This window comes from Mesorhizobium sp. B2-5-7 (assembly GCF_006440875.1).
Lineage (GTDB): Bacteria > Pseudomonadota > Alphaproteobacteria > Rhizobiales > Rhizobiaceae > Mesorhizobium > Mesorhizobium australicum.
This window is the reverse complement of the sequence record NZ_VFUO01000003.1, coordinates 511,878-569,548: the sequence shown is the minus strand read 5'-3', so window position 1 is coordinate 569,548 and position 57,671 is coordinate 511,878. Positions and strand designations below refer to the sequence as shown.

The 57,671-nt window shown below is 64.3% G+C and carries 51 protein-coding genes (1 of these 51 only partly in view); 24 read left to right on the top strand and 27 right to left on the bottom strand.

Annotated features, from left to right (window positions below; all coding sequences use genetic code 11):
* The first annotated feature begins 68 nt into the window (after positions 1-68).
* The 5 genes from FJ543_RS16670 to FJ543_RS16645 all read left to right on the top strand — a co-directional run bounded on the left by FJ543_RS16670 (position 69) and on the right by FJ543_RS16645 (position 5,673).
* Positions 69-1,328: an ABC transporter substrate-binding protein gene (locus FJ543_RS16670; RefSeq protein ID WP_015314652.1), complete on the top strand. Its 1,260-nt coding sequence runs from the start codon at positions 69-71 to the stop codon at positions 1,326-1,328.
* A gap of 232 nt (positions 1,329-1,560) precedes the next feature.
* Positions 1,561-2,490, top strand: a complete 930-nt coding sequence (locus FJ543_RS16665) for a sugar ABC transporter permease (RefSeq protein ID WP_015314651.1) — start codon at positions 1,561-1,563, stop codon at positions 2,488-2,490.
* A 219-nt stretch (positions 2,491-2,709) separates the two neighbouring features.
* Complete coding sequence (locus FJ543_RS16655; RefSeq protein ID WP_140875988.1) at positions 2,710-3,549, top strand: carbohydrate ABC transporter permease; 840 nt, start codon at positions 2,710-2,712, stop codon at positions 3,547-3,549.
* Positions 3,546-4,607: a Gfo/Idh/MocA family oxidoreductase gene (locus FJ543_RS16650; protein WP_140875986.1), complete on the top strand. Its 1,062-nt coding sequence runs from the start codon at positions 3,546-3,548 to the stop codon at positions 4,605-4,607. The genes FJ543_RS16655 and FJ543_RS16650 overlap by 4 nt, the downstream gene beginning before the upstream one ends.
* Before the next feature lie 67 nt (positions 4,608-4,674).
* Complete coding sequence (locus FJ543_RS16645) at positions 4,675-5,673, top strand: ABC transporter ATP-binding protein (protein ID WP_015314648.1); 999 nt, start codon at positions 4,675-4,677, stop codon at positions 5,671-5,673.
* A gap of 158 nt (positions 5,674-5,831) precedes the next feature.
* Here FJ543_RS16645 and FJ543_RS16640 read toward each other — a convergent pair whose 3' ends face one another.
* From FJ543_RS16640 to FJ543_RS16620, 5 genes are all read right to left on the bottom strand, one after another.
* Positions 5,832-6,677: a fumarylacetoacetate hydrolase family protein gene (locus FJ543_RS16640; protein WP_023772088.1), complete on the bottom strand. Its 846-nt coding sequence runs from the start codon at positions 6,675-6,677 to the stop codon at positions 5,832-5,834.
* A gap of 164 nt (positions 6,678-6,841) precedes the next feature.
* Positions 6,842-7,573, bottom strand: a complete 732-nt coding sequence (locus FJ543_RS16635; protein ID WP_140875984.1) for an SDR family oxidoreductase — start codon at positions 7,571-7,573, stop codon at positions 6,842-6,844.
* A gap of 288 nt (positions 7,574-7,861) precedes the next feature.
* The gene (locus FJ543_RS16630) at positions 7,862-10,234 is read right to left on the bottom strand and encodes an aldehyde dehydrogenase family protein (RefSeq protein WP_140875982.1); all 2,373 of its coding nucleotides are present in this window, start codon (positions 10,232-10,234) and stop codon (positions 7,862-7,864) included.
* 68 nt (positions 10,235-10,302) lie between these two features.
* Positions 10,303-11,349 carry a deoxyribose-phosphate aldolase gene (deoC, locus tag FJ543_RS16625; RefSeq protein ID WP_140875980.1) on the bottom strand — a complete coding sequence of 349 codons (1,047 nt, stop codon included), beginning with the start codon at positions 11,347-11,349 and terminating at the stop codon, positions 10,303-10,305.
* A gap of 196 nt (positions 11,350-11,545) precedes the next feature.
* A complete protein-coding gene (locus FJ543_RS16620) occupies positions 11,546-12,373 on the bottom strand; it encodes a ferredoxin--NADP reductase (protein ID WP_140875978.1) in 828 nt (275 codons plus the stop codon).
* Between the two features lie 219 nt (positions 12,374-12,592).
* On the opposite strand from FJ543_RS16620, the gene FJ543_RS16615 reads away from it, so the two are divergent.
* The 4 genes from FJ543_RS16615 to FJ543_RS16600 all read left to right on the top strand — a co-directional run bounded on the left by FJ543_RS16615 (position 12,593) and on the right by FJ543_RS16600 (position 18,461).
* Positions 12,593-14,677 carry a hydantoinase/oxoprolinase family protein gene (locus FJ543_RS16615; RefSeq protein WP_140875976.1) on the top strand — a complete coding sequence of 695 codons (2,085 nt, stop codon included), beginning with the start codon at positions 12,593-12,595 and terminating at the stop codon, positions 14,675-14,677.
* 1 nt (position 14,678) lies between these two features.
* A complete protein-coding gene (locus FJ543_RS16610) occupies positions 14,679-16,388 on the top strand; it encodes a hydantoinase B/oxoprolinase family protein (protein ID WP_140875974.1) in 1,710 nt (569 codons plus the stop codon).
* Between the two features lie 111 nt (positions 16,389-16,499).
* The gene (locus FJ543_RS16605) at positions 16,500-17,276 is read left to right on the top strand and encodes an ABC transporter substrate-binding protein (protein ID WP_140875972.1); all 777 of its coding nucleotides are present in this window, start codon (positions 16,500-16,502) and stop codon (positions 17,274-17,276) included.
* 54 nt (positions 17,277-17,330) lie between these two features.
* On the top strand, positions 17,331-18,461 hold the full coding sequence (locus FJ543_RS16600) for an aminomethyltransferase family protein (RefSeq protein WP_140875970.1): 1,131 nt from the start codon (positions 17,331-17,333) through the stop codon (positions 18,459-18,461).
* A 103-nt stretch (positions 18,462-18,564) separates the two neighbouring features.
* Here the strand turns inward: FJ543_RS16600 and FJ543_RS16595 are convergent, their stop codons facing one another.
* From FJ543_RS16595 to FJ543_RS16585, 3 genes are all read right to left on the bottom strand, one after another.
* Positions 18,565-19,221, bottom strand: coding sequence for a methionine ABC transporter permease (locus tag FJ543_RS16595; protein ID WP_140875968.1), 657 nt, complete (start codon positions 19,219-19,221; stop codon positions 18,565-18,567).
* Positions 19,202-20,284, bottom strand: coding sequence for a methionine ABC transporter ATP-binding protein (locus tag FJ543_RS16590; protein WP_140875966.1), 1,083 nt, complete (start codon positions 20,282-20,284; stop codon positions 19,202-19,204). The genes FJ543_RS16595 and FJ543_RS16590 overlap by 20 nt, the downstream gene beginning before the upstream one ends.
* A gap of 82 nt (positions 20,285-20,366) precedes the next feature.
* Positions 20,367-21,221: a MetQ/NlpA family lipoprotein gene (locus FJ543_RS16585; protein WP_140875964.1), complete on the bottom strand. Its 855-nt coding sequence runs from the start codon at positions 21,219-21,221 to the stop codon at positions 20,367-20,369.
* A 625-nt stretch (positions 21,222-21,846) separates the two neighbouring features.
* Between FJ543_RS16585 and FJ543_RS16580 the strand changes: the two genes are divergently transcribed.
* The 13 genes from FJ543_RS16580 to FJ543_RS16515 all read left to right on the top strand — a co-directional run bounded on the left by FJ543_RS16580 (position 21,847) and on the right by FJ543_RS16515 (position 35,278).
* On the top strand, positions 21,847-22,167 hold the full coding sequence (locus FJ543_RS16580) for a hypothetical protein (RefSeq protein WP_246678830.1): 321 nt from the start codon (positions 21,847-21,849) through the stop codon (positions 22,165-22,167).
* 196 nt (positions 22,168-22,363) lie between these two features.
* A complete protein-coding gene (locus FJ543_RS16575) occupies positions 22,364-23,458 on the top strand; it encodes a transporter substrate-binding protein (RefSeq protein ID WP_140660260.1) in 1,095 nt (364 codons plus the stop codon).
* Entirely contained in the window at positions 23,455-24,102 is a 648-nt protein-coding gene (locus FJ543_RS16570; protein WP_140875962.1) for an ANTAR domain-containing protein, read from the top strand. Before FJ543_RS16575 ends, FJ543_RS16570 begins: the two co-directional genes overlap by 4 nt.
* Complete coding sequence (locus FJ543_RS16565; protein WP_140875961.1) at positions 24,080-24,985, top strand: ABC transporter permease; 906 nt, start codon at positions 24,080-24,082, stop codon at positions 24,983-24,985. The genes FJ543_RS16570 and FJ543_RS16565 overlap by 23 nt, the downstream gene beginning before the upstream one ends.
* Positions 24,982-25,902 carry an ABC transporter permease gene (locus tag FJ543_RS16560; RefSeq protein WP_015314628.1) on the top strand — a complete coding sequence of 307 codons (921 nt, stop codon included), beginning with the start codon at positions 24,982-24,984 and terminating at the stop codon, positions 25,900-25,902. The genes FJ543_RS16565 and FJ543_RS16560 overlap by 4 nt, the downstream gene beginning before the upstream one ends.
* Before the next feature lie 33 nt (positions 25,903-25,935).
* Positions 25,936-27,579, top strand: a complete 1,644-nt coding sequence (locus FJ543_RS16555; RefSeq protein ID WP_015314627.1) for an ABC transporter substrate-binding protein — start codon at positions 25,936-25,938, stop codon at positions 27,577-27,579.
* The gene (locus FJ543_RS16550) at positions 27,569-28,513 is read left to right on the top strand and encodes an acetamidase/formamidase family protein (RefSeq protein ID WP_015314626.1); all 945 of its coding nucleotides are present in this window, start codon (positions 27,569-27,571) and stop codon (positions 28,511-28,513) included. The genes FJ543_RS16555 and FJ543_RS16550 overlap by 11 nt, the downstream gene beginning before the upstream one ends.
* A gap of 208 nt (positions 28,514-28,721) precedes the next feature.
* Positions 28,722-30,485, top strand: a complete 1,764-nt coding sequence (locus FJ543_RS16540; protein ID WP_140875959.1) for an ABC transporter ATP-binding protein — start codon at positions 28,722-28,724, stop codon at positions 30,483-30,485.
* A gap of 201 nt (positions 30,486-30,686) precedes the next feature.
* Positions 30,687-31,895, top strand: coding sequence for an ABC transporter substrate-binding protein (locus tag FJ543_RS16535; RefSeq protein ID WP_140824648.1), 1,209 nt, complete (start codon positions 30,687-30,689; stop codon positions 31,893-31,895).
* Positions 31,896-31,909: 14 nt separating this feature from the next.
* Entirely contained in the window at positions 31,910-32,686 is a 777-nt protein-coding gene (locus FJ543_RS16530) for an ABC transporter ATP-binding protein (RefSeq protein WP_140875957.1), read from the top strand.
* Positions 32,679-33,389 (top strand): ABC transporter ATP-binding protein, encoded by a 711-nt coding sequence (locus FJ543_RS16525; RefSeq protein WP_140660251.1) that lies wholly within the window; start codon positions 32,679-32,681, stop codon positions 33,387-33,389. The genes FJ543_RS16530 and FJ543_RS16525 overlap by 8 nt, the downstream gene beginning before the upstream one ends.
* A gap of 7 nt (positions 33,390-33,396) precedes the next feature.
* Complete coding sequence (locus FJ543_RS16520) at positions 33,397-34,284, top strand: branched-chain amino acid ABC transporter permease (protein ID WP_140719386.1); 888 nt, start codon at positions 33,397-33,399, stop codon at positions 34,282-34,284.
* Position 34,285: 1 nt separating this feature from the next.
* Positions 34,286-35,278, top strand: a complete 993-nt coding sequence (locus FJ543_RS16515) for a branched-chain amino acid ABC transporter permease (protein ID WP_181173987.1) — start codon at positions 34,286-34,288, stop codon at positions 35,276-35,278.
* Between the two features lie 130 nt (positions 35,279-35,408).
* Here the strand turns inward: FJ543_RS16515 and FJ543_RS16510 are convergent, their stop codons facing one another.
* The 10 genes from FJ543_RS16510 to FJ543_RS16460 form a co-directional block, all read right to left on the bottom strand.
* Positions 35,409-36,542, bottom strand: a complete 1,134-nt coding sequence (locus FJ543_RS16510; RefSeq protein WP_224622817.1) for a glycosyltransferase family 9 protein — start codon at positions 36,540-36,542, stop codon at positions 35,409-35,411.
* 139 nt (positions 36,543-36,681) lie between these two features.
* Complete coding sequence (locus FJ543_RS16505) at positions 36,682-37,380, bottom strand: hypothetical protein (RefSeq protein WP_140875955.1); 699 nt, start codon at positions 37,378-37,380, stop codon at positions 36,682-36,684.
* The gene (locus FJ543_RS16500; protein ID WP_224525446.1) at positions 37,377-38,015 is read right to left on the bottom strand and encodes a hypothetical protein; all 639 of its coding nucleotides are present in this window, start codon (positions 38,013-38,015) and stop codon (positions 37,377-37,379) included. The genes FJ543_RS16505 and FJ543_RS16500 overlap by 4 nt, the downstream gene beginning before the upstream one ends.
* 763 nt (positions 38,016-38,778) lie before the next feature.
* Positions 38,779-39,759 (bottom strand): 2-dehydropantoate 2-reductase, encoded by a 981-nt coding sequence (locus FJ543_RS16495; RefSeq protein ID WP_140875953.1) that lies wholly within the window; start codon positions 39,757-39,759, stop codon positions 38,779-38,781.
* A 2-nt stretch (positions 39,760-39,761) separates the two neighbouring features.
* Positions 39,762-41,282 carry an acyl--CoA ligase gene (locus tag FJ543_RS16490; protein ID WP_181173998.1) on the bottom strand — a complete coding sequence of 507 codons (1,521 nt, stop codon included), beginning with the start codon at positions 41,280-41,282 and terminating at the stop codon, positions 39,762-39,764.
* Between the two features lie 247 nt (positions 41,283-41,529).
* A complete protein-coding gene (gene ggt / locus FJ543_RS16480; RefSeq protein ID WP_140875947.1) occupies positions 41,530-43,116 on the bottom strand; it encodes a gamma-glutamyltransferase in 1,587 nt (528 codons plus the stop codon).
* 65 nt (positions 43,117-43,181) lie between these two features.
* Positions 43,182-43,982 (bottom strand): ABC transporter permease, encoded by an 801-nt coding sequence (locus FJ543_RS16475; protein WP_140875945.1) that lies wholly within the window; start codon positions 43,980-43,982, stop codon positions 43,182-43,184.
* Positions 43,979-44,905: an ABC transporter permease gene (locus FJ543_RS16470; RefSeq protein WP_140875943.1), complete on the bottom strand. Its 927-nt coding sequence runs from the start codon at positions 44,903-44,905 to the stop codon at positions 43,979-43,981. The genes FJ543_RS16475 and FJ543_RS16470 overlap by 4 nt, the downstream gene beginning before the upstream one ends.
* Positions 44,902-45,987, bottom strand: a complete 1,086-nt coding sequence (locus tag FJ543_RS16465) for an ABC transporter ATP-binding protein (RefSeq protein WP_140875941.1) — start codon at positions 45,985-45,987, stop codon at positions 44,902-44,904. The genes FJ543_RS16470 and FJ543_RS16465 overlap by 4 nt, the downstream gene beginning before the upstream one ends.
* Positions 45,988-46,060: 73 nt before the next feature.
* Positions 46,061-47,101, bottom strand: a complete 1,041-nt coding sequence (locus tag FJ543_RS16460) for an ABC transporter substrate-binding protein (RefSeq protein ID WP_023772116.1) — start codon at positions 47,099-47,101, stop codon at positions 46,061-46,063.
* A 216-nt stretch (positions 47,102-47,317) separates the two neighbouring features.
* Between FJ543_RS16460 and FJ543_RS16455 the strand changes: the two genes are divergently transcribed.
* Complete coding sequence (locus FJ543_RS16455) at positions 47,318-48,019, top strand: GntR family transcriptional regulator (RefSeq protein WP_181173986.1); 702 nt, start codon at positions 47,318-47,320, stop codon at positions 48,017-48,019.
* 17 nt (positions 48,020-48,036) lie between these two features.
* On the opposite strand, the gene FJ543_RS16450 is transcribed toward FJ543_RS16455, so the two are convergent.
* The 7 genes from FJ543_RS16450 to FJ543_RS16415 all read right to left on the bottom strand — a co-directional run bounded on the left by FJ543_RS16450 (position 48,037) and on the right by FJ543_RS16415 (position 55,880).
* Complete coding sequence (locus FJ543_RS16450; protein ID WP_140875937.1) at positions 48,037-48,978, bottom strand: alpha/beta hydrolase; 942 nt, start codon at positions 48,976-48,978, stop codon at positions 48,037-48,039.
* 216 nt (positions 48,979-49,194) lie between these two features.
* The gene (locus FJ543_RS16440) at positions 49,195-49,977 is read right to left on the bottom strand and encodes a carnitinyl-CoA dehydratase (protein WP_140620564.1); all 783 of its coding nucleotides are present in this window, start codon (positions 49,975-49,977) and stop codon (positions 49,195-49,197) included.
* Positions 49,970-52,048, bottom strand: a complete 2,079-nt coding sequence (locus FJ543_RS16435; protein WP_140875935.1) for an acetate--CoA ligase family protein — start codon at positions 52,046-52,048, stop codon at positions 49,970-49,972. The genes FJ543_RS16440 and FJ543_RS16435 overlap by 8 nt, the downstream gene beginning before the upstream one ends.
* Before the next feature lie 3 nt (positions 52,049-52,051).
* Entirely contained in the window at positions 52,052-53,215 is a 1,164-nt protein-coding gene (locus FJ543_RS16430; RefSeq protein WP_023772121.1) for an acyl-CoA dehydrogenase, read from the bottom strand.
* 4 nt (positions 53,216-53,219) lie between these two features.
* Positions 53,220-54,314, bottom strand: a complete 1,095-nt coding sequence (locus FJ543_RS16425) for a 3-hydroxyacyl-CoA dehydrogenase NAD-binding domain-containing protein (protein ID WP_140875933.1) — start codon at positions 54,312-54,314, stop codon at positions 53,220-53,222.
* Positions 54,311-54,940: an HD domain-containing protein gene (locus FJ543_RS16420; RefSeq protein WP_140875931.1), complete on the bottom strand. Its 630-nt coding sequence runs from the start codon at positions 54,938-54,940 to the stop codon at positions 54,311-54,313. Before FJ543_RS16420 ends, FJ543_RS16425 begins: the two co-directional genes overlap by 4 nt.
* Before the next feature lie 22 nt (positions 54,941-54,962).
* Complete coding sequence (locus FJ543_RS16415) at positions 54,963-55,880, bottom strand: 3-keto-5-aminohexanoate cleavage protein (RefSeq protein WP_140875929.1); 918 nt, start codon at positions 55,878-55,880, stop codon at positions 54,963-54,965.
* Between the two features lie 79 nt (positions 55,881-55,959).
* Between FJ543_RS16415 and FJ543_RS16410 the strand changes: the two genes are divergently transcribed.
* Positions 55,960-56,937, top strand: a complete 978-nt coding sequence (locus FJ543_RS16410; protein WP_140875927.1) for a GlxA family transcriptional regulator — start codon at positions 55,960-55,962, stop codon at positions 56,935-56,937.
* Positions 56,938-56,948: 11 nt separating this feature from the next.
* Here FJ543_RS16410 and FJ543_RS16405 read toward each other — a convergent pair whose 3' ends face one another.
* On the bottom strand, positions 56,949-57,158 hold the full coding sequence (locus FJ543_RS16405; RefSeq protein WP_015314600.1) for a hypothetical protein: 210 nt from the start codon (positions 57,156-57,158) through the stop codon (positions 56,949-56,951).
* Positions 57,159-57,365: 207 nt separating this feature from the next.
* A protein-coding gene (gene xylA, locus FJ543_RS16400) for a xylose isomerase (protein ID WP_015314599.1) crosses the window boundary here: on the bottom strand, positions 57,366-57,671 show its end. Its footprint extends 1,020 nt past the window's final position; only the last 306 of its 1,326 coding nucleotides appear in the window; its start codon lies beyond the right edge, outside the window; the stop codon is at positions 57,366-57,368.

Genomic DNA, 57,671 nt, shown 5'->3' with positions numbered 1-57,671 from the left:
AACAAGGGCACCAAAGCCTAGGTTCTCATCAAAACCGAACCTGAAAAAGGTCAACAGGGAGACTGAGCATGACAACGAAACTACTGACGGCACTGCTTCTGGGCACCAGCATTCTCGGCTCGGCCGGATTGGCTCACGCCGAGGACGTAACGCTCAACATCGAAAGCTGGCGCGGCGACGACCTTGCCATCTGGAAGGACAAGCTGATCCCAGCGTTCGAAGCCAAGAACCCCGGCATCAAGGTGGTGTTCGCCCCATCGGCCCCGACCGAATATGACGCCGCCCTCGGCGCCAAGCTCGCCGCCGGTTCGGCGGGCGACCTGATCACCTGCCGCCCGTTCGACAAGTCGCTCGAACTGTTCAAGAAGGGCAACCTTGCCGACCTGTCGGCGCTGCCCGGCATGGAAAACTTCTCGCCGGTCGCAAAGTCCGCCTGGCAGACCGATGACGGCAAGGCGAGCTTCTGCGTGCCGATGGCATCCGTCATCCATGGCTTCATCTACAACAAGGACGCCTTCGACAAGCTTGGCATCAAGGTGCCTCAGACCCGAGACGAATTCTTCGCCGCGCTCGACAAGATCAAGGCCGACGGCACCTATATCCCGATGGCGATGGGCACCAAGGACCTCTGGGAAGCCGCGACCATGGGCTACCAGAACATCGGCCCCAACTACTGGAAGGGCGAGGACGGCCGCAAGGCGCTGATCAAGGGCGATCAGAAGCTGACCGACAAGGACTGGGTCGCGCCGTATGAGGAACTGGCCAAGTGGAAGCCTTACCTGGGCGACGGCTTCGAGGCCCAGACCTATCCGGACAGCCAGAACCTGTTCACGCTCGGCCGCGCCGCCATCTACCCGGCCGGCTCGTGGGAAATCGGCCTGTTCAACACCCAGGCCCAGTTCAAGATGGGCGCCTTCCCACCGCCGGTCGAGAAGGCCGGCGACACCTGCTACATCTCCGACCATACCGATATCGGCATGGGCCTGAACGCAGCCTCCAAGCACGCGGACGCGGCCAAGACCTTCCTGTCCTGGGTGGCCTCGCCTGACTTCGCCACCATCTACGCCAACGCGCTGCCGGGCTTCTTCAGCCTGAACTCCTCGCCGGTGAAGATGGAAGACCCGCTGGCGCAGGAATTCGTCTCCTGGCGCGGCAAGTGCAAGTCGACGATCCGCTCGACCTACCAGATCCTGTCGCGCGGTACGCCGAACCTCGAAAACGAGACCTGGGTTGAATCGGCCAACGTCATCAACGGCACCGATACGCCCGAAGCCGCGGCCAAGAAGCTGCAGACCGGTCTCGACAGCTGGTATAAGCCGGCCAAGTAAGAGCTCAGGCAGCGGAGCCGGCTGGGCGCATGCCCGGCCGGTTCCGGATTACTCTGTCTTCATATTGCGATTGTCGGCTCTGCCTCACGGCCTTACCCTTGCTGTTGTTGGGGAAGGCTGGCTGATCAGTCGCAGGCCTTTGTCTTGCCGCACCGGGCAAGGTTGGGCCATGCATCGAGGCATCATCTAGCATCACATCGTCTGGAACCGAGAGACGGCGGGGACCGAACTCATGGCCGCACAAACACGACCCAAAAGACCATTCCGCTGGCATATCGCCGTCTTCCTGGCGCCGGCGGTGCTCGTCTATACGGCGATCATGATCCTGCCGCTCGCCGGCACGCTGCAGCTCTCGCTGTTCCGCAATGTCGACCAGTCCCAGATCTTCGTCGGCCTGGACAATTTCCGCACCCTGTTCGGCGATCCCAACTGGTCGGTCAATTTCTGGAATGCGTTGCGCAACAATGTCTGGTTCTTCATCATCCACATGCTGGTGCAGAACCCGGTCGGCGTGCTGTTGGCGGCAATTCTCTCCAGCCCCAGGCTGCGGTTCGCCGCCTTCTACCGCACCGCGATCTTCGTGCCGACCATCCTGTCCTTCGTCATCGTCGGCTTTGCCTGGAAGCTGATCCTGTCGCCGCTATGGGGCGTGGCGCCGCATCTGCTCGACTTCGTCGGCCTGAAAAGCCTGTTCACGCCCTGGCTCGGCAAGGAGCAGTACGCGCTGACCGCGCTCAGCCTGATCTCGGTGTGGCAGTTCATCGGCATTCCGATGATGCTGATCTATGCCGCGCTGCTGTCGATCCCCGAAGAGGTGATCGAGGCGGCCGAATGCGATGGCATCACCGGCCTGTCGCAGTTCTGGAAGATCAAGCTGCCGCTGATCCTGCCGTCGATCGGCATCATCTCGATCCTCACCTTCGTCGGCAATTTCAACGCCTTCGACCTGATCTACACCGCGCAAGGCGCGCTCGCCGGGCCGAACTATTCGACCGATATTCTCGGCACCTTCCTCTACCGCGCCTTCTTCGGCTTCCAGCTGCAGGTCGGCGATCCCAACATGGGCGCGACCATCGCCACGATCATGTTCCTGATCATCCTGGGCGGTGTCTGCGTATACCTCTTCCTTATCCAGACGCGCCTGCGTCGCTACCAGTTCTGAGAGGCGAGAGATGTCGAGCTTGAGCACCCCCCTCTGGCCTGCCGGCCATCTCCCCCGCAAGGGGGGAGATCAGATGTCGCTACTGCTTTCGCCAGTCGCCATCGTTGCAAGGTGGACGGCAAGGCCGACGCTGCCAATCTCCCCCCTTGCGGGGGAGATGTCCGGTAGGACAGAGGGGGGTGTCTTGGCGCCAACCTCTCTGCGCAGGAAGGGTTTCCAATGAGCATCGCCACCCGTTCAATGCCCCGCACCATCGGCGCCCACGCGATCCTGTTGACCTACACGGCGATCGCACTGTTTCCGGTGATCCTGGTCATCATGAATTCGTTCAAGTCCCGTGCCGGCATCTTCGGCGCGCCGCTGACGCCGCCGACGCCAAAGACTTTCGATCTGATCGGCTACACCACGGTGATCGGCCAGGGCGACTTCATCCACTATTTCCAGAACAGTCTCGTCGTCACCGTCGGCTCGCTGTTCTTCGTGCTTCTGTTCGGCGCCATGGCTGCGTTCGCGCTGTCGGAATATCGCTTTCGCGGCAACACGATGATGGGGCTGTATTTGGCGCTCGGCATTATGATCCCGATCCGGCTCGCCACCGTCGCCATTCTGCAGTTGATGGTGGCGAGCGGGCTGGTCAACACGCTGACGGCGCTGATCCTGGTCTACACCGCGCAAGGCCTGCCGCTCGCCGTCTTCATCCTGTCCGAATTCATGAAGCAGGTGTCCGACGATCTGAAGAACGCCGGCCGCATCGACGGCCTGTCGGAATACACCATCTTCTTCCGCCTGGTCGTGCCGCTGGTGCGGCCGTCGATGGCAACCGTCGCCGTCTTCACCATGATCCCGATCTGGAACGATCTGTGGTTCCCGCTGATCCTGGCGCCGTCGGAAGAGACCAAGACGGTGACGCTCGGCGCCCAGCTTTTCCTCGGCCAGTTCGTCACCAACTGGAACGCCATTCTGGCAGCACTGTCGCTGGCGATCCTGCCGGTGCTGATCCTCTACGTCATCTTCTCGCGGCAACTGATCCGCGGCATTACTTCCGGAGCCGTCAAGTGAGTTCAGAAAGACCCCTTCGCGTTGTCGTCGCCGGCCTAGGCAATATGGGCCGCAGCCATGCGCTGGCCTATCACACCAACCCAGGTTTTCAGGTCGCCGCGCTGGTCAACCGCTCCGACGTGCCTTTGCCTGGGGGGCTGTCCGGCTATGGCATCAGGCGTTCGTTCGATGACGCCCTGCGCGACGAAAAGCCCGACGTCGCCTGCGTCGCCACCTATTCCGACAGCCATGCCGATTATGCGGTGAAAGCGTTCGAGGCCGGCTGCCATGTCTTCGTCGAAAAGCCGCTGGCAACGACGGTGGCCGACGCCAGGCGTGTCGTCGCGGCAGCCAAGGCCAACGGCCGAAAGCTGGTGATCGGCTATATCCTGCGCCACCACCCGTCCTGGATCCGGTTGATCGCCGAAGCGCGCAAGCTCGGCGGTCCCTACGTGTTCCGCATGAACCTCAACCAGCAATCCTCGGGCCATACCTGGGAGACGCACAAGCAGCTGATGCAGACGACATCGCCGATCGTCGATTGCGGCGTGCATTATCTCGACGTCATGCTGCAGATCACCGATGCCAAGCCGGTCGAGGTGCGCGGGATGGGCGTGCGGCTGACCGAGGAAGTCGCGCCCTCCATGTACAATTATGGCCATCTGCAGGTGCTGTTCGATGACGGTTCGGTCGGCTGGTACGAGGCCGGCTGGGGCCCGATGATTTCGGAAACCGCCTTCTTCGTGAAGGACGTGATTTCGCCCAAGGGCTGCGTGTCGATCGTCATGAAGGAGGGCGTGAAGTCCGACGACATCGACACCCACACCAGGACCTCGACCATCCGCCTGCACAGCGCCGCGACCGGCACGGACGGCAAGTTCCTAAAGACGGACGAGATGTTGTCGATGGAAGGCGAACCCGGCCATCAGGATCTCTGCGATCTCGAACAGGCATTTGTCCTCAAGGCGATCCGCGAGGATATTGATCTCACCAGACATATGGACGACGCGGTGCGGTCGCTCGCCGTCTGCCTTGCCGCCGACGAGAGCGTGCGCGGCGGAAAGGCGGTGCGACTGTGATCAGGCTGCCGTCGTCCGCGCCGTACAGGGGCCGCTTGGCGCCCACCCATCAATTTGGAGGACTGCCGTGGGCTCGCTGAAAATCGAGAACGTGAAAAAGGCCTTTGGGCCGGTCGAGGTGCTGAAGGGCATCGACCTCGAAGTGACGGATGGCGAGTTCGTCGTCTTTGTCGGCCCTTCGGGCTGCGGCAAGTCGACATTGCTCCGGGTCATCGCCGGTCTGGAGGATTCGACCTCGGGCCGGGTGCTGATCGATGGCGAGGATGTCTCGGTCACCCCGCCGGCGAAACGCGGCATTGCCATGGTGTTCCAGACCTATGCGCTCTATCCGCATCTGACGGTGAAGAACAATATGGGCCTCGGGCTGAAGCAGGCGAACACGCCGGCGGCGGAAATCGACCGCCGCATCGGCATCGCCTCGTCCATGCTGTCGCTCGAGCCCTATCTCGAAAGACGACCTGCGGAACTTTCCGGCGGCCAGCGCCAGCGCGTCGCCATCGGCCGCGCCGTGGTGCGCGAGCCGAAACTGTTCCTGTTCGACGAGCCGCTGTCGAACCTCGACGCGGCGCTGCGCGTCAACACGCGGCTGGAGATCGCGCAGCTGCATCGCCGGCTGAAGGCGACGATGATCTACGTCACCCACGACCAGGTCGAGGCGATGACGCTGGCCGACAAGATCGTGGTGCTCAATGCCGGAAAAATCGAGCAGATCGGCGGCCCGATGGAGCTCTACAATTCGCCGGCAAACGAGTTCGTCGCCGGCTTCATCGGCTCGCCGAAGATGAATTTCGTCGACGGCGCCCGGCTCGGCGAGACAGCCAGGACCATCGGCGTGCGGCCGGAGCACCTGACCGTCGATCCGAAATCCGGCGCCTGGAAGGGCACGGTCGTCCACGCCGAACATCTCGGTGCCGACACCAATCTCTATCTGGATTGCGAGAAGGCCGGCCTGATCACCGTGCGGATTTTCGGCGTGTACGACGCGGAGCCCGGCGCCACGCTTTACGCGACGCCCGATGCGGCCAAGACCTATAGGTTTGGCGCTGATGGGAAGACGATAAAGTAATAGCTGGAGAGGGGCCGGCGCTGCCCCTCATCCGCCTGCCGGCACCTTCTCCCCGTATAGTGACGGGGAGAAGGAATGGCCGCAACGCTGGCGCTCTCTCTCTCCCCGTTCGTCACGGGGAGAGGGTTAGGGTGAGGGGCGGCGCTAACCTATCAGGCTTACACGTCAGCCTTGAACGTCTGCTTCTGCTGCCCCAATCCCTCGATCCCCAGCTCCACGACATCGCCGGCCTTCAAGAACACCGGCGGCTTCATGCCGAGGCCGACGCCGGGCGGGGTGCCGGTCGAAATAATGTCGCCGGGGTGCAGCGACATGAACTGGCTGAGGTAGGAAACGAGATAGGCAACGCCATAGACCATGGTCTTGGTCGAGCCGTTCTGCATCGTCTTGCCGTTGACCGTCAGCCACATCTTCAGGTTCTGCGGGTCTGAAACTTCGTCCTTGGTCACCAGCCACGGTCCGGTTGGGCCGAACGTGTCGCAGCTCTTGCCCTTGGTCCACTGGCCCTGGCGCTCGGCCTGGAAGGCGCGTTCGGACACGTCATGGGAGACGCAATAGCCGGCGACATGGTCGAGCGCGTCGGCTTCGCTGACATATTTGGCGGTTTTGCCGATAACCACGCCGAGCTCGACTTCCCAGTCGGTCTTCTCGGAGCCGCGCGGGATCAGCACGTCGTCGTCCGGGCCGACGATGGCCGAGCTTGCCTTCATGAAGATGATCGGTTCCGGCGGCACGGTGGCCCCGGTCTCGGCGGCATGGTCGGAATAGTTGAGGCCGATGCAAATGAACTTGCCGGTGCCGGCGACGCAGGCGCCGAGGCGCGGCTTGCCGGAAACCGCCGGCAGCGACTTCGCATCGAGCTTCGAAAGCATGTCCAGCGAGGCCGGATGAAGTGTCGTGCCGGCAATATCGGCAACATGGGCGGAGAGATCGCGGATCGTTCCATCCGCATCGAGCAGGCCGGGCCGTTCGCTTCCCACCTCGCCATAGCGCAGCAGTTTCATGCATCTTCTCCTGATTGCGGCCTCGTGGCCGTTCTACAAACTCTCCGCCGGGGCGGCCGTCTCTGGAACCGGGCGGACCCTAGCCATCAGCCTGCTTCACGACAAGCGCGAACAGCCTGTATTGGCGGCCGGCGACCCGATGTCCGGTTGTCTCAAGGCAGCGCTCAGATCGACCAGCCGCCGTCGATATTATAGGCCTGCCCGGACGTGTAGGTGGCGCCGGCAAGGTAGACGGCGAGATCTGCGATCTCCTCCGGCGTGCCGAGCCGGCCCATCGGCTGGCGGGCGATGAAGGCGGCGCGGGCGGCGTCATAATCGCCCTGAGCGTGCATGCGGTCCTGCAGCGACGGGCTTTCGACCGTGCCTGGGCAGATGGCGTTGCAGCGTATGCCCTTGCCGACATAGTCGGCCGCGACCGCCTTGGTCAGCCCGATGACGGCGGCCTTGGTGACGCCATAGGCGAAGCGGTTCGGAACGCCCTTGGTCGAACTGGCCAGCGAAGCCATGTTGATGATCGACCCGTCGCCACGCTCCAGCATGCCGGGCAGCACCGCCCGGATGGTTCGGATCATGGCGCGCACGTTGAGATTGAAAGCGAAATCGAGATCGGCGTCCTTCATCTCCAGGATCGAGCCCGAATGGACGAAACCGGCGCAATTGAACAGCACGTCGACGGCGCCGATCTCTGCAAAGGCGGCATTGACCGCCTCGTCGTTGAGCACGTCGACCTTGCGGGTCTTGATCCCTGATGTGTTGGCGAGTTCCGCCAGCAGCGTCTCGTTGATGTCGGTGGCATGGACGGTGGCCCCAGCCTTGGCGAAGGCCAGCGCGCTCGCCTTGCCAATGCCTTGCGCCGCTGCCGTGATGACAACGACCTTGCCTGTCAGATCCGCCATGCTTTTTCCTCGCCTGCTTGGGTCAATTGCCTTTATCGGCGGCCGGCGAAAGCGTCATGTGCCAGTCAGGCGCGATTGTGCGGCCTGTGCCAGTTCACTGATAAAGATGTTTTTTCTCGTTAAAGAACATATGGCCAGGCGTCAAGCCCGATCGCGATCCCTGTGTGACATGCCCTAGAGCCGGATGATTTCAGGTCGAGTCGACCTGAAAGCTGAATCCGTCTCTAAATCAAAGGGATAGAGCATGATGTCGTCCGAAAACCGCTTCACACTTTTCGGCATCATGCTCTAGTCGCCGTAAGGCACCCAGACATTCTTCACCTCGATGGCACGGCGCAGAAAAACGTCACCGGCGGCTTCTTCCGAGGCCCAGTCGAGGCTGCGGCCGTTGCCGCTCCAGACGCGCTTGAGGTTGCCGATGGACTCGGCTTCCGCCTTGGCGCAGGTATCCGCGTCGGCGAACAGCCAGAGCCCGTCGACGTCGTCATGCCTGGCCAGCACGCCGGCAAGCTCCGCGGTGCGTCCGGTGACGATGTTGATCGCGCCGGCCGGCACATCGGAATATTCGATGACCTGATAGAGATCGGTGGCCAGCAACGGATACCGTTCCGACGGCACGGCGACCACCGTGTCGCCCATGGCCAGCGCCGGCGCGACCAGCGAGATGAAGCCGAGCAGGGGCTGATTGTCCGGCGCGACAATGCCGACGACGCCGACCGGCTCGTGCAGCGCCAGCGTCACGGCACGCGCCGGCGGCTGGTGCACGCGCCCCTCGAACTTGTCGGCGAGGCCGGCATAGAGGAACAGCCGTTCGATCGAGAGCTCCACCTCGTCCCGTGCGGCCTTGGCGTTGGCTCCGGTCAGTTCGGTGAGCCGGGCGGCAAATTCTTCCGCGCGGCCGGAAAGGTTCTCGGCCAGGTAATAAAGCACCTGCGACCTGTTATAAGCGGTCGCCTCCGGCCAGCTTTTGCAGGCGCGGGCAGCCGAAACCGCATCACGGATATCCTTGCGGCTGCCGAGCCCGACTTCGCCGGCGAGCTTGCCCTTGGCGGTGCCGACGGCAAGCGAGTAATTGCCGTCCGGCCGCACCTGCTTGCCGCCGATGAACAGCTTCGCGGTGCGGTCGATAGCGACGCCGTCCGCCTGTTCCACGGGCTGCACCGACGATGTCGCCTGCTTGATGACCGGGCCGAGCGGCAGTTTCGCCGCCAGATATTCGAACATGCCCTCGCGCCCGCCCTCGCGGCCGAAACCGCTCTCGCGATAGCCGCCGAAGCCGCAGGCGGCATCGAACATGTTGGTGCCGTTGACCCAGACCACGCCAGCCTTCAGTTGCGGCGCGACATGGAGCGCCAGGTTGACGTTCTCGCTCCACACCGAGGCTGCGAGGCCATAGCGCGTGTTGTTGGCGAGTTCGATCGCTTCCTCGGTGTTGCGGAAGGTCATGGTGGCGAGCACCGGCCCGAACACCTCTTTCTGCGCCAGAACATTAGCCGGCGAAACACCGGTAGCGAGCGTCGGCAGGTGATAGTAGCCGGAAGACGGCAGCGTTGCATCCGGCTGCCAGCAGACGGCGCCCTGCCGGGCACCTTCGGCGATCAGTCCCTTGACCCGGTCGAGCTGGGTCAGGTCGACCAGCGGGCCGATATCGGTGTTCTTGTCGAGCGGGCTGCCGACACGCAGCCGGCTCATCCGTGCCTTGACCTTGGCGATCAAGGCATCGGCGATACCTTCCTGCACCAAAAGCCGCGAACCGGCGCAGCAGACCTGGCCCTGGTTGAACCAGATGCCGTCGACCAGGCCCTCGACAGCGCTGTCGAGATCGGCGTCCTCGAAGACGATGAAGGCCGACTTGCCGCCAAGTTCCAGCGACAGTTTCTTGCCGGAGCCGGCGGTGGCCTTGCGGATGATCTTGCCGACTTCGGAAGAGCCGGTGAAGGCGATCTTCTGGATGCCGGGATGATTGACGATCGCCGCGCCCGCATCCGGTCCGCCCTGCACGATGTTGACGACGCCTTTCGGCACGCCGGCGCGTTCGCAGATCTCGGCGAACAGGATTGACGTCAGCGGCGTGAACTCGGCCGGCTTCAGCACCACGGTACAGCCCGCCGCAAGCGCCGGCGCGATCTTCCAGGCCAGCATCAGCAGCGGAAAATTCCACGGGATGATCTGGCCGACGACGCCGACACCCTTTTGGCCGGGAAAATCCCTGTCCAGCGCCTGCGCCCAGCCGGCGTGGTGAATGAAATGGCGGATCGCCAGCGGCACGTCGATGTCGCGGCTTTCGCGGATCGGCTTGCCGTTGTCGATCGTCTCAAGCACCGCGAACAGCCGCTGGTGGCGCTGCATGGCGCGGCCGATGGCGTAGAGCACTTTCGCGCGCTGGTATCCGGAACTGGCGCTCCATTTCGGCAGCGCCTTTGCGGCGGCCGCAACCGCCGCGTCGATGTCGGCGGCATTGGCATCGGACACCTTGGCCAACAGCTTGCCGGAAGACGGCTCGCTGGTGTCGAAAGTCTTGCCGCCTCCGGCCGCTTTCCAGGCGCCGTCGATGAACAGCGCCTTGGAGAAATCGCGCCCGGCCAGCCATGCATCGGCCTCGTTGCGAGCCTCCGGCGCCGGGCCGTATTCCATGGCGTGATAGCGTTCAAGGACGTTCATCAGGTTCCTCCTTCGCCCTCCCCCTTGTGGGGAGGGTCGATCGGCAAAGCCGATCGGGGTGGGGGTGCTCAAGCCATCGCGTGGCGGTGATTGGCCGAATAATGCCCGGTCAGATGATGCTCGAGCTGACGTTCGATATCGGTCAGCAGGCTCGATGCGCCAAAGCGGAACAGCTCCGGCTCCAGCCATGGACGGCCGAGTTCTTCCTTCATCAGCACCAGCCAGTCGAGCGAGACTTTCGCGGTGGAAATGCCGCCGGCCGGCTTGAAGCCGATGAGATAGCCTGTCTCCTCGAAATAGGCCCTGATGGCGCGCACCATGGCGAGGCCGACAGGCAGTGTGGCATTGACGCTTTCCTTGCCGGTCGACGTCTTGATGAAATCGGCGCCAGCCATCATCGCCACCATCGAGGCCAGCATGACGTTGCGCAGCGTGGCGAGGTCGCCGGTGCCCAAGATGACCTTGAGATGCGCGTCGCCGCAGGCGGCCCGCATCGAGACGATTTCATTATAAAGCTCGCGCCACTTGGCGCCGAACACCAGGCCGCGCGGGATGACGACATCGATCTCGTCGGCGCCGTCCTTCACCGAGGCCTCGATCTCCTGCAACCGGGTCGACAGCGGCGCCAGCCCATGCGGAAAGGCGGTGGAGACCGCGGCGACATGGATGCCGGTGCCGCGCACCGCGTCCACGGCCGTGGCGACGAAGGGATGGTAGACGCAGACGGCGGCGGGCCGGATGGTCTCGTCCGCAATGCCGAGGCCTTCCATGATGTCGCGGCGCAGCGGGTTGATCGCCTTGGCGCAGAGCCGGCGCACGCGCTCCTCGGTGTCGTTGGAGTTGAGCGTCGTCAGGTCCATGCAGGCGATCGCCCGCAGCAGCCAGGCTGCCTGGTTGTCGGCCTTGATCGAGCGCCGCTTGGTCAGGCTGGCGACGCGGCGTTCCAGCGCGGAGCGGTTGACGCTGCGTACCGATTCAAGAAAACCGAGGTCGAGTTTCAGGCCAGGATTGCGCGCGATGTGATGGTCCAGCGGCACCGGCGTGTTGGCGGCGGCGCGCGCGGGCAGCGGCGTCACCTTGGGGCCAAGATCGGCTTCGCGGATTGTGCTGCTCATCTCCTGCCCTTTCCTTCAGCGGCGTGCGCTTGATATCTCACGCGCGCATCCTTCTCCCAAAGCCGTCGACAGTTTTGGGCGACACGCACGAAGATAGCCCGCGAAGTCGCGCTTCACGAGTCCTCAAGCGAGGGATAGCTGAAAAAGGCCGCGAAAGCAGCTGTCAAAAATCAGCTTCCTGGGAGACGCGCTGGCCTCAGCCGACGAAGGCGCGTTCGACGACGAAGCTCGAGGGGTGGCTGAGCGAACCTTCCTGGAAGCCGAGGCTTTCGGCCATCTCCTTGACGTCCTTCAGCATGTGCATCGAGCCGCAGATCATGATGCGGTCGGTTTCGGGATTGAGCTTTTCGATGCCGAGGTCGCTGTAGAACTTGCCGGAGCCGATCAGCGCGGTGATGCGGCCCATGCGCGCCGACTCTTCGCGGGTCGTCGAATTGTAGAGCGTGACGCGCCCAGTGGTCAGCTCGCCGATCAGCGGGTCGCTTTCGAGCGCCGCCACCAGCTCCTGGCCGTAGATCAGCTCGGCTTTGTCGCGGCAGGTGTGGGTCAGGATCAGCTGGTCGAACTTCTCGTAAGTGTCGGGGTCGCGCAGCAGGCTTGCAAAGGGCGCGATGCCGGTGCCGGTCGAGATCATGAACAGGCGCTTGGCCGGGGTCAGCGCGTCGACGACCAGCGTGCCGGTCGATTTCTGGCGCATGATGACGGTGTCGCCGACCTGGATCTTCTGCAATTCGGAGGTCAGCGGGCCATCCGGCACCTTGATCGAGAAGAATTCCAGCTCTTCGTCCCAGGCCGGGCTGGCGACGGAGTAGGCGCGATACACCGGCTTCTCGGCATTGGGCAGGCCGATCATGACGAATTCGCCCGAGCGGAAGCGCAGCGACTGCGGCCGGGTGATGCGGAACGAGAACAGCCGGTCGGTATAGTGTTTCACCGAGACGACGGTCTCGGCATAGACATTGGCCGGAATCGGAAACTGCAGCGGACGGGCTTCAGCGGTGTTGAACGCGGGCGTGGTGTTCATCGATTCCAACCTTCTCGCCCAATGAGAGACGCGGGCGCCAAACTTTCCCGTGCGCGCCCGAACCATTCAGGTTCCGGCATGCCATGCACGCTACCGAAGCGGTAAGCTCTTGTGTCCGGAATTTATTAGTATACAAACGATATTTGCGTCAAGGTGCCGCCGTAAAACACCTTTCCAAACTGCGGCATTTCCGTAGCCTCAGCATTTCGGGTTTCGACAATGAAAGAGAATTTTTCGGTGCAGCCGCCGGATTCCCTGGGCAGCGTCGTCGCCGGCATCGATGTCGGCGGAACCTTCACCGACCTGCTCCTGATCGACGGCAGGGACGGTGGCAAGGTGTATCTGGCCAAGACCCCGACCACTGTCGACAACCAGGCCTTTGGCGTGGTTTCGGCGCTCGGCGCCACCGGCTTTCCGATCGACGGCATCGACCTCATCGTGCATGGCACGACCACCACCACCAATGCGGTGCTGGAGCGCCGGCTGGCCAAGACCGGCATGATCACCACGCGCGGCTTTCGCGACGTGATCGAACTCGGCCGGCGAACGCGGCCGCAACCCTATGGCATGACCGGAACCTTCGTCCCAATCATTCCGCGCAACCTGCGCCTCGAAGTGTCGGAGCGCGTCGAGGCATCAGGTGCGGTGCGCACGCCGCTCGATGAAGCCGAGATGCGCGAGGCGGTACAGGCGCTCATCGCGGCCGGCTGCGAATCCCTCGTCATCCATTTCCTCCACTCTTACGCCAACCCCACGCATGAGCGGCGCGCCGCCGAGATCGCCGCCGAAGCCTGGCCGAACGGCTACATCACGTCAGGCCATGCGCTGCTGTCGGAGGCGCGCGAATTCGAGCGCGGGGTGACGGCCTCGGTCAACGCCTCGGTGCAGCCGATCCTGGAGCGCTACGTCGAGCGGCTGCGCAAGGAATTGGCCGACAAGGGCTATGCCCGCGACTTCCTGATCATGAACGGCAATGGCGGCATGATCTCGGCCCGCTTCGTCACACGTGAATCGGCCAAGACGGTCATGTCGGGCCCCGCCTCCGGCGTTATCGCTGCCGCCTATACGGGCAAGCGCGCAGGCTTCGAAAACCTCGTCACCTACGACATGGGCGGCACCTCGACCGATGTGGCGCTGATCCGCAACGCCGAACCGGCGGTCTCGAACGAGATCGAGATCGAATATGCCATGCCCATCCATGTGCCGATGGTGGCGGTGCACACGGTGGGCGCCGGCGGCGGCTCGATCGCCCGCGTCGATGCGGCCGGCCTGATCCAGATCGGCCCGGAAAGTGCTGGCGCCAATCCCGGCCCGATCTGCTATGGGCGCGGCGGCACCGAGCCGACGATCACCGACGCCAACCTCGTGCTCGGCCGGCTGGCGCCGAAGAAGCTGCTCGCCGTCGAAAACCCGGTCACATCGGAGCGCGTCACCAGGATTTTCGAGGACAGGATCGGCAAGGCAACCGGCCTGTCGGGTGTCGAGGCGGCGGGCGCTGTGCTCAGGCTCGGCAACATGAAGATGGCCGGCGCCATCCGCATGGTGTCGGTGTCGCGCGGCCATGATCCCCGCGATTTCGCGCTGTTCGCCTTCGGCGGCGCCGGGCCGCTGCATGCGACGGCGCTCGCGCGCGAACTCGGCCTGCCCAAAGTGCTGGTGCCGGCGCGGCCCGGCATCACCAACGCGCTCGGCTGCGTCGTCGCCGATCTGCGCCATGACTTCGTCAACACCATCAACCAGCCCGTGGCCGTGCTGGACGAAAGCCAGCTTCACCAGGTACTGGAACGGCACCGGAACGAAGGCGAAGAGCTGATCGCCAAGGAAGCGGTGAAGCCGGAAACGATCCGCGTCACCCACTCCGCCGACATGCAGTTCGTCGGCCAGACCCACATCATCAACGTGCCGCTTCCGTCCGCGTCGGTGAACCGGAGCCAATTGCAGGCGTTGTTCGAGAAAGCCTATTTCGCCCGCTTCAAGGTGGAGCTGCCGGAAATCCGCGCCAACCTCGTCAACCTCAACACCTCGGTCACCGGCGTGCGACCGGCGATCGACCTGTCGCGGCTGATCGACCCGGCCGGGCGGGCAAGGACGCTCGACGGGGCGCGGCGCGAGATCCGACCGGTCTGGTACGCCGGGCGCTGGCACGACACGCCGGTTTACAGCAGGGAAAAGCTGCCGCTCGATGCGGTCATCGAAGGGCCGGCGATCCTCGAACAGATGGATGCGACCACCGTGCTCGAACCCGGCGACCGCGCGCGCTCGGATGCAGACGGCAACATCATCATCGACATTGGCGAGGCCTGACATGTCAGTGGATAGCGCAAAGCTCGACGCCATCACGCTTTCGGTGCTCCAGGCCGCTTTGCAGCAGGTCTGCGACGAGATGGACCTGACCTTTTCCCGCGCCGCCTTCTCGCCTGTGATCGCCGAGGCCAACGACCGCTCGGACGGCATCTATTCCGCCGTCGACGGCTCGCTGATCGCGCAGGGCAGTGAGGGCCTGCCGGTGTTTGTCGGCGTCATGCAATATTCGACCAGGACGGTGATCGAGATGATCGCCGACGGCCGCTGCCTGGCCCCGGAGCCGGGCGACATCTACATCGTCAACGATCCCTATCTCGGCGGCACGCATCTGATGGATGTGCGCTTCGCCATGCCGGTCTATCGCGGCGGAAAGATCTTCTGCTGGTTGTCGAACACCGGCCATTGGCCCGACATTGGCGGCTCCGTGCCCGGCGGCTTCTCCGCGTCCGCGACCGCTGTCGAGCAGGAGGGTCTGCGGCTGCCGCCGGTAAAACTGTTCAAGAAGGGCGTGCTCGACCCTGAAATCTACGCCATCATCTGCTCCAACATCAGGGTCGCCGACCAGCGCATCGGCGACATCCGGGCGCAGGCCGCCGCGCTGTTGATCGGCCAGGACAGGCTCAATGGAACCCTGGATCGTTACGGACACGAAACCGTTGTCGAGGCGATCGCCGAGCTACGCCGCCGCGCCGCCGAGCAGATGCGCGCCAATATAGCGGCCATTCCCGATGGCACCTACCGCTCCAAGGCTTTTGTCGATTCCGACGGGGTGGTCAACGAACCGCTGACCATAGCGCTCGCAGTCGACAAGAAGGGCGACACGCTGACCTTCGACTTTTCAGGATCGTCAAAGCCTTGTGCGGGACCGATGAACAGCGTGCTGGCGACGACCCTGTCCTCGGTTTATCTCGCCATGCGCCACATCTTTCCGGACGTGCCGATCAGCGCCGGCGCCTTCGAGCCGCTCGAGGTCAAGCGGCCGGAAGGCACTTTCCTCGACGCCAAATACCCCCGCCCCGTGTCCGGCTGTGCGGCGGAAGTGTCGCAGCGCATCGCCGAGGCGGTGTTCGCGGCTATGGTGCAGGCGCTGCCCGACAAGGTGACGGCGGCCCCAGCCGGCTCCAGCGGCAATTTCGCGCTCGGCGGCAACGATCCGGCGCGCGGCCGCGACTACGTCATGTACCAGATATCCGGCGGCGGCTATGGCGGCAATTCGGGGCATGACGGCCTGACCAATGGCTGCTCGACCATCGGCATTTCGAAGTCGCCCCCGGTCGAGATCATGGAGCAGGCCTTTCCGGTGCTCTATCGCCACTATGCCTTGCGCGAAGGCTCGGGCGGCGCCGGCAAGCATCGTGGTGGTTTTGGCCTCGCCTATGAGGTCGAGATCCTGCGCGGCGAGGCGCGCGCCTCCTTTGTCATGGACCATGGCCGTTTCGGTCCGCAGGGCGCCCTTGGCGGTCGGGATGGCGAGCCCAACAGCGTGACCGTGTTCCGCAACGGCGAGGAGCATGTGCCGCCGCACCTCTCCAAGGAGCAGGACATCCCGCTGAAGGCCGGCGACCGCGTGCGCGTCGGCACGCCGGGTGGCGGCGGCTATGGCGATCCGCGTGAGCGCGATCCGGAACTGGTCGCGCGGGACGTCCAGCTTGGTTATTACACGACGGAGCAAGCCAGGGCTCTGTTCGGGGCCGAGGCACAAGGAACCTGACCGGACGCGGAGCAACCGCACCGCGCCGCGATCGCCGCGGCACATGTCGTTTCCGTCTCCGCCGGGAGCATGAAAGCCCGTAGACTTCGCCGGTCAACGGAGATCTGGACCATGCGTCTTTTCGGTCGTTTCGCGCTTGCCGCTTCCGTAGCTTTTGCGCTCGCCACCGGTGCTGCTTCCGCCCAGGAGAAGAAGCTGAGGCTCGGTACCGAGGGTGCCTACCCGCCCTTCAATCACGCCAATGCCGACGGCACGCTGGGCGGTTTCGACATCGATCTCGGCAAGGCGCTGTGCGCGCAGATGAAGGTCGAATGCGAGTTCACCGTACAGGATTTCGACGGCTCTATTCCGGCGCTGCAGGCCGGCAAGTTCGATGCCATCATCAACATCACCATCACGCCCGAGCGGGCTGAAAAGGTCGAGTTCACCCACAAATACTACCAGACGCCGCCGGCCATCGCGGTGCCGAAGGACTCGACCATCGCGGGCACCTCGCCGGACGATGTGAAAGGCAAGGTGCTGGGCGTGCAGAGCGCCACCATCCACCAGAATTTCGCCGAGCAGAAATATTCGGGCTCGACCGTCAAGGCCTACCCGACCGGCGACGACGCCCGCACCGACATGGCCAATGGCCGCCTCGACGCGATGATGGACGGCTCGATCATCCTCACCGAATGGCTGAAGAAGCCCGACGGCGCCTGCTGCAAGCTGCTCGGCACGCTGACGGCCGACCCGGCCATTCACGGCCCGGGGGTCGGCATTGCGCTGCAGAAGGGCAACAAGGAACTGGCCGACAAGTTCAACGCGGCAATCGACGCGCTGCGCGCCAACGGAAAGTACAAGGAAATCAACGACAAGTATTTTTCATTCGACGTCTACGGGAGTTGATCCCGGTACCAATCGAGCTCGGCGGCGCCACCCGGCGCTGCCGATTTTTTATGAATGATGGAGATTTTCGTGGCTGAGCGGCGCTCCCCTTTCTACAGCAGCATCGTCGGGCTGGGTGCGGCCATGGGTCGGGTCGGCGGCGATTTCATCTCGGCCAAACATTATTCCGGCATCGCCGACGAACATTTGAATACGCGTAAAAATGTTGGCGTGCAGGACCTCAGCACCATGGGCAAGATGGACATCAAGGGTGCCGACGCCGAGGCGCTGGTCAACCATGTCATTGTCAATGACGCCGCGGCGATGAAGCCGGGCCAAGTACGCTATTCCACCGTCTGTCGGGAGGACGGCGGCATCATGGACGACCTCACCGTCTTCCGGCTGGGCGCGGAGCATTTCATGCTGGTCACCGGTTCGGTCAACCGCCTCAAGATGCTGCCCTGGCTCCAGCATCATGCGCAAGGGCGCAGGGCCTATGTCACCGACATCACGGCCGCCGTCGCCTTCCCGACCATCCAGGGCCCACGCTCGCGCGATCTCTTGAAGGCGATGATTTCGGACGCTGATCTCGACGGATTGAAGCGCTGGGCCTTCACATCAGGCCATATCAACGGAACGCGGGTCCTGATCTCCCGTACAGGCGTGACCGGCGAACTCGGCTTCGAGCTGTTCGTGCCGGCCGACGAGGCGACCTCGGTTTGGGACGCGCTGATGCGCACTGGCCAAGCTTTCGGCTTGAAACCCTATGGCGTGCTGGCCATGTTCACGCTCGGCCTGGAAAAGGCCTATCCGGCGCACGGCATCGACATGGACGAGACGCGCACGCCGTTCCATGTCGGCCTCGACCGCTGGATCAAGTTCGATAAGGGCGATTTCATCGGCCGGGACGCGTTGCTCAAGGTGCGCGACGAGAGCCTCGACGAGCGCTGGACCGGGCTGATCCTCGACGGCGACAAGCCGTCCGCGACGGATGCACGGGTGATGGCCGACGGCGAGGACGCCGGCGTGGTCACCTACAGCGACCACGGCTATTCCCTGGGCAAGGTGCTGGCGACAGCGCATTTGCGATTGCCCTTCACGGCCATAGGCACGGAACTTAGCATTGATATTGACGGCAAGCCGACGCGCGCGGTGGTGGTGCCGATGCCGTTCTTCGACCCGGAAGGGGCGAGGCTGAGGGGCTAGCGCGGCTTGGCTGGAAATCGTTGTGGCTCTCAAATTACTCATGGTGACCATCGCCGACGCTCCATGAGAAGCTCATGGTCGGCCCTGAATACCAGCCGGCTCACTATCCCCACCGATCCAGCCGCGCCACCAGCCGGTCACCGACCCACTGGACGCCGCAGACCAGGATGATCAGCACGATCACCACGGCGATCATCACCGACGTCTCGAAGCGCTGGTAGCCGTAACGGATGGCAAGGTCGCCGAGGCCGCCGGCACCGATGGCTCCTGCCATCGCCGAGGCGCCGACCAGCGTCACCAGCGTCACGGTGAAGCCGGCAACGATGCCGGGGAGCGCCTCGGGCACCAGCACTTCGCGGATGATGGTCCAGCGATTGCCGCCCATGGCGCGCGCCGCCTCGATCAGTCCGTGGTCGACTTCGCGCAATGACACTTCGGCGATCCGCGCATAGTAGGGCGTGGCGGCGATCGACAGCGGCACGATGGCCGCCCATGTGCCGATCGACGTGCCGACGATCAGCCGCGTCAGGGGGATCAGCGCCACCAGAAGGATGATGAACGGCACCGAGCGGAAGCCGTTGATCACGGCGCCGAGCACGCGGTTCACCCAGGGGTTTTCGGCGATGCCGCGGCGTTCGGTGGCAATCAGGGCCAGCCCGAGCGGCAGGCCGAACGCGAGCGAGATCAGGCCGGAGGCGGCCGTCATCAGCACCGTCTCCCAGATCGATCGCAACAGAAGCTCAAACAGGACTGGCGACATGGCCAAGCACCTCCACCCGCGCCTGGCGGGACTTCAGGAATGTGATGGTTTCTGCGAGATGGCTCGCATCGCTGCCGGGAACGGAGAGGAACAGCGTTCCGACCGGCTGCTGCTGGATGTGGTCGATGCCGCCATGGACGAGGCGGAAGGGACCGGGCACGGCGGCCGCAAGGTCGGACAGCAGCGGCTCGCGCGCCGCCTCGCCCGCCACGTCGACGCGCAAGACCGTTTCGGTGCCGGCTCCCGGCAGCAGCCGCGCCGCCAGCTCCGGCGGAAGTTGCGGCCGGATGGTCCCGAGCAGGCGTCTTGTGATGTCCGATTGCGGATCGGCAAACACCGACCAGACCGGCCCTTCCTCGACGATGCGTCCGGTGTCGATCACCGCCACGCGGTCGGCGATCGAGCGGATCACCTCCATCTCGTGGGTGATCAAAAGGATGGTCAGGCCAAGCTGGCGGTTGATATCCTTCAGCAGGGCGAGAATGGAGCGCGTCGTCTCCGGGTCGAGTGCCGAGGTCGCCTCGTCCGACAGAAGCAGCGCTGGCCGCGCGGCAAGCGCTCGGGCGATGCCAACGCGCTGTTTCTGCCCGCCGGACAGCGACGCCGGATAGGCTTTTGCCTTCTCCGACAGGCCGACGAGATCGAGCAGCTCCGCCGCCCGCTTCAGCCGCTCCGCCTTCGGCCGGCCCTCGATCTTGAGCGGCAACGCCACATTGTCCTCGACGGTCTTGGCCGACAGCAGGTTGAAATGCTGGAAGATCATGCCGATGCGCCGTCGCAGCGGCTGCAACTCGCGCTCGCCAAGTCGGCTGATCTCGCGACCTTCGATGAACACCTCGCCGGTGTCAGGCCGCTCCAATCCGTTCAGGCAGCGGATCAGGGTGGACTTGCCGGCACCGCTGCGGCCGATGATGCCGAGAACCTCGCCCTTGCGCACCGTCAAGGAAATGCCGTCGAGCGCCGCCGTCTGGCCGAAGCGGCGCTTCAGGTCGACAAGGCGCACCACGTCCTGCGTGGCGGCCTGATCCGCGGCCTCGGTGGTTGCGATAAAATGCTGGTTCATCGGCAGGTCCCGAAATGCGATCGCGGCCCGCGCATCGCGCGGGCCGCTTAAGCTGTCAAAGGCACGTCAGTGCCCGCATAACTCAATAGGCACTGAGGCCGGTGCCCTTGTAGACCTTGTCGAACTCGGCCTTCACAGCCTCGTTCTGGTAGGACGCGACCAGCGTCTTCACCCAGGCCTCGTTTTCATTGCCGACCTTGACCGCGATGAAGTTGCGGTACGGATTGTCTGCGATCGGCTCCTGAGCGACGCGGTTCTCCGGCGTCAGGCCGCTCTTCAGCGCCCAATCGGTGTTGACCACGGCGGCGTCGAGATCCTCGACCGAGCGGCCGACGATGCCGGCATCCAACTCCTTGATCTCGACCTTTTTCGCATTCTCGGCGATGTCGGCGGTGGTGGCGAGAATGCCGGTGCCATCCCTGAGCTTGATCACGCCCTCATTCTGCAGCACGCGCAGCGCCCGGCCTTCGTTGGACGGGTCGTTCGGCACGCCGATCACCGCGCCCTCCGGCAGATCGGCAACCTTGGTGTACTTCTTGGAGTAGAGGCCGATCGGCCACACGCCGGTATAGCCGACACGCACGATGTGATAGCCCTGCGTCTTGATCTGGTTGTCGAGATAGGGCTGGTGCTGGAAGGCGTTGGCGTCGATCTCGCCGCGCTCCAGCGCCTCGTTGGGCTGGGTGTAGTCGTTGAACACCACGGTCTCGATGCTGAGGCCCTTTTCGGCTGCTTGCGCGACGACGACACGCCAGACATCCTCGTCCTCGCCGCTGATGATGCCGACCTTGATCGCCTTCTTGTCCTCGGCCAAGGACGCATGCGGCGCCATCAGGCTGCCGATCGCGACGGCCGACGCGAACAGCAGAGCGAGGCCGCCGCGGCGGGTGAGGGGTGACCGTGGGGAAAAGGGCAAAGTGTTGTTGGGATCGGACATGATTGATCTCTGCGGTTGTGAAGTCATGGCAGCAAGGCGGATTGCCGAGGCTTGTTCACATCGTCAGAAATTCTACTGATTTTATCAAAGAACGTGTTTCGCCGTTCTCGGCAAAGCCGGGAATATTGTCTCAAAAAACTCAGGGATGTGAGCACAGGACGCCGCCGGGTCGACCATGACGGCGCCGCGCCGCCATCCGGAGATGTCGGGAAGGCAGTCAAGTTTTCAACGAGCCCGCCTCTGCCGACCGGCTGCGCAAATATCTCATGCGTTCGATTTGAGCTTCGAGGACGTCGCCCGAAAATGATGGACGGCCCTCGTTGGCTGCCGGGTTCATCCAGGCGAAGTCAAAAAGCTTTGCGGCTTGCTCAGCCACTTTTTCGTGAAGCTGCGCGGGTTGATCCGACCGTCGGCTTGCCTAGGTAGAAAGGGCGGCCGGGCGCCACGCGATCTCAATAATCGGTATGACATTTTCCTGCATTCGAAAGCTTGCCCTTTCTGGCCTCCTCGTCGTCATCCAGTCCTCCTGCGTCGTTCCCGACGACACGTCGCGCATCGCCAAGGTCGATCAACGGCGGCCGCGGCACGCAAGGAGATGGTCGGCCTCAGCGAAGCCGACGTCCGAATGTGCGCGGGATTTCCGACCGCCACCGCGGAAGTCGGCCAGTCCGGGCAGATCTGGACCTATAAGCGCGTCGTCCAGCGCGGCAATCTCAGCGTCGTCGTTCCTGCCTTGGCCGTGGGGGCGATCCCGACGGTCGGCGGTTCCGTCAATGTCGCTCCCGGCGGTTACTGCGACACGCAGGTTCGCATGGTCGGCGGCCGTGTCGCCGAAGTCGCCTACGCCGGCGACAACAACCTGCCGAACAAGCGCGACGCGCTTTGTGTCAGCACCGTGGATGCCTGCGTGGCCTATGCCCGCCAACACAGGCCGGCGGCCAGATAGCGGCAGCGGATTTCGCGGGAACCAGCGATGGCCGGACACTCGGTGTTTGACGCGGATGGCGTTGAGGGCTTGACTGACCCGCCGGACCGAATACGCTAGGGCAAAATACCGGCTCTGATCGCCGGGCGGCAAATATGCCTCGTATGCCTCGCCCTTGCGGCGCTGGCTGCGGGGCATTGTCATTTTGGGGATCGGTTTGAAACGGCGCATCGAGATCGGCATCCTCTATTCCCGCTCGGGAAGCTATCAGCTCGTCTCCGACGCGTGCCGGATGGGCGCCATGCGCGCCATCGCCGACATCAACGCCGACAGGAGCTCAGGCATCGAACTGGTGCCGGTCGAGCGCGACCCGCAAAGCAATGCCGACCGTTACGCGACGCTGTGCGAAGACATCTTCAGGACCAGCGGTGCACGCCATGTCGTCGGCTGCGTCACTTCCTGGAGCCGCAAGGAGACCATCCCTGTGCTGGAGAAGGCGGGCGGCATGCTCTGGTATGCCTGCCCCTATGAGGGCTTCGAGGCCAACGAGCATGTCGTCTACATGCACGCTTGTCCCAATCAGCATCTGGTGCCGCTTATGGCCCATGTCGTGCCGCGCTTCGGCGCCAACGGTTTCCTGCTCGGGTCGAACTACATCTGGGGCTGGGAGATGAACCGCGTTGCGCGCGACCTCATCGCCGATGCCGGCGGCAAGGTGCTGGGCGAGCGCTATCTGCGCATCGGCGAGACCGACGTGTCGCGGCTGATCGCCGAGATCCGCGCGACGCGGCCGAACTTCATCCTCAACAACCTGATCGGCACCTCGTCCTATGCCTTCCTGGCGGCCTATCGCGATCTGGCGGGCGAGGATGCGGCTTTCAGTCCTGAATCTTGCCCGGTGATCTCCTGCAACCTGACCGAAGGCGAACTGCCGGCGATCGGCGAAACGGGCAAGGGTCATCTGTCGGTCGGACCGTATTTCGCGCCGCGGCCGGCCGCCTTCGCATCGTCCTTCGAAGCCTCCGCCTATGCCTCGGTGCAGGTAATGGCCGACGTGCTGTCGCGCGATCCCGACGCCGGCCCGGCGGAATTTTCCAAGGCCTTCGCCGAGCGGCGCTTCTCCACGAGGCTCGGCCCGATCGCCATCGACGCCCATTCCCAGCACGCCACGCTGCCTGTCATCATCGGCCGGATCGCGGACGGCTATTTCGAAGTCGTCAGCCGGCAGCACGAGGTCGCGCCGGATCCGTATCTGTCGCGCTACGACCCCGCAAAGACATTCGGCCGGCCACGTTTGCGGGTGGTGTCGTGACCAGAACCCCGCGCATCCCCAATCTCGGCGGCGCCAGGGCCTTTGTCCTGCATCGCCCGCACCCGACGGTGCAGGCGATCACCAGGCAATTGTCGGCCATCGGCCTTGTCACCGTGGATTGCTGGCCGGAACTGGCACCGGAGGCGCTGGCCGCCGACTTCGTCTTCTTCGACGCCGACCTCGGCTTCGACGAGCAATTCCCCTGGAAGCCGGGCGAGGCGCCGATGCCGCTGGTGGCGCTGATCGGTTCCGAGGCGCCGGGCCGCATCGAATGGGCGCTGTCGCACAAGGCCGACGCCCAGCTCCTGAAGCCGGTCGGCAATGCCGGTGTCTACAGCGCGCTGCTGATCGCGCGCCAGAGTTTCGAGGCGAGAAAACATTTAGCCGGCGAAATTGCCGCGCTGCGCCAGCGGGTCGCCGAACGCCAGACCATCGTGCGGGCTGTCTCGGCTTTGTCGAAAGGCGGCGACGACGACCGCGCCTATGCGCAGCTGCGCTCGCTGGCGATGAGCTGGCAGATCAGCGTCGAGGACGCCGCGCGCCGAATCGTGGCGATGATGGAGGAAGCCAAGACCGGGGAAACCAGGACCGGGGAAGCCCAGATCGGGGAAGAGAGCGGCGATGACCAGCCCCATCGCGCCTGATCTCATGGCAGGGCGCATGCCGGCCAGACCGCGCGCCGGTGTCTGGCGCCGGCTGGTCAAGCGCCGCCTGGCGCTGCTCGGCCTGGTTATCGTCGCCATTGTCGTTGCCGGTGCGATCCTGGCGCCATGGCTGACCGGCTACGATCCCAACGAACAGATGTTCGACGGTCTCACCATCGAGGGCTCGCCTCTGCCGCCGAGCGCGAAATTCTGGCTGGGCACCGACCTGCTCGGGCGTGACCTGTTGACCCGCATCCTCTACGGCGCGCGCACCTCGCTGATCATCGGCATCGTCGCCAACGGCGTCGCGCTTTTGATCGGCACGCTGGTCGGCGTCACCGCCGGCTATTTCCGCGGCTGGATCGGCGGCGCGCTGATGCGCTTCACCGATTTGATGATGGCGTTTCCGGCGCTGCTGCTCGCCATCTGCCTGGCGGCGGTGTTCCAGCCGAGCCTGTGGATCGTCGCCATGGTCATCGCGCTGGTCAACTGGGTGCAGACCGCCCGCGTCGTCTACACCGAGACCTCGTCACTCGCCGAACGCGAGTTCATCGGTGCCGAACGCACCATCGGGGCCGGCGCGCCGCGCATCCTGTTTCGCCACATCCTGCCGCATCTCCTGCCGACCATCATCGTCTGGGGCACGCTCGGCATCTCGACCACGGTGCTGCTCGAGGCCACGCTCTCCTTCCTCGGCATCGGCGTGCAGCCGCCGACGGCGTCATGGGGCAATATCATCTTCGAGAACCAGACCTATTTCCAGGCGGCACCCTGGCTGGTGTTCTTCCCCGGCGCCGCGATCCTGGCCCTGGCGCTGGCCTTCAACCTGATCGGCGACGCGCTGCGCGACATTCTCGATCCGACGCAAAGGGGCCGGGCATGATCGCCTATCTCGGCCGCCGGCTGATCCAGTCGCTGCTCATCCTGCTCGGCGTCTCGCTGATCACCTTCGCGCTGCTCTATCTCCTGCCCGCCGATCCGGTGCGCCAGATCGCCGGCCGCAGCGCCACGCCGCAGACGGTCGAGAACATCCGCCAGCAGCTCGGCCTCGACCAGCCCTTCGTCGTCCAGTACTGGCACTATCTGACGAAGCTCGTCAGCGGCGATCTCGGCCGCTCCTACATCCAGCGCTCGGAGGTGACCGAACTCATCGTCTCGCGGCTGCCGGCGAGCCTGCTGCTGATGGTCGGGGCCATCCTGTGCGAGCTGCTGATCGGCCTCTCGATGGGCCTGATCGCCGCCGTCAAGCGCGGCACCGCCACCGACCAGACCCTGATGGTCGCCTCCTTCATCGGCGTCTCGGCGCCGCAATTCGTCGTCGGCCTGCTGCTGCTCTATGTCTTCGCGGTCAGGCTGAGCTGGTTCCCGATCGGCGGCTATGGCACATGGCGCCATCTCGTGCTGCCGTCGCTCACCATGGGCATCCTCGGCGCCGGCTGGTATGCGCGCATGATGCGCTCGTCGATGATCGACGTGCTGCGCCAGGATTACGTCCGCACCGCGCGTGCCAAGGGCCTGGCTCGGGGCGCCATCATTTTCCGCCATGCGCTGCCCAACGCCATCCTGCCGGTCGTCGCCATGATCGGCATCGACATCGGCATCTTCATGGGCGGCATCGTCGTGGTCGAAAGCGTGTTTGGCTGGCCCGGCATCGGCCAGCTCGCCTGGCAAGCCATCCAGCGTGTCGACATCCCGATCATCATGGGCGTCACGCTGGTCTCGGCCTTCGCCATCGTGCTCGGCAATCTCCTGGCCGACATCATCGCGCCCTTCATCGACCCCCGTATCAAACTGAGATGAACCAGAAAACAAACAGAGAAAGGGAACAGGACAATGAAGAAGTTTCTCGCATCGACCGTCGCGGCATCGGCGCTGGCGCTGATGCTCGGCATGACAAGCGCCCGCGCCGAGGACACCGTCGACCCGAACGCCAAGCAGGGCGGCGCCATCACCATCACCTACAAGGACGACGTCGCGACCCTCGACCCGGCCATCGGCTATGACTGGCAGAACTGGTCGATGATCAAGAGCCTGTTCGACGGCTTGATGGACTACGAGCCCGGCACCACCAACCTCAAGCCCGACCTCGCCGAGAGCTACGAGATTTCGCCCGACGGCAAGACCTTCACCTTCAAGCTGCGCCATGGCGTGAAGTTCCACAATGGCCGCGAGATGACCGCCGAAGACGTGAAATATTCGCTCGACCGCGTCACCAATCCGAAGACGCAGAGCCCCGGCGCCGGCTTCTTCGGCTCGATCAAGGGCTATGACGATGTCGCCGCCGGCAAGGCCGAGACGCTTTCCGGCGTCACCGTCGTCGACCCCTACACTGTCAAGTTCGAGCTGACCCGCCCGGACGCCACCTTCCTGCATGTCATGGCCATCAACTTTTCCCATGTCGTGCCGAAGGAAGAGGTCGAGAAATACGGTGCCGATTTCGGCAAGCATCCGGTCGGGACCGGCGCCTTCAAGCTCGCGGAATGGACCCTTGGCCAGCGCATCGTCTTCGAACGCAACGCGGACTATTGGCACAAGGGCCTGCCGCATCTCGACAAGATCACCTTCGAGATCGGCCAGGAGCCGATCGTGGCGCTTCTGCGCCTGCAGAAGGGCGAGATCGACGTGCCTGGCGACGGCATTCCGCCGGCCAAATTCCAGGAGGTGATGGCCGATCCCGAGCAGAAGGCGCGTGTCGTCGAAGGAGGCCAACTGCACACCGGCTATGTCACCATGAACACAACCATGGCGCCGTTCGACAATGTGAAGGTGCGACAGGCCGTCAACATGGCGCTCAACAAGGCGCGCATCATCCAGATCATCAACGGCCGCGCCGTGCCGGCCAACCAGCCGCTGCCGCCGTCGATGCCCGGCTACGACAAGGCGTACAAGGGCTACCCCTATGACGTCGCCAAGGCCAAGGCGCTGCTGGCCGAGGCCGGTCATCCCGACGGTTTCGACACGCAATTGTTCGCCATGAACACCGACCCCAACCCGCGCATCGCCCAGGCGATCCAGCAGGACCTGGCGGCTATCGGCATCAAGGCCAGCATCCAGTCGCTGGCCCAGGCCAACGTCATCGCCGCCGGCGGCGACAAGGCCGGCGCGCCGATGATCTGGTCGGGCGGCATGGCCTGGATCGCCGACTTCCCGGATCCGTCCAACTTCTACGGCCCGATCCTCGGCTGCGCCGGTGCGGTACCGGGCGGCTGGAACTGGTCGTGGTATTGCAACAAGGATCTCGACGCCAAGGCGGCAGAGGCCGATTCGGTGGTCGACCCGGCCAAGGCCGCCGAGCGCGACAAGATGTGGAGCGCCATCTACGACAAGGTGATGGAGGACGCCCCCTGGGCGCCGGTCTTCAACGAACAGCGCTTCACCATGAAATCGGCGCGCATGGGCGGCGCCGACAACCTCTATGTCGACCCGGTCCATATCCCGATCAACTATGACAATGTGTACGTAAAAGATGTGCAATAACTGCGATTACACCATCCACGGGCGCCATCACCATTTCGGCTGGGACAATTCCTTTGTCCCGGCCGAGCGGGTGGCGCCAGGCTCGACCATCGAGTTCCAGTGCCTCGATTCCTCGGGCGGCCAGTTGCAGCCCGGCAGCACCGTCGCCGACATCGCCAAGCTCGACTTTGGCCAGATCAATCCGGTCACCGGGCCGATCTTCGTCGAAGGCGCCGAGCCGGGTGACGCGCTGAAGGTGACGATCGAGATGTTCAAACCGTCCGGCTTCGGCTGGACGGCGAACATTCCCGGTTTCGGCCTGCTCGCCGACGATTTCCAGGAGCCGGCGCTCAACATCTGGAAATACGATGCCGCCTCGCTGGAGCCGGCGTTGTTCGGCAAAAACGCTCGCGTGCCGCTAAAGCCATTCGCCGGCACCATCGGCAACGCGCCGGCCGAAATGGGCCACCACTCGGTGGTGCCGCCGCGCCGCGTCGGCGGCAATCTCGACATCCGCGATCTCGCCGCCGGCACCACGCTCTATCTGCCGGTGGAGGTGGCGGGCGCGCTGTTCTCGGTTGGCGACACGCATGCCGCGCAAGGCGACGGCGAGGTCTGCGGCACGGCGATCGAAAGCCCGATGAACGTCGTGCTGAAACTCGACCTGGTGAAAGATGCGCGGCTGAAAACGCCGCGCTTCACCACGCCGGGTCCGGTGACACGCCATCTCGACGCCAAGGGCTACGAGGTGACGACCGGCATCGGGCCGGACCTGATGGCGGGCGCGAAGGAGGCCGTGGCGCAGATGGTCGACCTGCTCGCCGGCCGCTACCAGATCGACCCGGTCGAAGCCTACATGCTGGCCTCGGTCTGCGGCGATCTCCGCATCAGCGAGATCGTCGACATGCCCAACTGGGTGGTGTCGTTCTACTTCCCGCGCTGCGTGTTTGAATGACAGGTCAGCGTCTAGACACCCCCCTCTGGCCTGCCGGCCATCTCCCCCGCAAGGGGGGAGATCGGATCGCGCTTGGGCTTTCGCCAATCGTCACCGTTGGAAGAGAGGCGGGGCGTGGGAACTGCCAATCTCCCCCCTTGCGGGGGAGATGCCCGGCAGGGCAGAGGGGGGCGTGCCGGAGTAAATCCCTTTCCGGGCTGCCTCCCCAATGACCTCAACTCCCGAAACCATCCTCACCATCGCCAACCTCTGCGTCTCCGTGCGCGGCGAGGAGGGCTCCCGCGAGGTCGTCTCCAACCTGTCCCTGACGCTCAAGCGTGGCGAGACGCTCTGCATCGCCGGCGAATCCGGCTCCGGCAAATCGATGACCGCGCTTGCGATCATGCAGCTTCTGCCGCAGCCCGCCGCGCGCATCTCCGCCGGCACCATCCACCTTGGCGCCACCGAGCTGACCGCCCTCGACGAACGCCGGATGCGCCATATCCGCGGCGACCGCATCGCCATGATTTTCCAGGAGCCGATGACCTCGCTCAACCCGGTGCTGTCGATCGGTCGCCAGCTCACCGAATCCATCGAGGCGCACACCAGCCTGTCGCGGGACGAGGCCCGCCAGCGCGCCGTCGAGGCGTTGAAGGCGGTGCGCATTTCGGAGGCCGAAAGCCGGCTAAGGCAATTTCCGCACGAGCTCTCCGGCGGCATGCGCCAGCGGGTGATGATCGCCATGGCGCTGGCGCTGGAACCGGACGTGCTGATCGCCGACGAGCCGACCACCGCGCTCGATGTCACCGTGCAGGGCGAGGTGCTGGAGCTGCTGCGCGACCTGCAGCAGAAGCACGGCACCAGCGTCATCCTGATCACCCACGACATGGGCGTTGTCGCCGAAATGGCCGATCGCGTCATCATCATGCGGCATGGACGCATGGTCGAAGAAGGCAAGACGTCGGACATTTTCGCCCACCCGCAAGCCGAATACACGCGCGAGCTGCTGGCCGCCGTGCCGCGCATCGGCAGCGGCGCCGGCCGTCAGAAATCTAGGGAAACCGAAGCCGCAACGCCGGCGAAGGTCGCCGAGGTCACCGATCTGCACGTCCGCTTCGACCTGCGCGGCGGCGTCTTCGGCCGGGTCACCCGCCGCGTTCACGCCGTCGAGGGCGTCAGCTTTTCGATCGCGCCCAACGAAACGCTGGCGCTGGTCGGCGAATCCGGCTGCGGCAAGTCGACCACCGCCAAGGCGCTGGCCGGGCTGGTGCCGTATAGCGGCGACATCGTCGTCGGCGGCCGCAATTTGTCCGGCCTCGGCCGCGACGAGCGCAAGGCGGTGCGCCGCGACGTGCAGATGATTTTCCAGGACCCCTACGCCTCGCTCGACCCACGCATGCGCGTCGGCGACCTCGTCGCCGAGCCGCTGCTGATCCACGGCATCGCCTCGAAGGAAGAACGCCGCGAGCGGGTCGCCGCGCTGTTCGATCGCGTCGGCCTGTCATCGGACCAGATGGAGCTTTACCCGCACGAATTTTCCGGCGGCCAGCGCCAGCGCGTCTGCATCGCGCGTGCGCTGGCGCTCAGGCCAAAGCTGATCATCGCCGACGAGAGCGTCTCGGCGCTGGACGTCTCGGTGCAGGCGCGCGTGCTCGACCTCCTGAAGGAATTGCAGCGCGAATTCGGCGTCGCCTATCTCTTCATCTCGCACGACATGGCGGTGGTCGAGAATATCTCCGACCGTGTCGCCGTCATGTATCTGGGCCAGATCGTCGAGATGGGCACACGCGACCAGGTTTTTTCCAACCCCCGCCATCCCTACACCAGGCGCCTGATCGAAGCCGTGCCGGTGCCGGATCCGGCGCGTCGCCGAAGCCGTTTCGCCCGCCTCGACCAGGAAATCCCCAGCGCCACCCGCCGCATCGGCGAGGCGCCGCTGAAACTGGCGCTCAGCGACGTCGGCAACGGCCATCTCGTCGCCGCCGAGGGCTGAGGCCATCCGGGCCCAGACAAGCTCGGTCCGCGGCAGGTCGAGCTTCACATAGTCGTGTCGCACGCCATGGGCCGTCTCGCCGTCATGAAATCCGGGGCCGCCCCTTGCCCTTCCGCCTCATTTTCCTAATGTTGCATAGTGCTTGCGGATGACGATCGTAGGGGGCGGGCGGATTCATCCACATTGGGAGGAAGTAAACTCATGAAGCTACGCTATGTCGTTTCCGCCGCGCTTCTCGCGGCCACCACTATCCCCGCCTCGGCCGCCGAGATTTCCGATGGCAAGGTCAAGATCGGCATCCTCAACGACCAATCCGGCGTCTACGCCGATTTCGGCGGCAAGTGGTCGGTCGAGGCGGCCAAGATGGCGGTCGAGGATTTCGGCGGCAAGGTGCAGGGAGCGCCGGTCGAGATCATCAGCGCCGACCATCAGAACAAGCCCGACATCGCCTCCAACATCGCCCGCCAGTGGTATGACACCGAGCAGGTCGACGCCATCATGGAGCTGACGACCTCTTCGGTCGCGCTCGCCGTGCAAGGGATTTCCAAGGAAAAGAAGAAGATCGACATCGTCACCGGTGCGGCGACCACCGACCTCACCGGCAAGCAGTGCTCGCCCTACGGCTTCCACTGGGCCTATGACACCCACTCGCAGGCGGTGGGAACCGGCGGCTCCCTCGTCCAGCAGGGCGGCGACAGCTGGTTCTTCGTCACCGTCGACTATGCGTTCGGCTATTCGCTGAAGGAGCAGACCGCCAAGTTCGTCGAGAGCCATGGCGGCAAGGTGCTGGGCGAGGTGCGTTATCCCCTCGGCGCGACCGACTATTCGTCCTTCCTGCTGCAGGCGCAATCGTCGGGCGCCAAGGTCATCGGGCTGGCCAATGCCGGCCTCGACACCTCCAATTCCATCAAACAGGCGGCCGAATTCGGCATCGTCCAGGGCGGCCAGCGCCTGGCGGCGCTCCTGTTCACACTGGCCGAGGTGCATGGGCTCGGCCTGCAGGCGGCGCAAGGCGTCGTGCTGACCGAGGGCTATTACTGGGACCGCGACGACAAGAGCCGCGAATTCGGGCAGCGCTTCTTCAAGCGCACCAACCGCATGCCGAACATGATCCAGGCCGCGACCTATTCGGCGGTGACGCAGTATTTGAAGGCGATCGACAAGGCCGGCACCGACGAGACCGAAGCGGTCGCCAAGCAACTCCATTCGCTGCCGGTGGACGACGCCGTCATCACCGGCGGCAAGGTCCAGGCCGATGGCAACATGGTCCACGATATGTATCTCTACCAGGTCAAGGCGCCCAGCGAGAGCACCAAGGACTGGGATTATTACAAATACCTCGCCACCATCCCCGGCAAGGAGGCGTTCCTGAGCGAGAAGGACAGCGGCTGCGCGACGGCCGCCCAGTGACCGGCGCGGCCACGGTGCCGCCTGATCTGAACGCGGAAGAGCCGCGGGTGGTGCTTTCCGCTCGCGGCCTGCGGCGTGACTTTGCCGGCTTCGTCGCCGTCAGGAATGTCGATCTCGATGTCCGCCATGGCAACATCCATGCGCTGATCGGGCCCAACGGCGCCGGCAAGACGACCGTTTTCAACCTGCTGACCAAATTCCTGGCGCCGACCAGCGGCAGGATCGAACTGCTCGGCCACGACATCACCCGCACCTCGCCGGCCAAAGTAGCGCGGATGGGGCTGGTGCGCTCGTTCCAGATCTCGGCGATCTTTCCGCATCTCAGCGTGCTCGACAATGTGCGCGTCGCGCTGCAGCGGCCGGCTGGGCTCGGCATCCAGTTCTGGCGCTCGCTGGCGGCGCTCGACCGGTTGACGCCGCGTGCCATGGAACTGCTGCGGTCCGTCGGCCTCGACGATGCCGCGAACAGGCAGGCCGGCGATCTTTCCTATGGCAGGAAACGCGTGCTCGAGATCGCCACGACGCTGGCGCTGGATCCCAAAGTGCTGCTGCTCGACGAGCCGATGGCCGGCATGGGCCATGAGGACGTGGCCACGGTTTCCGCCCTCATCCGCTCGGTGGCGGGCGACCGCGCGGTTCTGATGGTCGAGCACAATCTGACCGTGGTGGCCGATCTCTGCGACTGGATAACGGTGATGCAGCGCGGCGAGGTGCTCGCGGCCGGCGACTACGCCACCGTCAGCCGCGACGAACGCGTCAAGGTGGCCTATATGGGCACCGCCGATGACTAGTGCTGCGCCTCTGCTCGCGGTCCGCGGCCTCAATGCCTGGTATGGCGAGGGCCATGCGCTGCACGGCGTCGACCTCGAAGTGTTTGCCGGCGAGACGGTCACATTGCTCGGCCGCAACGGCGTCGGCAAGACGACGACGCTGCGCGCCATCATGGGCCTGATCCGCCGACGCACCGGCAAGGTCGTCTTCGACGGCGCCGACCTGATGCGGCTGCCGCTGCACCGCACCGCGCACCAGGGCATCGGCTTCGTGCCGGAGGAACGCGGCATCTTCTCGACGCTGACCGTCGACGAGAACCTGGTGCTGCCGCCGGTCGTCGCTCCGGGCGGCATGAGCGTCGAGGAAATCTTCGATCTGTTCCCCAATCTGAAGGAGCGGCGCAACAGTCCCGGCACCAGGCTGTCGGGCGGCGAACAGCAGATGCTGGCGATCGCGCGCATGCTGCGGACCGGGGTGAAGATGCTGCTCTTGGACGAACCGACCGAGGGCCTCGCGCCTGTCATCGTCCAGCGCATCGGCGAGCTGCTGGCGACGCTGAAGCAGCGCGGCATGACCATCCTGCTGGTGGAGCAGAATTTCCGCTTCGCCAGCCGTGTCGCCGACCGTTTCTACCTGATGGAGCACGGCAAGGTCGTGGCCGGGTTTCCCACCGGCGAACTGGCGGACCGCATGACGCTGCTCCACGAAATCCTGGGTGTATGATGGCGCCATGACGATGATCTTCGGCATCCCCGTCCAGGCATTGCTCGGCCAGTTGCTGGTCGGGCTGATCAACGGCTCCTTCTACGCCATGCTGAGCCTTGGTCTGGCCGTGATTTTCGGCCTGCTGCGCGTCATCAACTTCGCCCATGGCGCCCAGTATATGCTGGGCGCCTTCATTGGCTATCTCCTGCTCACCCATCTCGGCATCGGCTATTGGCCGGCGCTGGTCCTGGCGCCGCTGATTGTCGGCATCTTCGGCGTCGTGGTCGAGCGCCTGGCGCTGTCGCGGCTCTACGACACCGATCCGCTCTACGGCCTGCTCTTCACTTTCGGCCTCGCGCTCGTGCTCGAAGGCATCTTCCGCTACTATTACGGCGTGTCGGGAAACCCCTACGCGGTGCCGCCGCTGCTGGCCGGCGGCACCAATCTCGGCTTCATGTTCCTGCCCATTTATCGCGGCTGGGTCGTGGTCGCCTCGCTGCTCGTCTGCTTCGGCACATGGGCGCTGATCGAGAAGACCAGGCTCGGTTCCTATCTGCGCGCCGCGACCGAAAATCCCCGTCTCGTCCAGGCCTTCGGCGTTAACGTGCCGTTGCTTTTGACCCTCACCTACGGCCTCGGCTCGGCCCTTGCCGGGCTCGCCGGCATCCTGGCCGCGCCGATCTACCAGGTCAGCCCGCTGATGGGATCGGATCTCATCATCGTCGTCTTCGCGGTCGTCGTGGTCGGCGGCATGGGCTCGATCCTCGGCGCCATCGTCACCGGCTACATGCTTGGCCTCGCCGAGGGCCTGACCAAGGTTTTTTACCCCGAGGCCTCCAACCTGGTGGTCTTCGTCATCATGGCGATCGTGCTTTTGGTCCGGCCGGCCGGCCTGTTCGGAAAGGACGCCTGAGATGGCGGAGGAGACATCCGACATGGCCGGGCTTTCGCTGCGCGAGGCATCGGCCAAACCCTCGCCAAGGCTCGAATGGGTGCTGGTCGGGCTCGGCATAGCGGCGCTGCTGGCGGCCCCGTTCTTCGTCTACCCGATCTTCCTGATGAAGATGCTGTGCTTCGCGCTGTTTGCTTGCGCCTTCAATCTCCTGCTCGGCTACACCGGCCTGTTGTCCTTCGGCCACGCCACCTTCTTCGGTGGCGCCGCCTATTTCACCGCGCACGCCGTCAAGGTCTGGGGCTGGCCGCCGGAAGCCGGCATCCTGCTCGGCATGGCGGGCGCCGCACTGCTCGGCCTCGTCATGGGTTTCTTCGCCATTCGCCGGCAAGGCATCTATTTCGCCATGATCACGCTGGCGCTGTCGCAGATGTTCTTCTTCTTTTGCGTGCAGGCGCCGTTCACGCAAGGCGAGGACGGCATCCAGGGCGTGCCGCGCGGCGCCCTGTTCGGTGTCCTCGACCTCAACGCCCCGATGAACATCTATTATTTCGTGCTTGTCATGGTCCTGCTCGGCATCTTCGCCATCTGGCGCATCGTCAACTCGCCCTTCGGCATGATCCTGCGCTCGATCCGCGAAAACGAGAACCGCGCCATTTCGCTCGGCTATTCCGTAGCCGGCTATAAGCTCGCCGCCTTCGTCATGTCGGCGGCGCTGGCCGGGCTCGCCGGCTCGCTCAAGGCGATCGTCTTCCAGTTCGCCACCCTCACCGACGTCACCTGGCAGATGTCGGGCGAGGTCATCCTGATGACGCTGCTCGGCGGCATCGGCACCATGGTCGGCCCGATCATCGGCGCCAGCCTCGTCGTCGGCCTGGAGAACACGCTCGCCACGTCAGGTTTCCCCGTGACCATCGCCACCGGCCTGATCTTCATGGTCTGCGTGCTGGTGTTCCGGCGCGGGATCGTGGGAGAGGTTTATGCGCGGGTGCTGGGGCGGGTGGGGAAGGGGTGACTTAGGGTTTGCATCGCTACTGGCGATCCTTTACCGCCTGCCTATCACCGAATTGATGATCGCACGATCTCGTCGACATAGGTCTGCAGTGCCTTCTTCACGGTTTCACGCGGGCCGGTCATCGCTGTTTCTACCGGAGTGAGTCTGTTTGATTGGCCGTCTCGTTCGCCTGTTGCCTCACTGCATCCATCAGGTCTCGTGTCGCCTGGGCGACCTTGGCAACGGGTAGTCGATGAACGCAGTACACGCCGCCCGGATTGCCGGGCTTGCACAAATCGGGCGCAATGCACTGGCAAGGCAACGGCGGCTCAACGGTGCGGTGAAGCACCCCGAGAGGTCCCCAGATGTCGGGTGGCGTGAGGCCATAAAGGCCCACAACCGGGGTTCCGACTGACGCAGCCAGGTGCATTGGGCCGCTCTCGTTTCCCAGAAAGATAAATGCATCCGCAAGCAAAGCAGTTAATGTCTCAAGCGAGATCTTACCAACAACGCTCGCCAATGGTGACGCTGCCATGTCCAAGATTGTCTGCGCGGTTGAGCCTTCATTAGGTCCACCAACCAGTAGTGACCGCAGGCCCGTCGCGGCATAAACCTCGTCGATTATTGCAGCGAACCGTTCAGGTTGCCAACACCGCCCTTCGAACCTTGCTCCAGCGTGCACAGCGACGAAAGCTTTTACAGCCAGCTTGCTTTGCGCCAGAACCTGGGTAGACGCGCTTCGCCCGACCGGTGTGGGTTCAAGCCTCGGCGTCACTTCGCGTAATTCTATCCCAAGGGCTTCAAGCGGGGACAAATATCGGTACAAATAGTGCGCGCCTCCATGACCAAAGGGTTTAGCAAATATATTAGCAGGCTGACCTTCCCAAAACTTCAGGGGCTTTTCCGGGGGGTTGTACCCAACGCGCAGCGGAGCGCCGATTGACCTGTGCAATATCCTTGACGTCTTCGAGTCAGTTACATCAATGGTGAGATCGAATTTTCGGCGACGGAGGTCAGCGACCAAGCTTGAATATTCCTTCATCCGCTGAAGCAGACTTCTACCAGCACTTCTACCGTCGAACCCGATGGCCACGTCCGCGATATTCTGGCTGGTTACGAAGTCTCGCAGGCCAGGAGCGCAGAGCATGACTATCGCAGCGTTTGGGTAAGCGAGGCGCAGATTTCGCACGAGCACCGAAGTTAGAATGATGTCCCCGATGTACTTCGTCTGAATAACGAGAATGGACTTGATAGTCTGCCGATCAACCATCGAGATATTCAGCACACCAACCTCCTGGAGGGCGGGTAATGTTGGTCGTTGGTCGGTTCGCAGCTCCGAGAAATGGATATCTCATCGGAGCTAGATCATCTTTGCTATAGCGTTCGGGACAGCCCATGTTGCAAGCTCCCCTAAGAAGCACTCGTCATGGCATCTGTCCCTGCCACAAGGGCAATCCAGTTTCCGCAGCGAAGTCCCTATCCTCTGCGTAGATTGGCTCGCCTCTACTCACTACCAGGCGAAGCAAATCCGCATCTTCGTCGGCATGATATCGAAAGGCATTTCGGGTGTCGTATCCATGCCCAGCCTGGGACAGGGAAAACCCGCTGACTACAACAGGGGCGAAACCGGCGAAACGCGTCAACATGATCGCGAAGGCTCCGGTGGAGATTTTCCGGTGCCAGCCGCGGGACACATGATATTTGCCGCTAAGCCGCCAGACGATGTTGGCAAGTTGCCATTTGGTGAGCGCCTGCAAGGTATCAAAACCATAATTGAAGGTGCGACAACCAGCTTTCAGCTTGCCTTCAACGTCCGGCCAAACCGGTACGATCAGATGTTTCGCCTGCCGTCCCTTTAACAAATCGCGCTTGTAGAAGTCCTGTTCGCTCGCGCCGACCAAAATGCCGCGGCGGATGACTGCGATATCAGGAAGGCGGAGGCCGAACGTTTCCGCCAAAAGCTGGGAAGCATTGACGGTCACTAGGGCCCAATCGACACCATGTCCCTCCGGGAGGCGAAAATTCGGCGCTGACCCCATCACCAAGGCGGGACCAGTGGCCCTGGGCAACCGAAGAGTTGGCTTTGAGAAGATTGGCAGGAAATCCAAAAGCGGAGTTTTCATGCAGGAACCTGAACGGCATGTTCCTCAAACGCGCGCAGAATGCTCTCTTCTCGCCTCCATAATTCGTCCCATTGCGTGGTGCCGGACCAGCCCGCAAACCAAGGGCCGCCGAGCGTGTAGTGCGCCAGCGAGACATCGGCGGGATCGAGTTCCGAAGCCGAAGCCCCTACGAGGTAGTTCCATGCCAGAGGCAATTCCCCGATTTCGTGGTCCTCAAGCCATTTGAAGGCGTGGAGGTCACGTCCAGGCCACGTATTGAGCATCTCGTTGGTCAGCCGTTTGTTGGAGGGATGATCTAGATTCCACAAAACGACCGACGACCAGTTTTTGCGGCGATAGAACGTCTGCATTTGTCCGTCCATCTTGACCGCTTCGGATTCGCGTTGCTGGTGCTTAACCGCCATAATCGCGTAGGAAGGATCGACTAGATCGAGCAGCTTGGCTGGATCCTTCAGAAACAGGACATCACAATCGCAGAACATGGCCCAGCCGCCTTGCCTTATAAACGGAACGGCAAAGCGCGATATGGCAAACTCTGTCGCCATCGGCGCCTCGGAAATCGGGCACCAGAGCTTACCATCCCGTACCACCATCGGTCGCTTCATAATTCCTTGGGCTTCAAGGTCTTTGAGCACCAATGGTAGTATCTGCAACGGCCTGCTTGTCCGCCGATAAGCGCTCCATCGCGCTACGTCTAGAACGCGGGATTCCCGTGGATCATAGCCGATGTAGATTGGTATCATGCCGCAACCCTATAATTGTGCAAATTTCCTCGAATTAAGCAGGGAAGCACTGCAAGCGGAAGACCGAAGTACAGCGGATCACTTGGTCACGATGGCGAGCGTGCACGGTGATCGGCACCAAATGCGCTATTGGAAAAGATCTCGGGAGAAGCGGCCCACGGCCTCTTCCCCGTCCTTGGCGTAGCAAGGGTAAATCGTAGTCTTCGGCATTGCGCGTTCCTTTCAATCTGAAGTCAGCGTTCCGCGCTTGTTCCTACCCCTCTGAAGTAGGTCGCCAACTGTTTTTCTCCACCTTGCGGAAGAAAGTCGGCAGAAGCAGCTATCCACTCCGCGTCGGAGCGCAAATATCTTGACAGAACCCGGCCGCGGCTTGGCCGAGCCCGATCGTGTCTACCGGCTGTGGAACCTTGGCCCTGCAACGCTTTACAAGCGGGAACTAAGGACAAGTCGACATCACATATGGGTCACGGCTAGGTACGGTCCTGGCGCACCCGTCACGTCTGATGCGTCGTCACCAACCCCCGCTTTTCCGCGGCGGCACAGCTGACTTCGATAATCGAGATGAGGCGCAAAGCGGCCGTCCAACCGGTAGAGTTATGGACGTCTCTCTCCGGTCATTCGGGACGGCAGGCACTAACCGATGTCGGTTTCCTATTCACCCATAACACCCCCGCTCCACCGCCAGCCTCTTCACCAGCGCCAGCACCCCATCGATCGCCGGCGTCGGCTTGCCCGTCAGCCGGCCCAGCTCCTGCACGGCGCCCACCAGCGCGTCGATCTCCATCGGGCGGCCGCGTTCCAGGTCCTGCAGCATCGAGGTCTTGTGCTCGCCGACGTCGCCGGCGCCCTTGATGCGGCGGTCGACGTCTATGGGGAAGCGCACGCCGAGGCTTTCGCCGATCGCCTGCGCTTCCAGCATCATGGCGCGGGCGAGCATGCGGGTGCCCTCGTCGGCGACGATCGCGGCAAGCGTCGAGCCGGTCAGCGCCGAGATCGGGTTGAAGGAGAGGTTGCCCCACAATTTTATCCATATCTCTGCGCGTATGTCCTCGCGCACCGGCGCCTGCAAGCCGGCCTTGACCATCTCGCCGGCCAGGAGCGTGACCCGTTCGCTCTTCTCGCCCGAGGGTTCGCCGAGCGAGAAGCGTTTTCCTTCGACATGGCGGATCAGGCCGGGCGCATCGACCTCGACGGCGGGGTAGACCACCGAGCCGATGACGCGCCGCGGGCCGAGCCGGTTCCAGATCGTGCCGCCGGGATCGACCTGCTGCAGCCTTGTGCCTTCGAGCGCGCCGCCGGTTTTATGGAAATACCACCAGGGAACGCCGTTCTGCATGGTGACGACCGATGTGTGGTCCCCAAGCAGCGGGGCGATCTGGTCGAGCGCGGGCGCGACGGAATGCGCCTTCAGCGCCAGCACGACATAATCCTGTTCGCCAAGCTCTTCCGCCTTGGCGGTGGCCCTGGCCGGGGCGGTCGTTTCGTGTCCGTCCTCGATCAGGCGCAGGCCATTGGCCTTGATCGCGTCGAGATGCGCGCCGCGGGCGACGATCGACAGCTCGGTGCGGCCGGCAATCGCCAGCTTGGCCGCGAGATAGCCGCCGATGGCGCCGGCGCCGAAGATGGTGATCTTCATGATCAGAGCCCGAGCTTGGCGGCGAGCCCGATGCGCTGCAGCTTGCCGGTCGCGCCTTTGGGGATCTCCTCCAGGATCAGCACCTTGCGCGGCACCTTGAAGTCGGCGAGCCGCATCGCCGCGTGGGCGCGGATATCGCCCTCGCTGGCGCTCATGCCTTCGCGCAGCACCACGGCCGCCGCCACCTCCTCGCCGAGCTTGTCATGCGGCATGGCGAAGGTGACGACCTGCGCCACCGCCGGATGGTCCATCAGCACATTGTCGACTTCGAGCGGCGAGATCTTCTCGCCGCCGCGGTTGATGATTTCCTTCAGCCGGCCGGTGACCCTGAGGTAGCCGTCATCGTCGAGCACGCCCTGGTCGCCGGTGTGGAACCAGCCATGCGCGAAGGCCGTGGCGTTGGCGTCCGGGTTCTTCTCGTAGCCTGAGGTGACATTGGGGCCGCGAATGACGATCTCGCCCGTTTCGCCGGCCTGCATCAGCCGGCCGTCCGGCGCCATCACGGCGACTTCGGGTCCGCCGGCGGCACCGACGCTGCCCGGCTTGCGCAGGCCGGGCGGCAGCCGGTTCGACGCCATCTGGTGCGCGGCCTCGGTCATCCCATAGGCTTCGATGACCGGGCAGCCGAAAGTCGCCTCGAGCTCGGCCATCACCTGCGCCGGCAGCGAGGCCGAGGACGAGCGGATGAAACGCAGGCGCGCCGCCGCCAATGCTTCCGGGTTACGCGCCGCGCGCGCCAGGATCGCCTGGTGCATGGTCGGCACCGCCGTGTACCAGCTCGGCTTGGCGTCACTCAGCCACTGGAAGAAGCGCAGCGCGTTGAAGCCTGGCGTGCAGTAGATGCTGCCGCCTGATGCCAGCGACGACAGCACCGCCGCGATCAGCCCATGGATGTGGAACAGCGGCATGATGTTGAGGCAGCGGTCATCCGCCGTCAGGCCGAGCGTCGCGCCGATATGGCGGGCGGAGGCCGCGACATTGGCATGGCTGAGCGGCACCAGCTTGGGGCGTGACGTCGTGCCCGACGTGTGCAGCAGAAGCGCGATGTCACCGTCCCCGGCCATGGCGGGCGCCGCTTGCGATCCGACCGCCGCGCCCTCGATGGTGAAGCTGCCGGCCGGCGCGTCCGGCGGCGCGATGAGCCGCAGCACGCCGATGCCAAGGCGCTCGGCCACAGTCACGGCAGGGCCAGTCTCGGTCTCGGCGACCAGGATCGCCTTGGCGCCGATGTCGGTCAGGTAGAAATCGAGCTCGTCCGCCCGGTAGGCGGGGTTGAGCGGCGCCGTCGAGGCTGTGGCGGCGACAGCGATGAAGGCCGTCGCCATCTCCGGCCCGTTGGGCAGCACGATCGCCACCCGGTCGCCTCGGCCGATGCCGCGTGCATGGAGCTGCGTGGCGGTGGTGGCGATCAGCGCGCGCAGCCTGCCATGGGTCAGCGTCGGCCTGTCGGGCGCCAGGATCGCCGGCGCGTCGTCGGCGCCGGCGACGAGGCGGTGGGAAAGGTCTGTGTGGATTTGGGTCATGGTCACCAGCTATGTTTCAAGACTATGGCTTGCGAAAGTCCATCTGATGTCAGCGCCGCCCCTCATTGCCCTGCCGGGCATTTCTCCCCGTATAGGGACGGGGAGAAAGGGGCAGTTTCGGTCTCGGCGCCTGTTCAGCGTGGGCGATTGGCGAAACTGTCGATGACAGTGTCCCCTCTCCCCGTCACTATACGGGGAGAGGATGCCGGCAGGCGGGTGAGGGGCAGCGCCCGCGCCCGGTAGTTCCTCAATACCCCAGCGCCATCCCGTCCTTGCGCGGATCGGATGCCCCCGTCAGCGTTCCCTTTTCCCAGTCGATCAGCACCGCCTGGCCGCCGCCGAGCGGATGGTGCGGCTCGGTGATGGCGTGGCCGCGCCGCCGCAGGCCTTCGACCGCCTCGGCGGGCACGTTGCGCTCCGCCTCCACCATACCGTCATTGTAGAACACGCGCGGCGCGTCGAGCGCTTGCTGCGGGTCCATGCCGAAATCGATCATGTTGGTCAGAAGATGGACATGGCCGAAGGGCTGGTAGCCGCCGCCCATGACGCCGAACGGCATCACCACGCGGCCGTTTTTGGTCGCCATGCCGGGCATGATCGTGTGCATCGGCCGCTTGCTGGGCGCGATGGCGTTGGGGTGGGCCGGATCGAGGCGGAAGCTCGAGCCGCGGTTCTGCAGCACGACGCCGGTCTTGGGACCGACGACGCCGCTGCCGAACGAATAATAGGTCGAGTTGATGAAGGAGACCGCGTTGCGGTCGCGGTCGACGATCGAGATATAGACCGTGTCGCTGCCCGGCAGCTGCACGTCGGGCAAATGGGTCATGGCGCGCTCGCGGTCGATCTCGGCGCGCAGCCGGTCGGCATAGGCGGCCGAGAGAAGCTGCCTCACCGGCACCGGGACATGGTCCTGGTCGCCGACGAAACGGTCGCGGTCGCGATAGGCCAGCCGCCCGGCCTCGATCTCCAGGTGCAGGCGCTCGGCGCCGTTAGGGTCGAGCCCACCGAGCCTGAAGCCCGACAGCACGTTCAGCATCAAAAGCGCCGTCAGCCCCTGGTTGTTCGGCGGCATCTGGTGGATCTCGTGGCCGCCATAGCTGACGCTCACCGGCGCCACATAGTCGCCCCTGGTCGCGGCGAAATCGTCCGCCGTGTGCAGCCCGCCCAGCTCCTTGAGCCGGCGCACCATGTCGTCGGCGACCGCGCCTTCGTAGAACCCGGCGCGGCCCTGTTTGGCGATCACCCGGAGAGTGGCGGCCAATGCGGGCTGCTTGTGCACGTCGCCGGCCTTCGGCGCCATGCCGCCCGGCAGGAAGATGCGCGCGGCATGCTCGTCGGCGGAAAGATCGGTTTCGGGTTCGGCCCAGTCGAAGGCGACGCGGTCGTGCACGACATAGCCGTTCTCGGCGTAGTGGATCGCCGGCGCCAGCACTTCGGCCAGGCTCTTGCTGCCATGGTCCTCCAGCAGCCGGCACCAGGCGTCGATGGCGCCCGGCACGGTCACCGCATGCGGCCCCTGTTTGGGGAGCTCGCTAAACCCCTTGTCGCGATACCAGTCGACGGTCGCGGCCGCCGGTGCACGCCCTGAGCCGTTGAAAGCCAGCACTTCGCTCCGTCCCTTGGGGCAGTAGAGGACAAAGCAATCGCCGCCTATCCCCGTCGATTGCGGCTCGACCACGCCCTGCACGGCGGCGGCGCAGATGGCGGCATCCATGGCATTGCCGCCGGCGCGCAGCATCTCGATGGCCGCAAGCGTCGAAAGCGGATGCGATGTCGCGGCAATCGCTTCCGTGGCACGAACCGGTGAGCGGCCGGGAAACTGGAAATCACGCATCTGGTCTGGGTATCCCCCGGTGTCTTGAAGCGAATGGGTCCTTGAAGCGAATGGGCCCGATGAAATCAATGCCGGCGGCCGAAGATCTGCGCCAGTGACAACAGCGCGACAGACAGCGCGATCAGGCAGGTCGAGATGGCGGCGATGGTCGGGTCGATCTGGTCGCGCAGCGCGTTGAACATGCGGCGTGTCAGTGTCGTGGTCTCCCCGCCCGAGATGAACAGCGAGACGACAACTTCGTCGAAGGAGGTGATGAAGGCAAACAGCGCACCCGAGACGATCGAGAAGCGGATCTGCGGCATCGTCACTTGCCAGAAGGCAGCGACGCGCCCCGCACCCAGGCTGCGCGCCACCCGCTCCTGGTTCATGTCGTAGGAGCGTAGGCCCGACAGCACCGTCAGCACCACCAGCGGCAGCGCCTGCACCGTATGCGCGATGACCAAGCCGGTCAGCGTGTTGTTGAGGCCGATGCGCGCATAGAGGAAGAAGGTACCGATGCCGACCAGGATCACCGGGATGATCAGCGACGCCGTCAGCAGCGCGTTGATGGTGCCGTTGAAGCGCAGCGTGCCCCGGTTGATAGCATAGGCGGCGGCAGTGCCGAGCGGCGTCCCCACCAGCGCGGTCATGACCGCGACCTTCACCGACACGATGGTGGCATCGCGCCATTCCAGCGACTGGAAATAGCTTTCATACCAGCGCAGCGACCATTGCCGCGGCGGGAACTGCAGCAGCGTCGAATCCGAAAACGACATGATGACGATGATGACCGACGGCGCGATCAGGAACAGCAGCACGAGGCCGCCGAAGGCGTAGAGCCACAGGCGTTGCCGGTGCGAGATCGGCAATCCGATATCTTCACTCATCGCGAACTCCATACGCCGGTGGCGCGCGCGCCGAGCAGCCACTGGAACAGGCCGAGAAGCGCCAGCGTGACCACCAGCAGCACCACGCCGAGTGCCGCACCGGCGCCCCAGTTGGAATAGAGGCTGGTGGTCTGTTCCATGCGCATCGCCCACATCACCACCTTGCCGCCACCCATCAGCGCCGGCGTTACGAAGAAACCGAGGCACAGCACGAAGACGATGACCACGCCGGAGGCGAGGCCCGGTACCGACAGCGGAAAGAAGATCTGCCGGAAAGTGGCGGCGGGGCCGGCGCCGAGGTTCATGCCGGCGCGCAGGCAGTCGGTGTCGATGGTCTTCATCGAGGCATAGAGCGGCAAGACCAGAAACGGCAGCAATATATGCGTCATGCCGATGACGACGCCCGAAAAATTGTTGGCCAGCGACAGCGGCTGGCTGATCACGCCGAGATCGATCAGCCAGCTGTTGATCAGGCCCTTGCGCTGCAGGATCACCAGCCAGGCATAGGTGCGCACCAGCACCGATGTCCAGAACGGCAGGATGACGAAGATCAGGCAGATCGATGCGGCCCGGCGCGGCAGCTGCGACAACATGTAGGCCAGGGGATAGCCTGTTAGCACGCAGGCGCCGGTGACGATGAAGGCGACCTCGAAGGTGGTGATGAAGGTCCTGATGTAGGAGGCCTGCTCGAAGAAACGCGCATAGTTGGCGGCGCTCAAGGCGCCGGTCTCGTCGAACAGCGACAGCCAGAACAGCCAGCCGATCGGCACGATGATGATCGCGCAGACAAGGAACAGGCTCGGCGCCAGCAGCGCCAGCAGCCGCAATGACTCGCTCCGCGCATCGGCGCGCAGGGCCTGCGCGTTCAGGTCCTGCCCCGCCGGACTGGCGGTCTCCGTCAGGAAGGCGGACTGCGCGCTCATCCCTCGGCCGCCACCAGGATCGTGTCCTTGGCATCGAGGCCGAGCGTGATCGGCTGGCCGGGCGCCGGCAGCCTTGCCAGCACATCGCTGCGGCAATAGTCGCGCAGCGTCAGCTGGCGGCCGTCGCGCAGGCTGGCATAGCAGACGAAACTGTCGCCCTGGTAGATGATGTCGCTGACCGTCGCATCGAGCACATTGACGCCGGTCGACGGGTCGGATGCCGTGACCAGCCGCAGCTTCTCCGGCCGCACCACCATCAGATGCGGACCGGCCGGCGGCGTCGGTGCGCCGGTCTGGATCAGCCTGTCCTCATACCAGACCGAGCCATTGCGGCTTTCGACCGGGATGAAGTTCGATTCGCCGATGAAGCCGGCTACGAATTGCGTCTTCGGCGCGGCATAAAGCGTTTCGGGCCTGTCGAGCTGTTCGATGCGGCCACCGTTCATCACCGCGATACGGTCCGACATGGTGATGGCTTCGCGCTGGTCGTGCGTGACATAGACCGTGGTCATGCCGAGACGGCGATGAAGCGCACGCAATTCGATCTGCATATGCTCGCGCAGGCCCTTGTCGAGCGCCGACAGCGGTTCGTCCATCAAGACGATGCGCGGCTCGAAGACGATGGCGCGCGCCAGGGCCACGCGCTGGCGCTGGCCGCCGGAAAGCTGGTCCACCCGGCGCTCGCCCAGGCCATGCAGCTTCACCAGCTCCAGCGCCTTCTTCACCCGCTGCGCTGTCTCTGTCACACCGACGCCGCGCTGCTTCAGCGGAAAGGCGATGTTGTGGAAGACGTTCATATGCGGAAACAGCGCATAGTTCTGGAACACCATGCCGATATTGCGCCGGTGCGGCGGCGTGGTGATGATCTCGTCGCCGCCGACCTTGATCGATCCGCCATTGGCTCGCACGAAACCGGCCAGGATCATCAGCAGCGTCGTCTTCCCCGAGCCCGAAGGCCCAAGCAGCGACAGGAACTCGCCGGCCTCGACATCGAGGTTCAGGTCGCGCAGCACCGGCACGCTGCCAAATCGTTTCTCGATCGCGCGCATGCCGATCGGCAGCGCGGATGGTGCAATGGACAAGATCGTTATCTCCGAGGCAGAGATTGAAGCAGCGGGGCGGCGCTGGTGCCGTCCCGCAATGTCAGGATTCCGGCTATTGCTGGATCAGGTTGTTGAACTTTTCCGTCGCCTCGACGAGGTTGTCGCGCCAGAACTCGGCATCCTGCAATACCTGCTTCTTGACGTTTTCGGGCGCCGAATTGATGTCCTTGATCCGCTCCGGCGGGATCTTGCCGGTCTCGAAGGCCTTCTCGTTCACCGGCCCATTGTCGACATAGAGCGGCAGGTTGGCCTGCAGTTGCGGGCTGACGAACATGGCCAGCGCCTTCATCGCCGCGTCCTTGTTCTTGGCGCCCTTGGGGATGACCATGCAATCGGCGGTGAGCACGCCCTGGTCGAAGGAGAAGCTGACCGGCGCGCCTTCCTTCTTCAAAGTGCCGGCGCGGCCGTTCCAGATGCTCGCCATGTCGACTTCGCCATCCTTCACCAGTTGCATGGCCTGGGCGCCGGAGGTCCACCAGGCGTCGACATGGCCGCGGATCTTGTCGACCGATTTCAGCGCGCCGTCGATGTCGACGGGATAGACCTTGTCGATCGGCAGGCCGGAGGCAAGTGCTGCGACGCTCAGCGTCTCCGTCGCCTGGCTGCTGCTCAGCGCGCGCCGTCCCGGAAACTTTTCCACGTTCCAGAAGTCGGCCCATGTCTTCGGGCCCTTGTCGCCGAAGACGTCGGTCCGGTAGATCAGCACGACGGACGTGTAGGAAATGCCGACCCAGTCGTCATGCACCAGCTTGGGGTTGATGCCGCTCTTGTCGATGATGCCGTAATCCAGCTTTTCGAACAGCCCCTCCTTCGAGCCGCGCGCGCATTCGTCGGCGCCGAGTTCGGTGATGTCCCATTTCACCGCATTGCCGGTCACCTGCAGGCGTACGTCATCGAGGCCGTTGGTCGTGTCTTCCTTGATGGTGATGCCGAGCGCATCGGCGGTCGGCTTGAAGAAGGCCTTGGTCTGCGCCTCCTGATAGGTGCCGCCCCATGAGGCGACGGTGATCGTGTCGGCGGCGACGGCGGGCACTGCCACGGAGGCAATGAGCCCGGCTATCGCTAGAGTTCTAAAGCTGGTGGTCCTGTTCATTTCGGTTCTCCGACCGGTGTTCCCATTTGTTTTTTGATTTGGCATGCGATTTTGTATACAATTTAGAATGTAGCCGAGAGATCGGTGTTGTCAACTGCGACGGGCGCGATCGGTTGGACGGCGGGAACGGCGCCGCGGGGCGTGGCAAATTACGCCGACTGCGACTACAAACGAGGCGATGTCCGGCTAAAGCGGCCGGAGAACTGGAAACGGAACTTGGCCAAGGAACCAAAAAACACGCTGCGCGACTCGGTCTATTCCGCGCTCAAGGCGATGATCGTGACCGGCCAGATTCCGCCGGGTTCACGCGTCACCGAAAGCGACATCGCGGCGAAACTCAATGTCAGCCGCACCCCCGTGCGCGAAGCCTTCAATCGCCTTGAGCGCGACGGGCTGGTCACCGGCCGGCCGCGCCAGGGCTATGCCGTCACCGAGTTCGACATCAACATGTTCCGCGAGGCCTTCGCCATCCGCGAACTGCTCGACGGTCACGCGACCGAACTGGCGGCGGCCGCTGCGACCGAGAAGGACAAGGCGCGGCTGCGCGCCATGCTGGCCGAGTGCGAGCGGTTGGCCGCCATTCCCGATCGCACGACGCGCGAAAAATTCCAGGAACTGGAGGTCGGCATCGATCTCCACCGCGTCATTGCCGAGATCAGCGGCAATGTCATGCTGCATGGCATGCTGTGCGGCATCCTCGACAAGTGCCAGCATTATGTCTGGACCGAACTCTTGTGGCTCGATGAATGGAAGATCGCCCGCGACGAACACGCCGAGATCGTCGAGGCGATCTGCGCAAATGATATCAGCCGCGCCGGCGCGCTGGCCCGCGCGCATGTGCGCGGTTCGCGCGAGAACGTGCTGCGCCTGCTGCAGGCGAAATCGGATTATCAGAGCTTCCTGGCCAAGGCGTCCTGAGCGGACAGCCATTCATCCTACCAGGTCCAGGCGCCCTTTCCGAGCGTGGCCACCGCGTCGACGATCCGGGTGAAGCTCGCGCGGGCGCGGCCAACGGCATGCCGGGCCCTGAGATAGCCGTGCACCAGGCCGGGCTCCTCGAACCAGGCGGCGCGCCCGCCCGCCGCGACGATGCGGTCGCGATAAGCCTCGCCATCGGATGACAGCGGGTCGCACTGGGCGGTAATCAGCACGGTCGGCGGCAGATTGGCGAAATCGGCATCGGCCAGTGGATAAAGCGTGATGTCACCGGTCTGGTCCACGCCTCCGGTACGGACGTGTTTGTAGAATTCAAGGTCGCGCACCGTCAGCATCGGCGCTTCGGCATGCGTCACATAGGAGCCGCGCGCGCGATCGCCGCCGAGACCGGGATAGATCAGCACCTGGCCGATCGGCTTTTTCGCGTGGCCACGTGTCGCGTGCGCAACGGCGGCGCAAAGATTGCCGCCGGCGCTGTCGCCGCACAGCAAGACCGGGCGGTCGTAGGTCCCGGCGGCCCATTCGATGGCGCTCATCGCATCGTCGAAAGCGGCCGGATGCAGATGCTCCGGCGCCAGCCGGTAGTCGACCGAGACCACCTCATAACCGGTGCGGCCGCAAAGCTCGGCGCAGACGTCGTCATGGCTGTCCAGCCCGCCGAGGATGAAGCCCCCGCCATGGAGGTAGAGCACCATGGCGGCACGGTCCGGCTTTGCGTTGCGGTAGATGCGGATCGGTATGTTGTCGACAGGTGTGGTGATGGCGGTCGTCTCGGCCATGACGCCTTGCGGGTAGCCGGCAAAGAACTCGCGGCACATGCGATCGTAGATCTCGCGCTGCTGCGCGATCGTGTAATCGATCGTGTCGGGCGGATAATAGGAGTTCGTCCGCTCGATGAAAGCCCAGGTCTCGGCGTCGATGAGTTTGCAGTAGTCGGTCATGCTGCTTGGACCGAATGTGGAGGTTGAGGCCAGGCACCCCCCTCTGGCCTGCCGGCCATCTCCCCCGCAAGGGGGGAGATCGGATGGCGTTTCCGCTTTCGCCAATCGCCAGCACCGCGACAAAAGCACCGCAGGCGAAGCTGCCGATCTCCCCACTTGCGGGGGAGATGGCCGGCAGGCCAGAGGGGGGTGTGACGGAACATCATCGTCGGCGAGCTATCTCCCCTTCCATACCGGTTCGCGCTTTTCGGCGAAGGCGCGGAAACCTTCCATGCCGTCCTCCGACCCATAGAGCGCATCGACCGTCGGCAGTTGCCGGCGCGTCACCTTGTTCATCGCCTCCTGGAAGGTCAGCGATTCCGCCACCCGCGCGGTCTCCTTGATCGCTGCGAACACCAGCGGCGGGCCGCTGGCGAGCAGCCGGGCGATCTCCCAGACGCGGTCCTCGAGCTTTTCCTTGGGCAGCACCTCGTTGACCAGGCCCCAGCGATGCGCCTCGGCGACATCCATCCAGCGGCCGGTGAGCAAAAGGTCCATGGCGACATGATAGGGGATGCGCTTCGGCAGCTTGATCGTCGCCGCGTCGGCCAGCGTGCCGGCGCGGATTTCGGGCAGCGCGAAGGAGGAGTGGTCGGAGGCGTAGATGAGGTCGCAGGACAGCGCCAGCTCGAAGCCGCCGCCCACCGCCATGCCGTTGACGCAGGCGATGACCGGCTTGTTCAGGTCGCGCAATTCCTGCAGCCCGGCAAAACCGCCGACGCCATAGTCGCCGTCGACCGCGTCGCCGCTCGCGGCGGCCTTGAGGTCCCAGCCGGCGCTGAAGAACTTGTCGCCGGCGGTCTTGACGATGGCGACGCGCAGGTCGGGATCGTCGCGGAACGCCTTGAAGGTTTCGCCCATCAGCCGCGATGTTTTCAGGTCGATGGCATTGGCCTTGGGGCGGTCGAGCGTGACCTCGAGGATCAAGCCTTCGCGGCGGGTCGAAATGACGTCAGACATTCTTGTTTTCTCCCAGCACCAGCAATGCATCGGCGATCCAGGCGCCCTTGCCCTCGGAGCAGACGATCAGCGGATTGATGTCGAGTTCCTCGATCTCGCCGGCATTCTCCTGCACGAAACCGGCAATGCCCGCGATGGCGTCGATGGCGGCCGCGAGATCGGCCTTCGGCCGGCCGCGATAGCCCTCGAGCAGCGGGAACAGTTTCAGGCCGCGCAGTGCGGCCTCGATGTCGTCGCGCGTTGCCGGCAGCATCAGCGTGACGCTGTCGCGCAGCAATTCGACCAGCACGCCGCCAGTGCCCAGCGTCATCACGGCGCCGAACATCGGATCGCGGGTGAAGCCGACGATCAGTTCGGCGACGCCGTCGCGCACCATGCGCTCGACATAGAGCCCGGTGCCGAGCGGCAGCAGGTCATGCGCTGCGGTGCTGACCGATTCGGCGTCCTTGAGGTTCAGCCTGACGGCGCCGACCTCGGACTTGTGGGTGACGCCAAGGGCCTTCAGGGCGACGGGGAAGCCGAGCGCCATGGACGAGATCACCGCTTCGACCGCATTGCCGGCGCGTTCGCCTTTTGGCACTGGAAGCCCGGCCTTGATCAGCCGCGCCTTGGCTTGCGCCTCGTCGGGCGTAACATGATCGCCACCGGCCGCGCCCGACGCCGATGTATCCACCGGCTGCGCCTGCGGCTCGCGCCAGGCCCAGCCGATGAAGGCCGCCGCCTGGGCGGCGTCCATCGCTTCGGAAATGCCGAAAAGCGGCACCATGCCCCGCGCCATCAGCTCGGCGGTGTATTCCTCGGGCAGGTTCTCCGGCAGCGAGGAGACGATGGCGCCATGCGCCTTGTTGGTCTTCAGCGCCGATTCGAAGGCGCGCAGCGTCGCCCACCAGTCGGTCACCGAGCAGCGGTCGGGACGCGGGAAGTCGAGCACCAGCATGTTGAGGTCGAAGCCGCCCGACACCATGGCGGTGAAGGTGGCGGTCATCGCCGGCTCGTTGTTCCAGATGAAGGTGTGATAGTCCAGGGGATTGGCCACCGCGACCAGCGGCCCGAGCGTCGATTTGACATGGGCGCGATGGGTGTCGGTCAGGACCGGGAAGTTGACCCATCGGCCTTCGGCGCTGTCGGCCATGACCGATGCCTCGCCGCCCGAACAGCTCATCGATGACAGACGATAGCCGGGCAATGGGCCGGTGATGTGAAGCAGCTTCAGCGCCTCGATGAAGGAGGGGATGGAATCGACGCGAGCGATGCCAAGCCGCTTCAGGAAGGCGCCGGAAGCAGCGTCCGAGCCGGCAAGCGAAGCGGTGTGCGAGACGGTTGCCTGCCGCGCCTGCTCGGAGCGGCCGACCTTCATGGCGATGATCGGCTTCTTGAGCTCACGTGCCCTTGCCGCCAGGCGCTCGAAGCCGGCTACCGAATCGAACGCCTCGATGTGCAGGCCAAGCGCGGTGACGCGCTCGTCCTCGATCAGGCCGAGCGCCATTTCGGACAGGCCGGTCTGCGCCTGGTTGCCGGCGGTCATCAGGAAGGCGATCGGTAGGCCGCGCTTCTGCATCGTCATGTTGATGGCGATGTTGGACGACTGGGTGATGATGGCGACACCCTTGCCGCCCTCTTCCAGCCTGATGCCGCCATGCTGGTCTGGCCACAAAAGCGCGCCGTCCGCATAATTGATCAGGCCGTAGCAGTTCGGTCCGATGATCGGCATCTGGCCGGCGGCGGCCACCAGTTCGGCCTGCAGCCTTTCGCCGTCCTCGTCATAGGCCTCGGTCTCGAGGAAGCCGGCGGCAAAGCAGACGGCGCCGCCGGCGCCGCGTTCGGCCAGCGCCTTGACCACCTCGATGGTGAGGTGCCGGTTGACGCCGACAAAGGCGGCGTCCGGCGCGCCGGGCAAATCGGCGACGGATCGGTAGGCCTTGCGTCCGGCCACTTCGTCCTTGGTTGGGTGCACCGGCCAGATCTCGCCGGCAAAGCCCATCTTGATCGATTGCGCCACGACGGCGGCGGCCTGCACGCCGCCGAACACGGCGATCGATTTGGGGCGCAGGAGGCGTTCAAGTTTATGCATCGATCAAGCCCCGAACGGACGCAGCAGCGCCCGCGAAATAATATGTCGCTGAATCTCCGACGTGCCTTCCCAGATTCGTTCGACGCGGGCGTCGCGCCAGATGCGCTCCAGCGGCAGGTCATCCATCAGCCCCATGCCACCATGGATCTGGATGGCCTCGTCGGCAACGAAGGCGAGCATTTCGGTGGCCTTCAGCTTGGCCATGGCCATGTCCTGGTCGGTGACGGTTCCCTGATCGTACTTCCAGCCGGCTTCGAACACCATCAGGTCGGCGGCCTTGAGTTCCGTCGCCATGTCGGCGAGCTTGAACGACACGCCCTGGAATTTGCCGATCTGCTGGCCGAACTGCTGGCGCTGCGCGGCATATTCGACCGCATGCCCAAGCGCCCGCTCGGCACGGCCGAGGCAGGTGGCGCCGACCTGCAGCCGCGTGGCGCCGAGCCAGGAATTGGCGACGTCGAAGCCCTTGTGCACCTCGCCCAGAACCTGGGATGCCGGCAGCCGGCAATCGTCGAATTCGAGAATGGCGTTGGTGTAGCCGCGATGCGAGACATTGCGATAGCCGTCGCGCACCGTGAATCCCTTGGTGCCCTTGTCGACGAAGAAGGCGGTGATCTTCTTGCGCTTTCCGCGCGGTGAATCCTCTTCGCCCGAGGCCATGAAGACGATGGCGAAATCGGCGAGATCGGCGTGGGAGATAAAATGCTTGGTGCCGTTCAGCACCCAGTCGTCGCCATCCTGCACGGCGGTCGCCTTCATGCCGCGCAGGTCGGAGCCGGCGCCCGGCTCGGTCATCGCCAGGCAGTCCCATTTCTCGCCGCGGATGCAGGGGAAAAGATACTTTTCGCGCTGCTCCGGCGTGCCGGCGAGCAGGATGTTGGAAGGGCGCGCCACGCAGGTCCAATGCAGTGCGTAATTGGCGCGGCCGAGTTCCTTCTCGTAGAGCAGCCAGGTCACCGTATCGAGCCCCGCGCCGCCGACATCGGCAGGCATGTTGGCGGCATAGAGGCCCGCCTCGATCGCCTTCGCCTTGATCTCCTCGATCAGCTCGCGGCGCAGCACGCCAGTGCGCTCGACCTCGCGCTCGTGCGGATAAAGCTCGTTCTCGACGAAGGCGCGCGTCGTTTCGACAATGAGTTTCTGCTCTTCCGAAAGACCGAAATCCATGGTCTCAGCCCTTCTTCTTTTTCTTCGGCTTTTCGGCTTTCTTCACCGGCTTGGCGGCCCTGGCCCTTTCCGCTGCCTTTGAGGCCACGGGCTTCTTCGCCGCCAGCTTGGCGAGCTGTCTTGTGTAATCCTTGTGCAGCGCGCCGGCGCCCCAGCCCTTGCCCTTGTTCTGCTTCGACAGCGCATCCATGATCGCGACCAGATTGTCGTCGCGGATCTTTTCCAGTTCGCGGATCGACAGGCCGTGCGCCTGGTCGTCCGACTGGGTGGCGATCAGGTCGACCAGCTCGTCGTTGAACTCCGGCACGTCCATCAGTTTGGTCCACGGCCATTTCAGGCAGGGCCCGAACTGCGCCATGAAGTGGCGCATGCCGGCCTCGCCGCCGGCAACGCGATAGACCTGGAACATGCCCATCTGCGCCCAGCGCAGGCCGAAGCCGTAGCGCATGATGTCGTCGAGTTCCTCGACCGTGCAGATGCCGTCCTTGATCAGCCACAGGGCCTCGCGCCAGGCGGCTTCGAGCAGGCGGTCGCCGACGAAAGCCTCGATCTCCTTGCGGATGACGACCGGCTTCATGCCGATCGAGGCATAGATTTCCTTGGCGACTTCGATGGCTTCCGGGAAAGTCTGGTCGCCGCCGACGATCTCGACCAGCGGCAGCAGATAGACCGGATTGAACGGATGGCCGACGACCAGCCGTTCCGGGTGCTTCTTCATCGCCACCTGCATGTCGGTCGGCTTGATGCCCGAGGTGGACGAACCGACGATGGCGTTGGCCGGCGCGTGGGTGTCGATCTCGGCCAGCACCTTGTGCTTGAGGTCGAGCCGTTCCGGCACGCTTTCCTGGACGAAGTCGGCATCCGCGGCCGCCTCGGCGATCGTCTTGGCGAAGGTCAGCTTGCCCTCTTTCGGCAGGCCGCCGGGCACCATCTGCTTGTAGGCGCGGCGCGCGCCCTTCATCACTTCCGAGACCTTGCGCGAAGCTTCGGGATCGGGATCGAAGATCGACACGTCGATGCCGTTGAGCAGGAGCCGCGCCACCCAGCCGGCGCCGATGACCCCGCCGCCGATGGCGGCCGCCTTGTTGATGATGCTCATTGAGAGGCTCCGGTTCTTGTCCTGGCGGTTTCGGGATCGGCGAGAGGCACGCGCTCGCCGGCGCGGATGACCGAGGGGTCGTAGGCTTTGCGGGCGAAGACTTCGAGCACGAACGGCCGGAAGAAGTCGATCGGCAGTGTCTCATAGTCAGGGTCGAAGCTCGACTGGTCCCAGCGTTCGCAAAACTGGTCGCAATCGTCGAAATAGGCATGGCCGGCGAAGCGGTCGCGCGCATGGCGATCGCCGCCGAGATGGTGGGCGTAATAGAGGCGCTGGAAGTCGCCATGCTTTTCCACCACCCAGGTGCATTGCTCGCGCACGAAAGGTTTAAGGATCGAAGCGGCGTATTCGTCGTGATTGTAGGGCGCGTAGATGTCGCCGATGTCGTGCAGCACGGCGCAGGCGATCCAGTCGGTGTCGGCGCCGTCGCGCCAGGCCCGCGTGGCAGCCTGCAGCGAATGACCCAGCCGGGTGATCTTGTAGCCGGACAGGCCTTCGTCGAGCTGCACCAGCGCGTCCAGCAGCCGCTCGCCGGTCCTGGCCGCGTAGTCGATCTCGTGCGCGGTCAGGAACTCGTAGTCTTGCCTGTCGCCATCCTTCATGGCGGTGAATTTTACAGTAGCCATATCGACCCTCCCTGCGAATAATTTATGCCGCGATCGGCGCTCGCTTGGTCAGGTTGAGCTTCTTGCGCACTTCTTCCGGCCCCAGGATCCGGGCGCCGAGATTGGTGACGATCGAGGCGGCACGCTCGACCAATTGCGCATTGGTCGCCAGCACGCCCTTGTCCAGCCACAGATTGTCCTCGAGGCCGACGCGGACGTTGCCGCCGGCGAGCACGGCGGCAGCGGCGTAGGCCATCTGGTTGCGGCCGATGGCGAAAGCCGACCAGTTCCATGTCGACGGCACGTTGTTGACCATCGCCATGAAGGTATTGAGATCGTCGGGCGCCCCCCACGGCACGCCCATGCAGAGCTGCACCAGCGCGTCCGGATCGAGCACCCTTTCCTCGACCAGTTGCTTGGCGAACCAGAGATGTCCGGTGTCGAAGGCCTCGATCTCGGGCTTGACGCCGAGCGCCGTCATCATGCCGCCCATGGCGCGCAGCATGCCGGGCGTGTTGGTCATGACATAGTCGGCCTCGGCGAAATTCATGGTGCCGCAGTCGAGCGTGCAGATTTCCGGCAGGCACTGGCGCACATGTTCCATGCGGTTGGTGGCGCCGCCCATGTCGGTGCCCTTTTCGTTGAGCGGCAGCGGCGCCTCGGGCGAGCCGAACACCATGTCGCCGCCCATGCCGGCGGTGAGGTTCAGGATGACGTCGACATCCGCCGCGCGGATGCGCTCGGTCACCTCGCGGTAGAGATGCACGTCGCGCCTGGGCTTGCCGGTTTCGGGGTCGCGCACATGGCAATGGACGATGGCAGCGCCGGCCTTGGCCGCGTCGATGGCCGAATCGGCGATCTGCTTGGGCGAGCGCGGTACGTGGGGTGAGCGATCCTGCGAGCCGCCGGACCCGGTCACGGCACAGGTAATGAAGACCTCACGGTTCATCGCGAGCGGCATCGAAACTCTCCTCCCATTCGAAACAGTCCCTACCATCGCTCGACTTGATCAAAGCTGCTTTGCGTTTTACGAAGGCCACATGATCAAAAGCGAAAAATCTGTCTTTCGCGCCGAACGTGAGACCCTCAAGGTAACGTTCTTGGTGTTTTCCGGCTCCTCGATCATGTGCGTCGCCTCCGCCGTCGACCCGCTGCGGGCCGCCAATCGCATTTCCGGCGAGACCCTGTTCGACTTCAAGCTGGTCTCGGTGACAGGCGAGGCGCCGGTTACCACCTGCGGCCTGCCGGTGGCGGTCAGCGGCCGTTTCGACGCCAAGGAGACAACCGACGTTCTCGTCGTCGTCGCCGGTTTCGGCACCCAGAACTACGCGACGTCGGCCCTGCTTTCAGGCTTGCGGAGGGCGGCGCGGGCGGCCCGCGCGTGCGGCGGCGTCGAGGCCGGCACCTGGCTGGTGGCGCGCGCCGGCCTGCTGGAGGGCCGCAGCGCCACCACCCATTGGGAAGACATGGAGGATTTTTCGTCGGCTTTTCCCGGCGTCGATGTCCGGCCGGACCGCTATGTCATCGACGGGCCGGTGTTCACCTCGGGCGGCGCCTCGCCGACCTTCGACCTGATGCTGCACTTGATTCGCACGCGGCTCGGCATGGCGGTGGCGCTCGATGTCGCCAGCGTCTTCATCTACGACCAGGCGCGTGCCGCGACTGATGCCCAGCCGCTGGTCTCGCTCGGCCGGCTCGACGGCTACGATCCGCGGCTGGCGCAAGCGATCCGCTTGATGGAAGCGCATGTCGACCAGCCGCTGACCATCGACGCGGTGGCCAAGCGCGCCGGGGTGACGGCGCGCACCCTGGAAAGCATCTTTCGCAAGTCGATCGGCGAGACGCCGGGCGCCTACTATCTCAGGCTGCGCCTGGGCGCCGCGCGCCGGCTCGTTGTCGACACGCGGATCGCCATGGCGGATATCGCCGGGCGGACGGGGTTCTCGTCTGCCGCGGCCTTTTCGAGAGCATTTTCAAGGGCTTTTGGCGAAGCCCCTGTCAGGCTTCGCCGAGGTTGAATCCAGGCGGCTCAGGCGGCGTTTTGCCGGTCGCTGCCGCCATCGATCTGCGAGCGCATCTGTCTGGCCAGATGGGTCTCGAAACGGCTGGCAACAGCACGATCCCATTCGTTGGACCGGCGCGCGCCATCCCTGGGATGCGGCATTGCCATCAACCGGTCGATGATCGATCCGGCCTCGCCAGGTGAGAGCAGGGCGTCGATTTCACGTTCGTTCTGCATATCGGTTCGCCTCCTTCTTCCTCTCCCGCCACGAGCCATACCTATACGAGATTCGTGACGGCAGTTTGAAGGCAAGAGCGAGGTCATTGAGAGGCGGCAAGGGCAAAACCTTGTCGTCGATTTCAGCATGGCGCGCAGAAAGTTTCCGCGCGCCAAGCTTTCGAATCGCATAGTGCGCCGGCTTGGATTGTCGACGGTCAGGCAGCGTCAGACGTAGCGGTTGACGATGTTTTCGAGCAGTTCCTGGCGGCCGGAGCGCGGTTGCGGCTCGATCTTCTTCTTCACCACGCGCTCGGCGATCTCTTCCAGCGTCCGCTTGCCTGACAGCATCGCCTTGGCCTCGGCGCTGTTCCAGCCGGCATAGCGCTCGGCGAGCGGACCCGACAGCGCCTTGTCCTCTACCATCTTCGCTGCCGCCTTGAGGCCGCGCGCGCAGGAATCCATGCCGCCGATATGGCCGATCAGCAGGTCCTGCGGGTCGAGCGACTGGCGGCGCAGCTTGGCGTCGAAATT

Coding starts and splice junctions, on each gene's coding strand:
- FJ543_RS16665 (WP_015314651.1), top strand. CDS start 1,561: ATGGCCGCACAAACACGACCCAAAAGACCATTCCGCTGGCATATCGCC.
- FJ543_RS16515 (WP_181173987.1), top strand. CDS start 34,286: ATGGCGGAGGAGACATCCGACATGGCCGGGCTTTCGCTGCGCGAGGCA.
- FJ543_RS16475 (WP_140875945.1), bottom strand. CDS start 43,982: ATGAGTGAAGATATCGGATTGCCGATCTCGCACCGGCAACGCCTGTGG.
- FJ543_RS16425 (WP_140875933.1), bottom strand. CDS start 54,314: ATGAGCATCATCAACAAGGCGGCCGCCATCGGCGGCGGGGTCATCGGC.
- FJ543_RS16615 (WP_140875976.1), top strand. CDS start 12,593: ATGAAAGAGAATTTTTCGGTGCAGCCGCCGGATTCCCTGGGCAGCGTC.
- FJ543_RS16595 (WP_140875968.1), bottom strand. CDS start 19,221: ATGTCGCCAGTCCTGTTTGAGCTTCTGTTGCGATCGATCTGGGAGACG.
- FJ543_RS16405 (WP_015314600.1), bottom strand. CDS start 57,158: ATGCAGAACGAACGTGAAATCGACGCCCTGCTCTCACCTGGCGAGGCC.
- FJ543_RS16450 (WP_140875937.1), bottom strand. CDS start 48,978: ATGACCGACTACTGCAAACTCATCGACGCCGAGACCTGGGCTTTCATC.
- FJ543_RS16640 (WP_023772088.1), bottom strand. CDS start 6,677: ATGAAACTGCTGCGCTATGGCGAGGTGGGAAGCGAACGGCCCGGCCTG.
- FJ543_RS16670 (WP_015314652.1), top strand. CDS start 69: ATGACAACGAAACTACTGACGGCACTGCTTCTGGGCACCAGCATTCTC.
- FJ543_RS16440 (WP_140620564.1), bottom strand. CDS start 49,977: ATGTCTGACGTCATTTCGACCCGCCGCGAAGGCTTGATCCTCGAGGTC.
- FJ543_RS16590 (WP_140875966.1), bottom strand. CDS start 20,284: ATGAACCAGCATTTTATCGCAACCACCGAGGCCGCGGATCAGGCCGCC.
- FJ543_RS16535 (WP_140824648.1), top strand. CDS start 30,687: ATGAAGCTACGCTATGTCGTTTCCGCCGCGCTTCTCGCGGCCACCACT.
- FJ543_RS16610 (WP_140875974.1), top strand. CDS start 14,679: ATGTCAGTGGATAGCGCAAAGCTCGACGCCATCACGCTTTCGGTGCTC.
- FJ543_RS16555 (WP_015314627.1), top strand. CDS start 25,936: ATGAAGAAGTTTCTCGCATCGACCGTCGCGGCATCGGCGCTGGCGCTG.
- FJ543_RS16580 (WP_246678830.1), top strand. CDS start 21,847: ATGTGCGCGGGATTTCCGACCGCCACCGCGGAAGTCGGCCAGTCCGGG.
- deoC (WP_140875980.1), bottom strand. CDS start 11,349: ATGAGCAGCACAATCCGCGAAGCCGATCTTGGCCCCAAGGTGACGCCG.
- FJ543_RS16505 (WP_140875955.1), bottom strand. CDS start 37,380: ATGAAAACTCCGCTTTTGGATTTCCTGCCAATCTTCTCAAAGCCAACT.
- FJ543_RS16605 (WP_140875972.1), top strand. CDS start 16,500: ATGCGTCTTTTCGGTCGTTTCGCGCTTGCCGCTTCCGTAGCTTTTGCG.
- FJ543_RS16415 (WP_140875929.1), bottom strand. CDS start 55,880: ATGCCGCTCGCGATGAACCGTGAGGTCTTCATTACCTGTGCCGTGACC.
- FJ543_RS16600 (WP_140875970.1), top strand. CDS start 17,331: ATGATGGAGATTTTCGTGGCTGAGCGGCGCTCCCCTTTCTACAGCAGC.
- FJ543_RS16630 (WP_140875982.1), bottom strand. CDS start 10,234: ATGAACGTCCTTGAACGCTATCACGCCATGGAATACGGCCCGGCGCCG.
- FJ543_RS16430 (WP_023772121.1), bottom strand. CDS start 53,215: ATGGATTTCGGTCTTTCGGAAGAGCAGAAACTCATTGTCGAAACGACG.
- FJ543_RS16435 (WP_140875935.1), bottom strand. CDS start 52,048: ATGCATAAACTTGAACGCCTCCTGCGCCCCAAATCGATCGCCGTGTTC.
- FJ543_RS16420 (WP_140875931.1), bottom strand. CDS start 54,940: ATGGCTACTGTAAAATTCACCGCCATGAAGGATGGCGACAGGCAAGAC.
- FJ543_RS16520 (WP_140719386.1), top strand. CDS start 33,397: ATGACGATGATCTTCGGCATCCCCGTCCAGGCATTGCTCGGCCAGTTG.
- FJ543_RS16540 (WP_140875959.1), top strand. CDS start 28,722: ATGACCTCAACTCCCGAAACCATCCTCACCATCGCCAACCTCTGCGTC.
- FJ543_RS16410 (WP_140875927.1), top strand. CDS start 55,960: ATGATCAAAAGCGAAAAATCTGTCTTTCGCGCCGAACGTGAGACCCTC.
- FJ543_RS16495 (WP_140875953.1), bottom strand. CDS start 39,759: ATGAAGATCACCATCTTCGGCGCCGGCGCCATCGGCGGCTATCTCGCG.
- FJ543_RS16525 (WP_140660251.1), top strand. CDS start 32,679: ATGACTAGTGCTGCGCCTCTGCTCGCGGTCCGCGGCCTCAATGCCTGG.
- FJ543_RS16460 (WP_023772116.1), bottom strand. CDS start 47,101: ATGAACAGGACCACCAGCTTTAGAACTCTAGCGATAGCCGGGCTCATT.
- ggt (WP_140875947.1), bottom strand. CDS start 43,116: ATGCGTGATTTCCAGTTTCCCGGCCGCTCACCGGTTCGTGCCACGGAA.
- FJ543_RS16490 (WP_181173998.1), bottom strand. CDS start 41,282: ATGACCCAAATCCACACAGACCTTTCCCACCGCCTCGTCGCCGGCGCC.
- FJ543_RS16585 (WP_140875964.1), bottom strand. CDS start 21,221: ATGTCCGATCCCAACAACACTTTGCCCTTTTCCCCACGGTCACCCCTC.
- FJ543_RS16635 (WP_140875984.1), bottom strand. CDS start 7,573: ATGGCGGATCTGACAGGCAAGGTCGTTGTCATCACGGCAGCGGCGCAA.
- FJ543_RS16565 (WP_140875961.1), top strand. CDS start 24,080: ATGACCAGCCCCATCGCGCCTGATCTCATGGCAGGGCGCATGCCGGCC.
- FJ543_RS16470 (WP_140875943.1), bottom strand. CDS start 44,905: ATGAGCGCGCAGTCCGCCTTCCTGACGGAGACCGCCAGTCCGGCGGGG.
- FJ543_RS16620 (WP_140875978.1), bottom strand. CDS start 12,373: ATGAACACCACGCCCGCGTTCAACACCGCTGAAGCCCGTCCGCTGCAG.
- FJ543_RS16560 (WP_015314628.1), top strand. CDS start 24,982: ATGATCGCCTATCTCGGCCGCCGGCTGATCCAGTCGCTGCTCATCCTG.
- FJ543_RS16550 (WP_015314626.1), top strand. CDS start 27,569: ATGTGCAATAACTGCGATTACACCATCCACGGGCGCCATCACCATTTC.
- FJ543_RS16655 (WP_140875988.1), top strand. CDS start 2,710: ATGAGCATCGCCACCCGTTCAATGCCCCGCACCATCGGCGCCCACGCG.